This window comes from Vibrio sp. R15-SG3-ISO1B, from assembly GCF_059833835.1.
Map to the genome: position 1 here is coordinate 1 of NZ_JCBDGG010000038.1, position 57,671 is coordinate 57,671.

General features: G+C 50.5%; 56 protein-coding genes (1 of these 56 running past the window's edge). 14 read left to right on the forward strand and 42 right to left on the reverse strand.

Annotated elements, in window-relative coordinates; translation table 11 throughout:
* Together AC6R0S_RS11220 and AC6R0S_RS11225 are read right to left on the reverse strand one after the other, a co-directional pair.
* A partial coding sequence (locus tag AC6R0S_RS11220; protein ID WP_500637943.1) for a potassium transporter TrkG occupies positions 1-421 on the reverse strand: 421 nt, incomplete at its 3' end.
* Positions 422-463: 42 nt separating this feature from the next.
* Positions 464-1,090: a YigZ family protein gene (locus AC6R0S_RS11225; RefSeq protein WP_500634073.1), complete on the reverse strand. Its 627-nt coding sequence runs from the start codon at positions 1,088-1,090 to the stop codon at positions 464-466.
* A 261-nt stretch (positions 1,091-1,351) separates the two neighbouring features.
* On the opposite strand from AC6R0S_RS11225, the gene fadB reads away from it, so the two are divergent.
* Together fadB and fadA are read left to right on the forward strand one after the other, a co-directional pair.
* Positions 1,352-3,523: a fatty acid oxidation complex subunit alpha FadB gene (gene fadB, locus AC6R0S_RS11230; protein WP_500637944.1), complete on the forward strand. Its 2,172-nt coding sequence runs from the start codon at positions 1,352-1,354 to the stop codon at positions 3,521-3,523.
* Between the two features lie 12 nt (positions 3,524-3,535).
* Positions 3,536-4,711 carry an acetyl-CoA C-acyltransferase FadA gene (fadA, locus tag AC6R0S_RS11235; protein WP_334555551.1) on the forward strand — a complete coding sequence of 392 codons (1,176 nt, stop codon included), beginning with the start codon at positions 3,536-3,538 and terminating at the stop codon, positions 4,709-4,711.
* A 62-nt stretch (positions 4,712-4,773) separates the two neighbouring features.
* Here the strand turns inward: fadA and AC6R0S_RS11240 are convergent, their stop codons facing one another.
* On the reverse strand, positions 4,774-5,496 hold the full coding sequence (locus tag AC6R0S_RS11240; protein ID WP_487902973.1) for a transporter substrate-binding domain-containing protein: 723 nt from the start codon (positions 5,494-5,496) through the stop codon (positions 4,774-4,776).
* A 142-nt stretch (positions 5,497-5,638) separates the two neighbouring features.
* Between AC6R0S_RS11240 and AC6R0S_RS11245 the strand changes: the two genes are divergently transcribed.
* Positions 5,639-6,379, forward strand: a complete 741-nt coding sequence (locus AC6R0S_RS11245; protein WP_500637945.1) for an amino acid ABC transporter permease — start codon at positions 5,639-5,641, stop codon at positions 6,377-6,379.
* Between the two features lie 50 nt (positions 6,380-6,429).
* On the opposite strand, the gene glmU is transcribed toward AC6R0S_RS11245, so the two are convergent.
* The 23 genes from glmU to AC6R0S_RS11360 form a co-directional block, all read right to left on the reverse strand.
* Positions 6,430-7,791 (reverse strand): bifunctional UDP-N-acetylglucosamine diphosphorylase/glucosamine-1-phosphate N-acetyltransferase GlmU, encoded by a 1,362-nt coding sequence (glmU, locus tag AC6R0S_RS11250; RefSeq protein WP_500637946.1) that lies wholly within the window; start codon positions 7,789-7,791, stop codon positions 6,430-6,432.
* Between the two features lie 254 nt (positions 7,792-8,045).
* The gene (locus tag AC6R0S_RS11255; RefSeq protein WP_487902950.1) at positions 8,046-8,477 is read right to left on the reverse strand and encodes a F0F1 ATP synthase subunit epsilon; all 432 of its coding nucleotides are present in this window, start codon (positions 8,475-8,477) and stop codon (positions 8,046-8,048) included.
* Between the two features lie 22 nt (positions 8,478-8,499).
* Positions 8,500-9,903, reverse strand: coding sequence for a F0F1 ATP synthase subunit beta (gene atpD / locus AC6R0S_RS11260; protein ID WP_334555544.1), 1,404 nt, complete (start codon positions 9,901-9,903; stop codon positions 8,500-8,502).
* 30 nt (positions 9,904-9,933) lie between these two features.
* Positions 9,934-10,800, reverse strand: coding sequence for a F0F1 ATP synthase subunit gamma (gene atpG / locus AC6R0S_RS11265; RefSeq protein WP_334555543.1), 867 nt, complete (start codon positions 10,798-10,800; stop codon positions 9,934-9,936).
* Positions 10,801-10,835: 35 nt separating this feature from the next.
* Positions 10,836-12,377 (reverse strand): F0F1 ATP synthase subunit alpha, encoded by a 1,542-nt coding sequence (atpA, locus tag AC6R0S_RS11270; RefSeq protein ID WP_500626267.1) that lies wholly within the window; start codon positions 12,375-12,377, stop codon positions 10,836-10,838.
* An 18-nt stretch (positions 12,378-12,395) separates the two neighbouring features.
* Positions 12,396-12,926, reverse strand: coding sequence for a F0F1 ATP synthase subunit delta (locus tag AC6R0S_RS11275; RefSeq protein ID WP_487902951.1), 531 nt, complete (start codon positions 12,924-12,926; stop codon positions 12,396-12,398).
* 15 nt (positions 12,927-12,941) lie between these two features.
* Positions 12,942-13,412 (reverse strand): F0F1 ATP synthase subunit B, encoded by a 471-nt coding sequence (gene atpF / locus AC6R0S_RS11280; protein WP_487902952.1) that lies wholly within the window; start codon positions 13,410-13,412, stop codon positions 12,942-12,944.
* Positions 13,413-13,485: 73 nt separating this feature from the next.
* Positions 13,486-13,704 (reverse strand): F0F1 ATP synthase subunit C, encoded by a 219-nt coding sequence (gene atpE / locus AC6R0S_RS11285; RefSeq protein ID WP_334555539.1) that lies wholly within the window; start codon positions 13,702-13,704, stop codon positions 13,486-13,488.
* 42 nt (positions 13,705-13,746) lie between these two features.
* Positions 13,747-14,571 (reverse strand): F0F1 ATP synthase subunit A, encoded by an 825-nt coding sequence (gene atpB / locus AC6R0S_RS11290; protein ID WP_334555538.1) that lies wholly within the window; start codon positions 14,569-14,571, stop codon positions 13,747-13,749.
* On the reverse strand, positions 14,564-14,968 hold the full coding sequence (locus AC6R0S_RS11295; RefSeq protein WP_334555537.1) for an ATP synthase subunit I: 405 nt from the start codon (positions 14,966-14,968) through the stop codon (positions 14,564-14,566). The genes atpB and AC6R0S_RS11295 overlap by 8 nt, the downstream gene beginning before the upstream one ends.
* A gap of 142 nt (positions 14,969-15,110) precedes the next feature.
* The gene (locus tag AC6R0S_RS11300; protein WP_500626268.1) at positions 15,111-16,013 is read right to left on the reverse strand and encodes a ParB/RepB/Spo0J family partition protein; all 903 of its coding nucleotides are present in this window, start codon (positions 16,011-16,013) and stop codon (positions 15,111-15,113) included.
* 21 nt (positions 16,014-16,034) lie between these two features.
* On the reverse strand, positions 16,035-16,808 hold the full coding sequence (locus AC6R0S_RS11305; RefSeq protein ID WP_334555535.1) for a ParA family protein: 774 nt from the start codon (positions 16,806-16,808) through the stop codon (positions 16,035-16,037).
* Between the two features lie 14 nt (positions 16,809-16,822).
* Positions 16,823-17,455 carry a 16S rRNA (guanine(527)-N(7))-methyltransferase RsmG gene (gene rsmG, locus AC6R0S_RS11310; protein WP_487902954.1) on the reverse strand — a complete coding sequence of 211 codons (633 nt, stop codon included), beginning with the start codon at positions 17,453-17,455 and terminating at the stop codon, positions 16,823-16,825.
* On the reverse strand, positions 17,452-19,350 hold the full coding sequence (gene mnmG / locus AC6R0S_RS11315; protein WP_500630501.1) for a tRNA uridine-5-carboxymethylaminomethyl(34) synthesis enzyme MnmG: 1,899 nt from the start codon (positions 19,348-19,350) through the stop codon (positions 17,452-17,454). Before mnmG ends, rsmG begins: the two co-directional genes overlap by 4 nt.
* 466 nt (positions 19,351-19,816) lie before the next feature.
* Positions 19,817-20,251, reverse strand: a complete 435-nt coding sequence (gene mioC / locus AC6R0S_RS11320; RefSeq protein WP_500626271.1) for an FMN-binding protein MioC — start codon at positions 20,249-20,251, stop codon at positions 19,817-19,819.
* Between the two features lie 51 nt (positions 20,252-20,302).
* A complete protein-coding gene (mnmE, locus tag AC6R0S_RS11325; RefSeq protein WP_500637947.1) occupies positions 20,303-21,664 on the reverse strand; it encodes a tRNA uridine-5-carboxymethylaminomethyl(34) synthesis GTPase MnmE in 1,362 nt (453 codons plus the stop codon).
* A 131-nt stretch (positions 21,665-21,795) separates the two neighbouring features.
* The gene (yidC, locus tag AC6R0S_RS11330; protein ID WP_500628987.1) at positions 21,796-23,415 is read right to left on the reverse strand and encodes a membrane protein insertase YidC; all 1,620 of its coding nucleotides are present in this window, start codon (positions 23,413-23,415) and stop codon (positions 21,796-21,798) included.
* A gap of 2 nt (positions 23,416-23,417) precedes the next feature.
* Entirely contained in the window at positions 23,418-23,675 is a 258-nt protein-coding gene (gene yidD, locus AC6R0S_RS11335; RefSeq protein ID WP_334555529.1) for a membrane protein insertion efficiency factor YidD, read from the reverse strand.
* The gene (gene rnpA / locus AC6R0S_RS11340; RefSeq protein WP_334555528.1) at positions 23,642-23,965 is read right to left on the reverse strand and encodes a ribonuclease P protein component; all 324 of its coding nucleotides are present in this window, start codon (positions 23,963-23,965) and stop codon (positions 23,642-23,644) included. Before rnpA ends, yidD begins: the two co-directional genes overlap by 34 nt.
* 42 nt (positions 23,966-24,007) lie before the next feature.
* Positions 24,008-24,142 carry a 50S ribosomal protein L34 gene (gene rpmH / locus AC6R0S_RS11345; RefSeq protein ID WP_005378825.1) on the reverse strand — a complete coding sequence of 45 codons (135 nt, stop codon included), beginning with the start codon at positions 24,140-24,142 and terminating at the stop codon, positions 24,008-24,010.
* A gap of 257 nt (positions 24,143-24,399) precedes the next feature.
* Positions 24,400-25,137, reverse strand: coding sequence for an amino acid ABC transporter ATP-binding protein (locus tag AC6R0S_RS11350; protein ID WP_487902959.1), 738 nt, complete (start codon positions 25,135-25,137; stop codon positions 24,400-24,402).
* Entirely contained in the window at positions 25,134-25,805 is a 672-nt protein-coding gene (locus AC6R0S_RS11355; RefSeq protein ID WP_334555526.1) for an amino acid ABC transporter permease, read from the reverse strand. Before AC6R0S_RS11355 ends, AC6R0S_RS11350 begins: the two co-directional genes overlap by 4 nt.
* Before the next feature lie 103 nt (positions 25,806-25,908).
* On the reverse strand, positions 25,909-26,655 hold the full coding sequence (locus AC6R0S_RS11360; RefSeq protein WP_334555525.1) for an amino acid ABC transporter substrate-binding protein: 747 nt from the start codon (positions 26,653-26,655) through the stop codon (positions 25,909-25,911).
* Between the two features lie 420 nt (positions 26,656-27,075).
* Here AC6R0S_RS11360 and dnaA point away from each other — a divergent pair, with 420 nt between their 5' ends.
* From dnaA to AC6R0S_RS11385, 5 genes are all read left to right on the forward strand, one after another.
* Positions 27,076-28,482 carry a chromosomal replication initiator protein DnaA gene (dnaA, locus tag AC6R0S_RS11365; protein ID WP_500626274.1) on the forward strand — a complete coding sequence of 469 codons (1,407 nt, stop codon included), beginning with the start codon at positions 27,076-27,078 and terminating at the stop codon, positions 28,480-28,482.
* A 108-nt stretch (positions 28,483-28,590) separates the two neighbouring features.
* Positions 28,591-29,691: a DNA polymerase III subunit beta gene (gene dnaN / locus AC6R0S_RS11370; RefSeq protein ID WP_500626275.1), complete on the forward strand. Its 1,101-nt coding sequence runs from the start codon at positions 28,591-28,593 to the stop codon at positions 29,689-29,691.
* Position 29,692: 1 nt separating this feature from the next.
* Positions 29,693-30,775: a DNA replication/repair protein RecF gene (gene recF / locus AC6R0S_RS11375; RefSeq protein ID WP_334555522.1), complete on the forward strand. Its 1,083-nt coding sequence runs from the start codon at positions 29,693-29,695 to the stop codon at positions 30,773-30,775.
* Between the two features lie 13 nt (positions 30,776-30,788).
* Entirely contained in the window at positions 30,789-33,206 is a 2,418-nt protein-coding gene (gene gyrB, locus AC6R0S_RS11380; RefSeq protein WP_500630504.1) for a DNA topoisomerase (ATP-hydrolyzing) subunit B, read from the forward strand.
* Between the two features lie 436 nt (positions 33,207-33,642).
* Complete coding sequence (locus AC6R0S_RS11385) at positions 33,643-34,080, forward strand: Hsp20 family protein (RefSeq protein ID WP_500637962.1); 438 nt, start codon at positions 33,643-33,645, stop codon at positions 34,078-34,080.
* Between the two features lie 101 nt (positions 34,081-34,181).
* Here AC6R0S_RS11385 and AC6R0S_RS11390 read toward each other — a convergent pair whose 3' ends face one another.
* The 3 genes from AC6R0S_RS11390 to glyQ form a co-directional block, all read right to left on the reverse strand.
* Positions 34,182-35,432, reverse strand: coding sequence for a valine--pyruvate transaminase (locus AC6R0S_RS11390; RefSeq protein ID WP_500628985.1), 1,251 nt, complete (start codon positions 35,430-35,432; stop codon positions 34,182-34,184).
* Between the two features lie 205 nt (positions 35,433-35,637).
* Positions 35,638-37,704, reverse strand: a complete 2,067-nt coding sequence (gene glyS, locus AC6R0S_RS11395) for a glycine--tRNA ligase subunit beta (RefSeq protein ID WP_500630505.1) — start codon at positions 37,702-37,704, stop codon at positions 35,638-35,640.
* A 2-nt stretch (positions 37,705-37,706) separates the two neighbouring features.
* Entirely contained in the window at positions 37,707-38,639 is a 933-nt protein-coding gene (gene glyQ / locus AC6R0S_RS11400; protein WP_334555518.1) for a glycine--tRNA ligase subunit alpha, read from the reverse strand.
* A gap of 459 nt (positions 38,640-39,098) precedes the next feature.
* Here glyQ and AC6R0S_RS11405 point away from each other — a divergent pair, with 459 nt between their 5' ends.
* Positions 39,099-39,656, forward strand: a complete 558-nt coding sequence (locus AC6R0S_RS11405) for a TMEM165/GDT1 family protein (protein ID WP_500630506.1) — start codon at positions 39,099-39,101, stop codon at positions 39,654-39,656.
* A gap of 112 nt (positions 39,657-39,768) precedes the next feature.
* The gene (locus AC6R0S_RS11410) at positions 39,769-40,029 is read left to right on the forward strand and encodes a hypothetical protein (RefSeq protein WP_334555516.1); all 261 of its coding nucleotides are present in this window, start codon (positions 39,769-39,771) and stop codon (positions 40,027-40,029) included.
* An 87-nt stretch (positions 40,030-40,116) separates the two neighbouring features.
* On the opposite strand, the gene tusA is transcribed toward AC6R0S_RS11410, so the two are convergent.
* Positions 40,117-40,365 carry a sulfurtransferase TusA gene (tusA, locus tag AC6R0S_RS11415; protein ID WP_334555515.1) on the reverse strand — a complete coding sequence of 83 codons (249 nt, stop codon included), beginning with the start codon at positions 40,363-40,365 and terminating at the stop codon, positions 40,117-40,119.
* A 172-nt stretch (positions 40,366-40,537) separates the two neighbouring features.
* Between tusA and AC6R0S_RS11420 the strand changes: the two genes are divergently transcribed.
* A complete protein-coding gene (locus tag AC6R0S_RS11420) occupies positions 40,538-40,723 on the forward strand; it encodes a hypothetical protein (RefSeq protein ID WP_334555514.1) in 186 nt (61 codons plus the stop codon).
* Positions 40,724-40,872: 149 nt separating this feature from the next.
* Positions 40,873-41,814 carry a LysR family transcriptional regulator gene (locus AC6R0S_RS11425; RefSeq protein ID WP_500628983.1) on the forward strand — a complete coding sequence of 314 codons (942 nt, stop codon included), beginning with the start codon at positions 40,873-40,875 and terminating at the stop codon, positions 41,812-41,814.
* A 51-nt stretch (positions 41,815-41,865) separates the two neighbouring features.
* Here the strand turns inward: AC6R0S_RS11425 and acuI are convergent, their stop codons facing one another.
* The 6 genes from acuI to ilvG all read right to left on the reverse strand — a co-directional run bounded on the left by acuI (position 41,866) and on the right by ilvG (position 49,402).
* Entirely contained in the window at positions 41,866-42,846 is a 981-nt protein-coding gene (gene acuI, locus AC6R0S_RS11430; RefSeq protein WP_500630507.1) for an acrylyl-CoA reductase (NADPH), read from the reverse strand.
* A 246-nt stretch (positions 42,847-43,092) separates the two neighbouring features.
* The gene (gene ilvA / locus AC6R0S_RS11435; RefSeq protein ID WP_487902968.1) at positions 43,093-44,655 is read right to left on the reverse strand and encodes a threonine ammonia-lyase, biosynthetic; all 1,563 of its coding nucleotides are present in this window, start codon (positions 44,653-44,655) and stop codon (positions 43,093-43,095) included.
* Positions 44,656-44,658: 3 nt separating this feature from the next.
* Complete coding sequence (ilvD, locus tag AC6R0S_RS11440) at positions 44,659-46,500, reverse strand: dihydroxy-acid dehydratase (RefSeq protein WP_500628980.1); 1,842 nt, start codon at positions 46,498-46,500, stop codon at positions 44,659-44,661.
* 13 nt (positions 46,501-46,513) lie between these two features.
* On the reverse strand, positions 46,514-47,458 hold the full coding sequence (gene ilvE, locus AC6R0S_RS11445) for a branched-chain-amino-acid transaminase (protein WP_500628979.1): 945 nt from the start codon (positions 47,456-47,458) through the stop codon (positions 46,514-46,516).
* Between the two features lie 11 nt (positions 47,459-47,469).
* Positions 47,470-47,754, reverse strand: coding sequence for an acetolactate synthase 2 small subunit (gene ilvM / locus AC6R0S_RS11450; RefSeq protein ID WP_334555508.1), 285 nt, complete (start codon positions 47,752-47,754; stop codon positions 47,470-47,472).
* A gap of 1 nt (position 47,755) precedes the next feature.
* Complete coding sequence (ilvG, locus tag AC6R0S_RS11455; RefSeq protein WP_500628978.1) at positions 47,756-49,402, reverse strand: acetolactate synthase 2 catalytic subunit; 1,647 nt, start codon at positions 49,400-49,402, stop codon at positions 47,756-47,758.
* A gap of 544 nt (positions 49,403-49,946) precedes the next feature.
* Between ilvG and AC6R0S_RS11460 the strand changes: the two genes are divergently transcribed.
* Positions 49,947-51,473: a YifB family Mg chelatase-like AAA ATPase gene (locus tag AC6R0S_RS11460; protein ID WP_500637948.1), complete on the forward strand. Its 1,527-nt coding sequence runs from the start codon at positions 49,947-49,949 to the stop codon at positions 51,471-51,473.
* 45 nt (positions 51,474-51,518) lie between these two features.
* Here AC6R0S_RS11460 and AC6R0S_RS11465 read toward each other — a convergent pair whose 3' ends face one another.
* On the reverse strand, positions 51,519-52,514 hold the full coding sequence (locus AC6R0S_RS11465; RefSeq protein ID WP_500637949.1) for a DUF2860 domain-containing protein: 996 nt from the start codon (positions 52,512-52,514) through the stop codon (positions 51,519-51,521).
* A gap of 187 nt (positions 52,515-52,701) precedes the next feature.
* On the opposite strand from AC6R0S_RS11465, the gene yihG reads away from it, so the two are divergent.
* On the forward strand, positions 52,702-53,631 hold the full coding sequence (gene yihG, locus AC6R0S_RS11470; RefSeq protein ID WP_500637950.1) for a 1-acylglycerol-3-phosphate O-acyltransferase, YihG family: 930 nt from the start codon (positions 52,702-52,704) through the stop codon (positions 53,629-53,631).
* Between the two features lie 53 nt (positions 53,632-53,684).
* On the opposite strand, the gene AC6R0S_RS11475 is transcribed toward yihG, so the two are convergent.
* The 5 genes from AC6R0S_RS11475 to AC6R0S_RS11495 all read right to left on the reverse strand — a co-directional run.
* Positions 53,685-54,284 (reverse strand): thiol:disulfide interchange protein DsbA/DsbL, encoded by a 600-nt coding sequence (locus AC6R0S_RS11475; RefSeq protein ID WP_500637951.1) that lies wholly within the window; start codon positions 54,282-54,284, stop codon positions 53,685-53,687.
* A 25-nt stretch (positions 54,285-54,309) separates the two neighbouring features.
* The gene (locus AC6R0S_RS11480) at positions 54,310-55,311 is read right to left on the reverse strand and encodes a serine/threonine protein kinase (protein ID WP_500637952.1); all 1,002 of its coding nucleotides are present in this window, start codon (positions 55,309-55,311) and stop codon (positions 54,310-54,312) included.
* A gap of 157 nt (positions 55,312-55,468) precedes the next feature.
* On the reverse strand, positions 55,469-56,887 hold the full coding sequence (gene ccoG, locus AC6R0S_RS11485; protein WP_500628972.1) for a cytochrome c oxidase accessory protein CcoG: 1,419 nt from the start codon (positions 56,885-56,887) through the stop codon (positions 55,469-55,471).
* A 314-nt stretch (positions 56,888-57,201) separates the two neighbouring features.
* A complete protein-coding gene (locus AC6R0S_RS11490; protein ID WP_334555500.1) occupies positions 57,202-57,468 on the reverse strand; it encodes a YihD family protein in 267 nt (88 codons plus the stop codon).
* Between the two features lie 141 nt (positions 57,469-57,609).
* Positions 57,610-57,671: the end of a hypothetical protein gene (locus tag AC6R0S_RS11495; RefSeq protein WP_500637953.1), read on the reverse strand. It continues 106 nt past the right edge of the window; the window shows 62 of its 168 coding nt (coding positions 107-168); the start codon falls outside the window, past its right edge; it ends in the stop codon at positions 57,610-57,612.

Below are 57,671 nucleotides of genomic sequence, written 5' to 3' on the forward strand. Positions count from 1 at the left end.
CCATGCCACCAAACCATTGCAGTATCTGACGATAAAAAAGGATCGCTTTTGGCAACTCATCCAGCCCAACAATGACGGTGGCCCCTGTCGTGGTCAGCGCAGAGAATGATTCAAAAAACGCATCGGTCACCGACACATTGGGGTAATCCGCCGCTAAAAAAGGCAGCGCCCCTGCACTGCCCAGTACCGTCCAAAACAGCACCACAATCAGAAAACCATCACGGGCTTTCAGTTCATGTTTATGACGACGATTCGGAAACCAACACACTGCGCCACAGGCAAGCAAAACAAAAAAGGTGGTGACAAAGGGCACGCCCGCACCATCTCGATAGATAAGTGCGACTAAAGCAGGCGCCAGCATGGTGACGCTAAATAAGGCCAGCAGTAGGCCGACGATGCGAATAATTGAACGAAATTGCATACAGAGACGACTATTGAAGCTTGGCTTCAGACTTCCTAATTATCATTGTTTTCCATCGAAAGAGGTGATGTTAGCTTTGGCGCCACTTTTATTGATGACCGCCTGGGTAAACACAGCGGCATCCCTCCGCTCTATCTCTACCACCAGCACGACATGATCGCTGTACTCGGCCGATACTTCCACGGCATTGAATTGCGGTAGCATCGCCTGCGCAATAGGCAGGAAGCCATAGTCTAACTCCAGTCGCAAGTTTGTGGTGATTTTTTTCTCAATTGTTTGAAGCAACTTAAGCGCTTGCCCCACACCGCCACCATAGGCTTTGACCAAGCCTCCCGTCCCCAGCTTGATACCACCTGAATAACGGGTGACGACTGCCGTCACTTCACCAACTCCCGATCCGGATAATTGAGCCAAAATGGGTTTGCCCGCCGTCCCCGACGGCTCACCATCATCACTGAATCCCCACAGCATGGAATTTTCCGGTCGCCCTGCGACAAAACCCCAACAATGGTGCCGAGCACTGGGGTGCGCCCGTCTCACTTGTTCGATAAACGCCTTGGCACTGTCGATACTCGGTGTATGGGCGAGCTGGGTGATAAAGACGCTCTTCTTTATCTCTTCTTCAAACACCGCAGGCTGCAGGGGAACTAAATAAGGGTGATCATTCATGGGCATAGCAAGTCTTAGCAAACTGGCGTGAGTCTATCATGAGAGCGGTTTGCGCGTCGTCTAAGATTTGTCCAAGCGCACAATGTTAAACACTTGTTTGAAAAATGTATTGAATTTGTCCAATGAGCGATCCACACTAAGTTCTCTGGTCTAACCAGAGCAATAAATATAACAACTTTCCTAGTTAATCTTGCGTGGTCCACAACGACCGATTCGCGAGATCAACACGCAATCCACGATTGTATGTCATGGAGATAGACAATGATTTACCAAGCCGACACCCTACAGGTAAAGGAATTAAACGACGGGTTAGCTGAACTCTGTTTCTGCTCTCCACAATCCGTTAACAAACTCGATCTCGCCACACTCGAGTCTCTCGATAAGGCGCTCGATGCCCTCGCTCAACATTCAGGTCTTAAAGGTCTGCTGCTGACTTCAGACAAAGACGCGTTCATTGTTGGCGCCGACATCACCGAATTCTTAGGTTTGTTTGCCAAACCAGAAGCCCAGCTCGATACGTGGCTCCAATTCGCCAACAGCATCTTCAATAAGCTTGAAGATCTCCCAGTGCCGACCGTCTCTGTGGTCAAAGGCCACACCTTAGGTGGCGGTTGTGAGTGTGTACTCGCTACCGACATGCGTATTGGCGATAAAACCACCAGCATCGGCCTACCTGAAACCAAACTGGGTATCATGCCAGGCTTTGGTGGCTGTGTTCGCCTACCGCGCGTTATCGGCGCAGACAGTGCGATGGAAGTGATCACACAAGGCAAAGCCTGCCGTGCAGACGAAGCACTCGCGATCGGATTGTTGGACGCCGTCGTCGACTCTGAGACACTTTACGACTCTGCGCTGAGCACGCTCACCCTAGCCGTCAATGAGAAAATCGACTGGCAAGCTCGCCGCAAACAAAAAACCTCCGCGCTGACGCTCAGCAAGCTCGAATCTATGATGAGCTTTACCATGGCCAAAGGGTTAGTCGCCCAGAAAGCAGGCCCGCACTACCCAGCGCCGATGACGGCGGTCAAGACCATCGAACAAGGCGCAGGTTTTGCGCGCGATGAAGCGTTGGCCATTGAACGTAAACACTTTATTACGTTGGCAAAATCCGAGGAAGCGAAGGCGTTAGTTGGCCTGTTCCTTAACGATCAATACATCAAAGGGATTGCCAAGAAAGCAGAAAAATCGGCCGACAAAGCCACGGCGCGAGCTGCGGTACTTGGCGCTGGCATCATGGGCGGCGGCATTGCTTACCAATCCGCCCTCAAAGAGGTACCGGTGCTAATGAAAGACATTGCTCAGCCGTCACTGGATCTGGGCATGACCGAAGCCTCTAAGCTACTCAACAAGCAGCTTGAACGTGGCCGTATTGATGGCTTCAAAATGGCAGGCATCCTTGCCTCCATCACACCAAGCTTGCACTACGCGGGCATTGAGCAAGCTGATGTTGTCGTCGAAGCTGTGGTTGAAAACCCGAAAGTCAAAGCCGCTGTGCTGAGTGAAGTTGAGCAGCAGGTGAGCGAAGAGACGGTGATCACCTCGAACACATCGACTATTCCAATCAACTTGCTGGCTAAGTCGCTGTCTCGCCCAGACAAATTCTGTGGTATGCACTTCTTTAACCCCGTACACCGCATGCCATTGGTCGAGATCATCCGTGGTGAACACACCTCAGACGACACCATCAACCGCGTGGTCGCCTATGCGGCTAAGATGGGCAAATCCCCGATTGTGGTCAATGACTGCCCGGGATTTTTCGTCAACCGTGTGCTCTTCCCTTACTTTGGCGGCTTTAGCTTGCTACTGCGTGATGGGGCCGATTTCACCCAAGTCGATAAAGTCATGGAGCGTCAATTTGGTTGGCCGATGGGCCCTGCTTACTTGCTCGATGTGGTAGGTATTGATACGGCACATCATGCTCAAGCCGTCATGGCGCAAGGCTTCCCAGAGCGTATGGGTAAATCGGATCGTGATGCGATTGATGCGCTGTTTGATGCAAACAAGTACGGCCAGAAAAACGGCAGTGGCTTCTACAGCTACAGCGTCGATAGAAAAGGCAAACCGAAGAAAACCTTCAGTGATGATGTGTTACCGCTGCTCGCTGAAGTGACGCAATCGTCGCAAGCGTTTGATGACCAAACCATTATTCAACGCATGATGATTCCAATGATCAACGAAGTGGTGCTGTGTCTTGAAGAGGGCATCATTGCCTCTCCTCAAGAAGCGGACATGGCGCTGGTTTATGGTCTTGGCTTCCCTCCGTTCCGTGGTGGGGTGTTCCGTTATCTCGATAGTGTGGGCATTGCTGAGTTTGTCGCAATGGCGCAGCAATACTCGGATCTGGGTGCGATGTACCAGGTGCCAAAACTGCTCAAAACCATGGCTAAAAAAGGCGAGACCTTCTATGGCCCACAGCAGCAAAGTTCTATCTAAGGAGATTTCAGCATGACTACCCACACTAGAAACGTTGTCGTTGTCGATTGTCTACGTACTCCGATGGGACGTTCAAAAGGCGGCGCATTCCGCCACACACGTGCAGAAGATTTATCGGCACACTTAATGAAAGGTATCTTGGCCCGTAACCCGCAGGTGAACCCAAGCGAGATTGAAGACATCTACTGGGGCTGTGTGCAACAAACCCTTGAGCAAGGCTTCAATATTGCCCGTAACGCTGCGCTCCTCGCAGGGCTGCCGATTGAGATTGGTGCCGTGACGGTTAACCGTCTGTGCGGCTCCTCAATGCAAGCGCTGCACGATGGCACGCGCGCCATCATGACAGGCGATGCAGAGATCTGTCTGATTGGTGGTGTCGAGCACATGGGGCACGTTCCAATGAATCATGGCGTCGACTTCCACCCAGGCATGTCAAAACACGTAGCGAAAGCGGCGGGTATGATGGGTCTCACCGCGGAGATGCTCGGCAAACTGCACCAGATCAGCCGTGAGCAGCAAGATGCGTTCGCGGCACGTTCGCACGCAAGAGCTCACGCAGCCACGGTCGAAGGCCGTTTTAAGAACGAGATTCTTCCAACCGAAGGTCACGCCGCAGACGGCACACTGTTTACCCTCGACTTTGATGAAGTAATTCGTCCAGAAACCTCGGTCGAAGGTCTGTCTCAGTTGCGCCCCGTGTTTGACCCTGCCAACGGTACCGTCACTGCAGGCACCTCTTCCGCCCTGTCTGATGGCGCCTCAGCCATGTTGATCATGAGTGAGGAGAAAGCCAAAGAGCTTGGTCTCACCATTCGCGCTCGCATCAAAGGTATGGCGATTGCCGGTTGCGATCCTTCCATCATGGGATACGGACCTGTACCTGCAACACAAAAAGCCCTCAAGCGCGCTGGCCTCTCTATTGATGATATGGATGTGGTTGAGCTCAATGAGGCTTTCGCCGCCCAGGCTCTGCCTGTTGCGAAAGATCTCGGCTTACTGGACGTGATGGATGAAAAGGTCAACCTTAATGGCGGCGCTATCGCTCTCGGTCACCCATTAGGCTGCTCAGGTTCACGCATCTCAACCACCTTGATCAATCTTATGGAAGCGCAAGACGCCAAATACGGATTAGCGACCATGTGTATCGGTCTAGGTCAAGGCATCGCGACGGTGTTTGAACGCCCATAAGGCGTGTCAAATAATGTCAAAAGAGCCGCTTTGCGGCTCTTTTACTATCTATACCTATTACACTAAAGTGTTTTCAGCCCCCACTTTTCGGCGGTCTGTTTGAAAAATCCTTGGGTTTTCTTCAACTCAACCCAGTGATTAATGTAATTGATCCATACTTGGTCATCTTGGGGTAACAGCATCGCGATCGGGGTGGGCTTTCTTGCCTCTTTGACAGGCACAATCGCCAGCTGTTGAAACTTCTCGACCAAGGTCGCAGCTTCCACGTTGGAGGTCACTGAGACGTCCGCGCGGCGCGCCAATAGCTCTTGAAAATCACGAGCGGGCGCTTCGATGACAATGTGCTGCGCAGAAGGGAAAAACGCTTTCACCATCTTTTCTTGTACGGTACCCAGTGTGGCCGCCACTTTGACGTCAGGCGAGTCAAAATCAGACCAGTCTGAGAAACGCTCCAGATCCTTCTTCTGCACAACCGGGACAAAAGCGAGATAAAAATAGGGCTGACTGTACCCCGCTACCTTAGCGCGAGACATATTGAGCGACGCACTGCCTGTAATGTCATATTTGTTGGCAGTCACGCCATTGACCAAGGTTTTCCAGTCAGTGGCGACAAACTCGACACTGACCCCTAGGTCTTTGGCTAATTCGGTGGTCACATCGATATCAAACCCTCGATAACTATTGGTCGCCGGGTCTTTCATCGTCATTGGGTTCCAGTCGCCGGTCGTCCCGACACGCAGAACGCCTGAGTCTAAAATCTGATGGAGGCGACTGCCTTGAGCCATCGCTTGCGGGAGCGACAACAGGCTGATGAGCAGTGCGCAGATGATCGGTTTCATTTTATCGTCCTTAGTCATTACACGAATTCCACTTTCATTGTTAACATAGCAGTAAGAAACGGATTTTCTAGTCTAAACAAGGTGTAATGTGACCACTAAAGTATGGGTGTTGATCACTACGCTGCTGCTGACTGGCTGCAGTGACTATCAATGGGGATGGTATGTACTCGATCCTACCACCGAGCAAGGCCGAGCAAATGTGCTGTTTTTGATGGGTGGATTTGGTGAGACGGTGCAGATCTCCTTGCTCAGTATGGTGCTAGCGATGAGCCTTGGCTTGATGGTCGCGATGCCTGCCTTATCTAACCTGAGAGTGTTACGTTGGTTTAATCGTCTCTATGTCGAAAGCGTACGCTCAGTCCCGGTGCTCGTTTTGCTGCTGTGGGTCTATTATGGGATGCCTACCTTACTCGATCTTTCCTTAAATCATTTCTGGGCAGGCGTGATAGCCCTAACGATCGCCGAAAGCGCCTTTATGGCGGAAGTCTTTCGCGGTGGTATTCAAGCCATTAGCCGAGGTCAACGCGAAGCCTCTGAATCGTTAGGACTCGGTTACTGGCAGACCATGCGCTTTGTGATATTACCACAAGCCTTCCGTCAGATTTTGCCGCCACTGGGAAACCAATTTGTCTATATCCTCAAAATGAGTTCGTTGGTCAGTGTCATTGGTCTGAGCGATCTGACCCGCAGAGCGAACGAGCTGGTGGTCACCGAATACTTACCTTTGGAGATCTACACCTTTTTGGTGCTCGAATATCTATTGCTTATCTTATTGGTCTCTCAAGCCGTGCGCTGGCTAGAAAAGCGCATTGCGATTCCAAGCTTATAGATAGAAAAAAGCCGCTTCAATGAAGCGGCTTTGAAACTGAGCATCGACGATTATTTTTTCTTCACCGGACGCTGCCAGCCTGCAATCTTGCGCTCTTTAGCGCGAGTGATGACTAACTCACCTTGTGCAACGTCTTTCGTCAGCGTCGTGCCTGCGCCTATGGTCGCACCATCAGCAATCGTCACTGGTGCCACCAGCTGGCTGTCTGAGCCAACAAACACATCGTTGCCGATGATGGTTTTAAACTTGTTTGCGCCATCGTAGTTACACGTAATCGTACCCGCGCCAATGTTGGTGCGCTCACCAATCTCAGCATCGCCAAGATAAGTGAGGTGGTTGGCTTTTGAACCCTGACCAAGACGCGCGTTTTTCATTTCAACAAAGTTACCAACGTGGGCATCTTTCTTCAGCTCTGCGCCAGGGCGAAGACGAGTAAATGGCCCAACGGTACACTCTTCACCGACCGTAGCACCTTCAATCACGCTGTATGGGCGCACAATGGTGTTGTCGTCGATTTCGCAATCTTTGAGCACACACCCAGCGCCAATCACTACGTTATCGCCAAGAGAGACACTACCTTCAATCACAACATTGACGTCAATCTCACAGTCCATACCGCATTGCAGCTCACCACGCAAATCAAAACGTGCTGGGTCACGCAGCATCACGCCTTGTTCAAGCAGCTTGCGAGCTTGCATGGATTGGAAGGCACGTTCTAAGCGCGCCAACTGATTGCGATCGTTCACCCCTTCCACTTCGATAGGATTGACTGGGTGAACGGCCTCGACAGCGCGTCCTTCGTCGTGCGCGGCCGCAATGACGTCAGTGAGGTAATATTCACCTTGCGCGTTTTGGTTGTTGAGGCCAGATAACCAGCGCTTAAGATCGCCGCCTGTCGCGACCATCACACCTGTGTTGATCTCTTTGATTTGACGCTGCTCTTCGGTGGCATCTTTTTGTTCAACGATCGCCACAACAGGGCCATTCTTACGGACGATACGGCCGTAGCCTGTTGGGTTGTCTAAGACGACGGTCAAGAGCGCGATGCCGCCGGTAGGCTGCGCATCCAGCAAGCTCTCAATGGTCTCTTCCGAGATCAAAGGCACGTCGCCGTACAACACCAGGATCTTTTCATCATCTTGAAACTGATCCGACGCTTGATCCACCGCATGACCTGTCCCTAATTGATCCGCTTGCAATACCCAGTTAACAGACTCTTGGCTCAGTTCAGCTTGCATTTGATCGCCACCGTGGCCATAGACGAGGTGGATGTTTTGCGCGCCGAGCCCAGAGCAAGTATCAATCACGTGCTTCACCATAGGTTTACCCGCTAGGGTATGCAGTACCTTTGGCTTGTTAGAGTACATGCGAGTCCCTTTGCCCGCCGCGAGAATCACCGCGCTAAACTTCATGAAATTACCTATAGACGTTGTCATAAAAACTTGAGGGGTATTCTAGACACTAATCAACAATTAGTTAATGAAATCGGAAAATTTTCCGTTAAAAATTAAGCAGCCACCAGCCTTCTCGCCACCTAAGTTGGCTCACTCACGGCGCTCTGCTCGGTTGGCGAAACTGTTTCACTCGGAGAAAATAGGTTGCGGTAAATAAACAAAAGCCCCGAGCGAACTCGAGGCTTTATCTAGCGATTCAACGCACAATCATACTAGCGACGGCTGCTGCGTCTCACGAGCTCAATGACTTTCAATTGAGCGACCGCTTTCGCCAGCTCAGCCGCAGCTTTCGCGTAATCAACGTCACCGTGAGGTAGGTTGATCAGCTCTTCTGCACGCTGTTTTGCTTCTTCCGCTTTTGCTTTGTCTAGGTCTTCACCTCGAACAGCGGTATCCGCCAAGATGGTGACATCGTGAGCCTGTACTTCAAGAATACCGCCCGAAAGGTAAATAATTTCTTCCTCACCTTTCTTTGTTACGATGCGAACCATACCAGGACGAATCAGCGTCAACAACGGAGTATGACCCGCTAAAACACCGAGATCACCCTCTTCACCTGAAACTTGAATGCTGCGAGCATAGCCAGAGAAAATACGCTCTTCGGCACTCACAACGTCTAGGTTAAAGGTCACTGATGCAGTCATAACGCCTCCTTAAAGTCTTCGCTTACATCTTCTTCGCGTTTTCTAGAGCGTCGTCGATGCTTCCGCAGTACATAAATGCCTGCTCAGGAATATCATCATACTCACCAGAAAGAAGACCTTTAAAGCCACGAAGTGTCTCTGTAAGAGGTACGTATACACCCGGGTCACCCGTAAAGACTTCCGCTACGTGGTAAGGCTGAGTCAAGAAACGCTCAATCTTACGTGCACGAGATACGACTTGCTTATCTTCTTCAGATAGCTCGTCCATACCTAGGATAGCGATGATGTCTTTCAGCTCTTTGTAGCGCTGAAGTGTCTGCTGAACACCACGAGCGATGTCGTAGTGCTCTTGACCAACGACCAATGGGTCAAGCTGACGAGACGTTGAGTCAAGTGGGTCGATCGCTGGGTATAGACCCATAGCTGCGATGTTACGGTTAAGTACAACCGTTGCATCCAAGTGCGCGAACGTGGTGGCTGGAGACGGGTCAGTCAAGTCATCCGCTGGTACGTATACCGCCTGTACAGACGTGATAGAACCCGCTTTTGTTGACGTGATACGCTCCTGAAGTACACCCATCTCTTCTGCAAGAGTTGGCTGGTAACCTACCGCAGAAGGCATACGACCTAGCAGTGCAGATACTTCCGTACCCGCCAGCGTGTAACGGTAGATGTTATCAACGAACAGTAGAACGTCACGGCCTTCGTCACGGAAACGCTCAGCCATCGTTAGACCTGTCAGTGCAACACGTAGACGGTTGCCTGGTGGCTCGTTCATCTGACCGTAAACCATCGCAACCTTTGATTCTTCAGGTTTTTCGATGTTTACTACGCCCGCTTCCTGCATTTCGTAGTAGAAGTCGTTACCCTCACGAGTACGCTCACCTACACCCGCGAATACAGAAAGACCAGAGTGTTGTAGTGCGATGTTGTTGATAAGTTCCATCATGTTAACGGTCTTACCTACACCTGCACCACCGAATAGACCGATTTTACCACCCTTAGCGAATGGACAAACTAGGTCGATTACTTTTACGCCGGTTTCTAGAAGCGCTGTCTCGTTTGATTGCTCTTCGTAGCTTGGCGCTTGACGGTGGATAGAGTAAACCTCTTCTGCACCGATTTCGCCACGCTCGTCAATCGCGTCACCTAGAACGTTCATGATACGACCTAGGGTCTTAGTACCTACTGGTACTGAAATTGGAGCGCCTGTGTTAACCACTTCCACTCCGCGACGTAAACCATCAGAGCTACCCATCACGATACAACGAACTACGCCACCGCCTAGCTGTTGCTGAACTTCAAGAACAAGACGCTCTTTTGAGTCCGTAACGTTTAGAGCGTCATATACACTTGGTACATCGCTCTGTGGGAACTCTACGTCGACTACCGCACCGATGATCTGTACGATCTTACCTGTAGCCATCGTTAATCCTCTAAATTTAATCTGCCTAAATTACACTGCTGCCGCACCAGAAACGATCTCGGATAGCTCTTGTGTAATCGCCGCTTGACGGGCTTTGTTGTACACAAGCTCTAGTTCATCGATCAAGTTTCCAGCATTGTCAGATGCTGCTTTCATAGCAATCATACGAGCAGCCATTTCGCACGCTAAGTTTTCAACCACAGCCTGGTACACCTGAGACTCGATATAACGAGACATCAAGGTATTGAGCAGAACCTTTTGGTCTGACTCAAACATATAGCTCCACGCATGCTTGAACGACTCATCGTCACTCATGGACTTAGGCAAAGGTATTAATTGATCAATTTTGGGTTGCTGTGTCATTGAGTTCACAAACTCATTGAACACTAGGTACAAGCGATCGATTTCACCCTCTTCATACTTCTTAAGCATGACTTTGATAGAACCGATCAGATCATCTAATGATGGCGTGTCTCCCAAACCTGAGGTTTGAGCGACAATCTTCGCACCTATGCTATTGAAGTAAGATGTGGCTTTTGAACCGATCACTGCCAGCTCAATCTCTACACCTTGATTCGACCAATCGTTCATCTCCTTGACGGCTTGCTTGAACAAGTTAATGTTCAAGCCGCCACAAAGACCACGATCGGTCGATACCACAATATACCCAACGCGCTTAGCGCCACGTTCTACAAGGAATGGATGTTTGTATTCCAAGGTACCGTGCGCTAAATGACCAATGACTTTACGTATTATTTCAGCGTAAGGACGAGGGCCTTCCATTGCATCTTGCGTACGACGCATTTTGGAAGCCGCTACCATTTCCATCGCTTTCGTGATTTTTTGAGTGCTTTTGACACTACCAATCTTGCTACGAATTTCTTTTGTATTGGCCATCGTTACTCTCCGTTAATTACAAAACTTGCTTGTAATTACCAAGTTTGGGTTGCTTTGAAATCATCAACCAAGGCTTTCAGTTGAGCTTCGATTTCATCGTTGTAAGCGCCAGACTTGTCGATCTCAGCTGCAAAATCTGCATGCTGAGCACGAGCATACGATAGTAGAGCACCTTCAAAGTCGAGGACTTTGTTGAGCTCGATATCATCGAGATAGCCACGTTCCGCCGCGAAAATAGACAATGCTTGGTCAAACACTGACATTGGCGCGTACTGCTGCTGCTTCATCAATTCAGTCACTTTCTGACCGTGATTTAGCTGGCGTTTGGTCGCTGCATCAAGATCCGATGAGAACTGAGCAAAGGCTGCCAATTCACGGTATGCCGCCAATGCAGTACGGATACCACCTGACAGTTTCTTGATGATTTTCGTCTGAGCCGAACCACCTACACGAGATACTGAGATACCTGGGTCAACCGCTGGGCGTACACCCGCGTTGAACAGTTCAGTTTGTAGGAAGATCTGACCGTCGGTAATCGAGATTACGTTGGTCGGTACGAATGCCGATACGTCACCCGCTTGAGTTTCGATGATAGGTAGCGCAGTCAAAGAGCCTGTCTTACCTTTCACTTCACCGTTGGTGAAACGCTCTACGTACTCTTCGTTTACTCGCGCAGCGCGCTCTAGTAGACGTGAGTGGAGGTAGAATACGTCACCCGGGAAAGCCTCACGGCCTGGTGGACGTTTTAGGAGTAGAGAGATCTGACGGTAAGCAACCGCTTGTTTAGACAGGTCATCGTAAACAATCAGTGCATCTTCACCGCGGTCACGGAAGTACTCACCCATCGCACAACCTGCGTATGGCGCTAGGTATTGAAGCGCTGCAGATTCAGAAGCCGATGCTACGACAACAATCGTGTTCTGCAGTGCGCCGTGCTCTTCTAGTTTGCGAACCACGTTAGCAATGGTCGATGCTTTCTGACCAATCGCTACGTAGATAGAGAAAATACCCGAGTCTTTCTGGTTGATGATGGCATCGATCGCCATCGCCGTTTTACCAGTCTGACGGTCACCGATGATAAGCTCACGCTGACCACGACCGATTGGGATCATTGAGTCAACAGACTTGTAACCGGTTTGAACAGGCTGATCAACCGATTTACGGTCGATAACACCTGGTGCAATCACTTCAACTGGTGAGCTCAGTTTCGCATCGATAGGACCTTTGCCATCAATTGGTTGACCCAGTGTGTTAACCACACGGCCAAGCAGCTCAGGGCCTACAGGTACTTCAAGGATGCGTCCAGTACCCGTCACTTTCATCCCTTCTTTAAGGTCTGCGTACGGGCCCATCACTACAGCACCAACAGAGTCGCGCTCTAGGTTTAATGCCAATGCAAAACGATCACCTGGAAGCTCGATCATTTCACCTTGCATCACATCTTCAAGACCGTGAATGCGGAGAATACCGTCACTTACAGAGACGATCGTACCCTCATTACGAACTTCAGACACGACATTGAATTTTTCAATGCGCTGTCTAATCAGTTCGCTAATTTCCGTGGAATTAAGTTGCATTGCTCCAATTCCCCTAATTTAAGACTTAATAACGTCTTTAAGACGAGTTAAACGGCTAACGAGTGAGTTATCCAACACAGTATCGCCATCACGGATAACCGCGCCGCCGATCAAGTGCGCATCAACGATACAGTTTAATTTCACTGTGCCACCAAAACGCTGTTCAAGGCTGGCGATAAGCTGCGACTTTTGCGCTTCAGACAATTCAGTAGACGTCGTAACCGTCACCTCTTTCGTGTTTGAAGCCTTGTCTGCCAGTTTCTTGTACTGCTGATAAATATCACTTAACGCTGAGGTGCGACGATTCTCGATCACCACTTTCAAAAAGTTTTGAAAGGGTTCATCAAAGTATTCCCCGCCAACATCAACATACAATTGCACTAGTTGCTCAGGCTGCAAACTCAAAGCAGCGGTCTTTAGCTCTTTTACTGAAGACATCTCTTTGGCAAATGCAAGCATCTGTGACCATTGTTCAATGGCACTATTATCACTCGCAAAGCCGTATGCAGCCTTAGCATATGGTCGAGCAATAGTTGTCAAATCCGACATACTGATGCCCTCTTGTTATAGTTTTGCTGAAATACTATCAAGGATGTCTTGATGTGCAGCTGGATCAATAGAACGCTCGATCACTTTCTCTGCGCCAAGAATCACTAAGCTCGCCACGTCTTTCTTCAGCTCATTGCGCGCACGCAATGTTTCTGCTTCCAGCTCAGCTTTACCTTGAGAAAGAATATGATCTCGCTCGACAGTAGCTTCGTTGCGGGCTTCATCCAAAATCTGAGCTTTGCGTTTATTCGCTTGCTCGATGATTTCTAATGCTTGTTTCTTCGCGTCTTTCAGCTGGTCTGCCGCATTGTGCTTGGCAAGCTCTAACGCTTTGTCCGCACGTGCAGCCGACTCTAGACCTTCAGAGATCTTCTTTTGGCGTTCTTCAATAGCAGCAATTAATGGTGGCCACACGAACTTCATGCAGAACCACACAAAAATTAGAAATGCTATTGCTTGTCCCAGCAGAGTAGCATTGATATTCACAATGACCCTCCTTTACCTATTCTTAGTTTCGAAACATCGAAACGACGTATCATGAATGAATAAGAGAGGTCTATTACAGTGCGAATAGCATGTACATAGAGATACCAACACCGATCATTGGAACCGCATCCAATAGACCCGCGATGATGAACATGTTGGTTTGTAGAACAGGCGCCATTTCAGGCTGGCGAGCAACTGACTCAAGGAACTTACCACCAAGGATCGCGAAACCAAAACCTGTTGCGATAGCACACATGCCTAGTAGTAGACCTACAACCAAATAAATTTCCATAATTATCTCCAAATCAGATTTGATAAAAAAGTTAGGTAAAAATTAATGTGAATCGTTACTTGCCATGCTGAGGTAAACAACGGTCAGCATTGTAAAAATGAAGGCTTGTAAAACAATTACTAATATGTGGAAGATTGCCCAAATGACGTGCGCGACGACACCTAATCCACCCAATACAACACCAGCACCGTAGGTCACAGCGATCAGAATAAAGATCAACTCGCCCGAGTACATGTTGCCGTAAAGACGTAAAGAAAGAGACACCGGCTTAGCCAGCAATGAGACACTTTCCAAAACTAAGTTGAAAGGAATTAACGCTTTATTGTTAATTGGGTGAAGCGTAAATTCTTTCACAAATCCTTTAAATCCTTTGTACTTGATGTAGTAAACCACTGTCAGTACTAGGACACCTAATGCAAGTGCTAGCGTGATGTTTAAGTCAACCGTAGGTACGATCTTAAAGTACTCAAAGCCAGCCGCCCCCATTAGATGAGGAATAAAGTCAACGGGTACTAGATCCATCAAGTTCATGAGGAAAATCCACACAAACAAGGTAAGAGCTAGTGGTGCGACTAATTTATCACGACCATGGAAAGCATCTTTTACAATGGCATCGACTTGCTCTACGACCATTTCGATAAAACATTGCAGCTTACCAGGCGTGCCTGTGGTTGCATTTTTTCCGACACGATAAAACAACCACAAAAATAGTGCACCTAGACCAACAGAGAACAACAATGAATCCCAATGTAAGGTCCAGAACCCAGCGTCGGCACAACCATAGTTGGTTGCTACGCCACCATCAACCACACAAATCTTCGCGTTGGTTAGGTGGTGCTGAATATATTCCTGCGGAGTATCAGCCATGGTTAATCCCATTTTTATGAAAAAATAAAATTGGTGATAACCAGAAGATCAGCAGTGTGAGCTTGTAACCTGTAAAGAACGCCCCTGGTTTGAGGAACTCGTTGACAGAAAACACCAACACAAACATCACTATGGTAAACACCAGCTTTAACGCCCATCCCACCATCAGGAAGCCAAGGAGAACTTTCCCATCGGACCCTGGTTTAGGGAAAAACGTAAACAGGGCATAAATGTAATTACCCATCACCGCGATAAAGCCGCCTTTTAAAACAAAGCGAGCCGTTTCAGGGCTGATCATCACATAAGCCAAGCTCCCGATGAGGAGCACAAATATCAGCTGGAGGTGGACGAGTCTAAAAGCAGCTCTTCCTTGCTTGCTTCGATTTGCACTAAACATCAAAAGCACCTGTTTCTGTATCTAACACCGCATTGATCACAGTCAATGCATGGTGAAAAAAAGCACGAAAATTATATAGTTCTTACCCAAAAACACAATAATTGCTTCGGTGATAAGCTTTATTCCTACTAGGAAGTGTGAGCTAGGAAGCGGAATCGATGTTTTGTAGTTGTTTTAACATCGATTGAAGTTGCTCATTGTCTGCAAAGTTGATGACAATTTTACCATCGCCTTTTGTTGACATTTGTAGGGCAACTTTTGTGTTTAATTGTTCAGACAAATGCTTTAACGACAACTCCGTCGTGTTATCAATTTCTGGTTTTGGCGTGGTTGATTCAACTTCGCCCTGGAGCGTCTTTTTTACTAAGTTTTCTGTTTGACGCACCGTCAGTTTTTTCTTGGCAACGTGATTGGCGAGCGCCACTTGCTGCGTGGCTTCTAACGCCAGTAACGCGCGAGCATGGCCCATCTCAATCAATTTGGCCGACATCAAGGCTTTCACTTCATTGTCTAACTGGTTGAGTCTTAACAAGTTACTCACAGTGGTGCGTGACTTGCCAATCGCATCCGCCACTTGCTGATGAGTCAATTCAAATTCGTCTTGAAGACGCTCCAATGCTTGGGCTTCTTCAATTGCATTGAGGTCTTCGCGCTGAATGTTTTCAATCAATGCCATCGCAACCGCCGCACGGTCTTCGACATTTTTGACCACGCAAGGCACTTGCTTGAGACCGGCTTTACGCGCCGCACGCCAGCGACGTTCGCCAGCGATGATTTCGTATTTGTCCGCCTCAACCTGACGCACAACAATCGGCTGGATAATCCCTTGCGACTCTATCGATGAGGCCAACTCTTCGAGCGCTTCAGGCTCCATCTCTTTGCGGGGCTGATACACGCCCGGTTGTAACGCATTGATACTCAGTTCAGTCAAATGCCCATCGGACGACAACGCTTGGCTATTGAGCGCACTTTGCTGTTTCTCACGCGCCAGTGAGCTGGTCGATAGCAGAGCGTCAAGCCCTTTACCTAAACCACGTTTAGACATAAGACGGAATCCTTCGGTTGATTATGCGGGTACTTCTTCGCGGCGAAGCATTTCTCCAGCAAGGGCAAGGTACGCTTTTGCGCCCGCTGAATACTTGTCGTAATACATGGCAGGTTTGCCATGACTCGGCGCTTCGGCCAAGCGAACATTTCGGGGAATAACAGTGCGGTACACTTTGTTGCCAAAGTGCTTTTTGAGTTGATCGGACACTTCATTCGAGAGGCGATTACGCGGGTCATACATGGTGCGTAACAAGCCCTCGATTCTTAGATTTTCGTTGACGACAGCAGCGAGCTTGCTGATTGTATCCATCAATGCCGTTAACCCTTCTAACGCGAAATACTCGCACTGCATCGGAACCAAGACGGAATCAGCTGCAGCCATAGCATTGATTGTAAGAAGGTTTAGCGACGGAGGACAATCGATAAAGATGAAATCATAGTTATCACGAACGGAGGATAAGGCGTGCTTGAGACGCACTTCGCGGGCAAACACTTCCATTAATTTGATTTCTGCGGCGGTGACATCACCGTTAGCCGCGATCAAATCGTAATTGCCAGACGTCTTACGACAGACCACCTCTTCGAACGGTACGTCTTCAACCAGCAGTTCGTAGGCCGTGGCGTCGACTTGGTACTTATCAACACCGCTTGCCATGGTTGCGTTTCCTTGCGGGTCGAGGTCAATGACCAACACTTTGCGCTTAGTCGCAGCCATAGATGCGGCTAAGTTGACACAGGTCGTTGTTTTACCCACGCCACCTTTTTGGTTAGCAATTGCTACGATTTTTCCCACAGTGAACCTCGCTATTAATCCTTGCGCGATAAGATTACTAGATGACGCTCGCCTTCCAACTCTGGAACATTCAAAGCTTTGATCTCGCTCACAGAACACCAGTCGGGCAATTGTTCAATCTCATCCTGAGGCAATTGACCTTTCAGCGCCAGAAACACGCCTGACTCCGCTTTTGGAAGGTGATGACACCAACTGACCATGTCTACCATAGAAGCGAATGCGCGACTTAGAACAGCGTCAAACTTCTCTTCTGGTTGAAACTCTTCGACGCGACTTTGAATCGGCGTCACGTTTTTTATCCCCAGCTCATGCAGCACTTGTTTGATAAAGCGAATGCGTTTGCCGAGACTGTCGAGCAAATAAAAGGTTTTCTCTGGGTGCATGATCGCCAAAGGGATCCCTGGCAATCCTGGACCAGTACCGACATCGATAAAGCGCTCACCGACTAAGTGAGTACTCACAACAATGCTATCCAAGATGTGTTTAACTAACATCTCAAACGGGTCACGCACTGAGGTCAGGTTGTAGGCTTTGTTCCACTTGTCCAGCATTGCCACATAACCCACCAACTGCTCGCGTTGCGCATCAGAGACCTGCAGGTCAGTGGTCGCGATCAGCGCATCGAGTTTGTCACGTAGTGCGCTCATGCCGCTTCCTCACCTTTTTTCAACATACCGTGCTTTTTCAAATGCACCAACAAAATGGAGATTGCGGCTGGCGTAATACCTGAGATACGAGAAGCAATACCAATCGACTCAGGTTTGGCTTCTGACAGCTTGGCAATCACTTCGTTCGACAAACCTTTCACTTGTCGGTAATCCAAATCGAGCGGCAACTTGGTGTGTTCATGACGCAATGATTTCTCAATCTCGTCTTGCTGACGCTTGATGTAACCTTCGTACTTGACTTGTATCTCCACTTGCTCTGCCGCTTGTTGATCATCCAGCGCAGGCTGGAAGGTCTCTAGCGAGGTCAGCTGCTGATAGGTGATTTCAGGGCGACGAAGAAGATCTTCACCGCTTGCTTCACGCACTAACGGAGTTTTCAGTAGATCGTTCAGCGCATCGATCCCCGCCGATTTCGGGTTGATCCAGATATCTTGTAGGCGCTGACGCTCTTTTTCCATCTGCTCGATCTTTTGATTGAATCGCGTCCAACGCGCCTCACTCACCAAGCCCAATTCATGCGCTTTTTCGGTCAAACGCAGATCGGCGTTGTCTTCACGCAGCAGCAAACGGTACTCGGCGCGCGAGGTAAACATGCGGTAAGGCTCTTTCGTGCCCATGGTCGAGAGGTCATCAATCAACACGCCCATGTAGGCTTGGTCGCGTCGCGGGTTCCAACCTTCTTTGCCCTGGCTGTGCAAACTGGCGTTCAAACCGGCCATCAAACCTTGTGCCGCCGCTTCTTCGTAACCGGTGGTACCGTTGATCTGGCCCGCAAAGAACAGACCAGAGATAAATTTGGTTTCATAGGTTTGCTTGAGATCGCGTGGGTCGAAGAAATCGTATTCGATTGCGTATCCCGGACGCACGATGTGCGCGTTTTCAAACCCTTTCATTGAACGCACGATTTGAACCTGAACATCGAACGGCAAGCTGGTGGAAATACCATTTGGGTAGAGTTCGTGTGTCGTCAAGCCTTCCGGCTCAATGAAAATCTGGTGGCTGTTCTTATCCGCAAAGCGCATCACTTTGTCTTCAATCGAAGGACAGTAACGTGGCCCAATCCCTTCAATCACCCCGGCGTACATCGGGCTACGATCGAGGTTGTTGCGGATCACTTCGTGGGTGCTCTCGTTGGTGTGCGTGATGTAACACGGGATCTGCGCCGGATGTTGGCGACGATCACCTAAAAACGAGAATACCGGGGTCGGGTTGTCACCGTGTTGCACTTCTAGCTGTGAAAAATCCACACTGCGTGCATCGATGCGCGGAGGCGTACCGGTTTTCAAACGATCAACGCGGAACGGTAATTCACGCAGACGATCCGCAAGCGCGATCGATGGTGGATCCCCAGCGCGGCCACCAGAAGCGCTTTCCATGCCAATGTGGATCTTGCCACCTAGGAATGTCCCGACGGTGAGTACCACTGCTTTGGCGCGAAACTTGAGACCCATTTGAGTCACCACACCGACCGCCACTTCGTTCTCAACAATCAGGTCATCCACCGATTGTTGGAATAGGGTTAGGTTTGGCGCGTTTTCCAACGCATGGCGAACATACGCTTTGTACAAAGCACGATCCGCTTGAGCGCGAGTGGCGCGTACCGCTGGGCCTTTGGAAGCGTTGAGTGTACGAAATTGAATACCTGCGTGGTCGATGGCTTGTGCCATCAAACCGCCCATTGCATCGACCTCTTTGACAAGATGGCCTTTACCGATCCCACCAATGGCAGGGTTACATGACATCTGTCCTAGGGTGTCGATATTGTGCGTCAGCAACAGCGTCTTTTGACCTGTACGTGCAGACGCGAGGGCGGCTTCCGTTCCTGCATGACCGCCACCGACAACGATGACGTCAAAGTTTTCGTGATAAAGCATGAACTGACCTCAGGTATTCAATCAAGCAATAGAAAAGTTAAAAGAGCGTTATTCTACCTTCTTTCCAAGGGAGAGAAAATGCTTTTGATGCTTTTGTCTTAAAGGGCTGAAACTCTTATATATATAAGATCTATATATATGATCTTTTATTAGATCTACTATTAGGATCGACGATCTCTGTGGATAACTAAAAAATGATCAACAAGATCATGGATCTTTTTATGATCATATCATGTGATCTTACCTTGATCTGATCGAGGATTACCTGGGATCAAAATCGATGGTTATACACAGGGGTTGGCAAAGGTAAAAGTTGTTATTTGGATAACTAAAGGAAGATAACGGGATATCATCTTAGTTATCCACAGATACTTTGGCTAAAAAAGCAGCGAACAGTACGAGAGGAAAAGAGAAGGTGAGGTGAACAGCGGCCAATATTGCGCACAATACTGGCCGAGGAGGGGGATCAGAAACGGTCGATATGAGTTTCTAGCCAGGCTTGTGCCGCATCTTCTGGTACGTCATGGCTAAGGACATCAATCGTAACGCACTCCGCGAGCGGCGTGGCACCTATGTCTTCCAATAGGGCGTAGGCATGTTGGCCTGCTGCGCAAAAGGTATCGTAGCTCGAATCACCAATCGCGATCACCGCATAGTTGACGTTCGCCATATTTGGCGGTGTGTTTTGCAGCGCGGCAATGAAGGGCTGAATGTTGTCTGGGTATTCGCCCGCACCGTGGGTTGAAGTGATGATGAGCCAAGTGCCTTGTGCCTCTATCTCATTCAGATCCGGTTGGTTGTGGATTGTGGTTTCAAAGCCTTGTTCAATCAGCAGATCACTGAGGTGATCGCCCACGTATTCGGCTCCGCCTAAGGTACTGCCTGTTATTATATGGATCATGGGTTTTCCTTACGCCAATAAAAAGCGCGACCGTGTGCCGCGCATTGTGAGTTATTTACCGATACAGAATGAAGAGAAAATTCTGCCTAGTAGGTCATCAGAGCTGAATTCGCCAGTGATCTCATTGAGATGTTGCTGAGCGATACGCAGCTCTTCTGCGAGGATTTCTCCGGCCATGTAGCCTTCAAGTTGCTGCTGACCGATATCGAGGTGCTCGGCCGCTTTGGCGAGTGCATCGAGATGGCGGCGGCGGGCCATAAAGCCACTTTCACTGCTGCCGGAGAAGCCCATACAGGCTTTCAGGTGAGTGCGCAGTGCATCGACGCCAGCGCCCGTTTTTGCGGACAAGCGGATCAGCGTCGGTGTGTTCACATGGCAGATCCCAAGTTCCTCGCCTGTTTGATCGGCTTTATTGCGGATCACGGTCATGCCGATGCTGTCGGGCAGGCGATCGACAAAATCCGGCCAAATCTCTTTGGGATCGGTGGCGTCGGTGGTGGTGCCATCGACCATAAATAGCACGCGATCCGCTTGGGCAATTTCATCCCAAGCGCGCTCGATACCGATTTTTTCCACTTCATCCGACGCATCACGCAGCCCAGCGGTATCAATAATGTGCAAAGGCATGCCGTCAATGTGGATGTGCTCGCGCAGCACGTCACGCGTTGTGCCTGCAATGTCGGTCACAATCGCAGATTCCTTGCCTGATAGCGCATTGAGTAGGCTGGATTTACCGGCGTTAGGTCGACCAGCGATCACCACTTTCATCCCTTCACGCATGATGGCGCCTTGGTTGGCCTCTTTGCGCACAGCTTCTAGGTTGTCGATGATGGTTTGCAGATCGGCGGCGACTTTACCATCGGCGAGAAAATCGATCTCTTCCTCGGGGAAATCAATCGCGGCTTCAACGTAGATACGCAGATGAATCAGTGACTCGACCAGGGTATTAATTCGGCCCGAGAACGCGCCCTGAAGCGATTGGAGCGCCGATTTAGCCGCTTCTTCTGAGCTCGCATCAATCAAATCGGCGATCGCTTCGGCTTGCGCCAAATCGAGCTTGTCATTTAAAAACGCGCGCTCGGAAAATTCCCCTGGGCGTGCGATGCGAATCCCCGGAATATCGACGATGCGTTTGATCAGCATGTCCATCACGACAGGGCCGCCATGCCCTTGAAGTTCAAGGACATCTTCGCCCGTGAACGAGTGGGGATTGGGGAAATAGAGTGCAATGCCTTGGTCTAGTTGGCTGCCATCTTGGGCCATAAACGGCAAATATTCGGCGTAGCGAGGACGCAGTGATTTGCCGGTCACCGCGATAGCCACTTGCTCGGCAAGCGGGCCTGACACGCGAATGATGCCGACACCGCCTCGGCCTGGGGCGGTGGCTTGGGCTACGATGGTCTCTGTGGTCATAAGATTATCTCTATGGTCAATAAACAGCGAATTAGGCGCTGAATCTGTATGGCGCAATGGTCGTCAGCAAATTGTAAACAGCGCAAAACAAAAAGGCGACCTTTTGGCCGCCTTTTGATGATGCTTAGCTGTTACTTCGAATGTAAGCCTTTTTTCTCCAGCGCCTTGTAAATGAGCGTTTGCTGGATAAGTGTTACCACGTTCGAAACCAACCAGTAAAGTACTAGGCCAGACGGGAAGAACAGGAAGAAGAAGGTAAACATCACCGGCATAAAGGTCATGATCTTCTGCTGCATTGGGTCTGTCACTGTGGTTGGGCTCATCTTCTGGATGAGGAACATCGACGCACCCATCAGTAGCGGCAAGATGTAGTATGGGTCTTGCGCAGAGAGGTCGTGAATCCAACCGAAGAACGGCGAGTGACGAAGCTCGACCGATTCCATCAATGCCCAGTAGAGGGCGATGAAGATCGGCATCTGGAGAATAAGCGGTAGACAGCCACCCAGCGGGTTCACTTTCTCTTTCTTATACAGCTCCATCATCTCTTGGCTCATGCGCTGACGGTCATCACCGATACGCTCACGCATTGCTTGCAGCTTAGGCTGAAGCATACGCATTTTCGCCATTGAGGTGTATTGGGCTTTGGTCAGTGGGTACATGGCACCACGGACAATGAACGTGAGGATCATGATAGAGACACCCCAGTTCACCGCAAAGCTCTGAATGAAAGAGAGCAAAGTGTGCAGTGGCTTAGCGATGAACCATAGCCAACCGTAATCGACCACCAAGTCTAGGTTAGGTGCCGTTTCTGCCATCGCGTCTTGCAGTTTTGGACCCACCCACAGCGTGGCGTTGAACTGCGCAGACTCACCATCAGCGATGGTTTTGTTTGGCATGCGAACGCCGATGTCGCCCATATTACCGATCACACGAGTGTACAGATTGGTGCCAGGTTCGTTTCGTGGGATCCATGCACTCGCAAAGTAGTGTTGGATCATCGCTGCCCAACCTTGACCATTCGGTAAGGTAATCGACAGATTACGGCTTTGCATATCATCGAAGCTGTACTTTTTGTAACGGGTGTCGTCACTGGAGTACGCACCGCCACGGTAAGTTGGCATAGTGATGCTGCCACCATCGTCCATCAGGTTTTGACGAAGATGCGCGTACATACCAAAGGTCGCGTTGTTACCTGATAGGTTACGAACATCAAATTCGACATCCACTGCGTAGCTGTCACGCTTTAGGATGTAGGTTTTGGTGTATTCAAGACCGTTGGCCGCGTATGTCATTGGAATGCGTAGCTCATCTTGACCTTCTGCCAAGGTAAAGGTGTCGGCATCAACGGCGTATTGCGGACGATTCGAGCTGCTTAGGTCAATGCCCTGTGGGCCAACAAGGCCACTTTGAGCGATGAACTGGTGGCCCGCTTCGTTTTTGAGAAGAACGAATGGATCGGCGGAATCAAGTTCAGCGGAGTACTGGTTTAGGTCTGCATGAACCACATCACCACCTACCGTATCAATGGTTAACGTCAAAACGTCAGTGGTTACGGTGATGGTTTTTGCTGAAGCTTGTTGTGACGGTGCGGGATCAAGCTCATCTGCAAAAGATGGTGCAGGTAAAGTACTGCTTGATTGTGCCTGCTCAACCGGCTGCGGTGCTGGGTTCTTTGCGACTTGCCATTGTTGGAACAAGAGGAAAGAAACCAGTGCTAGCGCGATTAACAGGATATTACGTTGAGAATCCATCGTTATTTATCTCTGTCTTGTGTTTGGGCTGGTGGAACGGGGTCATAGCCACCTTCATTCAAAGGGTGGCATTTTAATAGACGTTTGCTTGATAACCAACACCCTTTTACAAAACCGTGAGCTTTCAACGCTTCAATGGCATAGGTAGAACAGGTTGGAGTAAAACGACAGCGCGGCCCAATAAGAGGACTAATCAGGCCTTGATAGAGACGGACCAGCCCGATGGCTAGCCACGTGAAGGGCGAGACAGACGCTGCCATAATTTATCAAACAGGGCGAAAATTTCATCATTGCTGAGATCTTGCGCGCTTTTCTTGGCAATAACAACAAAATCTTTATTAGGAAGTTGGTGTTGTTTGTTACGAAAACTTTCGCGAGCAAGGCGTTTAAAGCGATTGCGGCCAACGGCAGTTTTGATTTGCTTTTTAGGTACCGCAAGTCCCAGTCTTGGATGGGAAAGGGTATTGTTACGGGCAATGATGGTGAAATGAGGTGAGCCAGCTCGGTGAGCTTGCTGGAAGACATTTTGATAATGCTCGGGAGTTAACAAACGTAACTCCCGATTGAACGCGTACGTATTCAAAATAAAAAATTATTTTGACAGGCGCGCACGGCCTTTAGCACGACGTGCATTAATTACTTTACGACCGTTCTTAGTTGCCATGCGAGCACGGAAGCCGTGAGTACGCTTGCGCTTTAGAACTGTAGGTTGAAAAGTGCGTTTCATGATAATTACCTTTACTGATCAGTAGTTTTAGGTCGATGTTAACCCGGCGTGGGTCAAAGTGTCTTCTTTATTAAGATAAGGAGGACAAACCGACGCCTCTCAACAAAGAGGCGGAATTGTAATCACTGTCACATTAAGAGTCAATGATGAAATTCCGCGCCGGGGGATTATACGTAGTGTGAGCAAAATCTCAAGGATCAAAGGATCCTTATCGGCGATCCTTGTCGCTGTTTACCGGTGATCCCTTTCAGCGATAGTTACTCAGCGCCTACCTGTCTTAAGAACTTCTTCAGCCTTGGATCTTGTGGGTGATTGAAGAGTTCATCTGGCGATCCCTGCTCAACAATATGGCCTTCAGCCATAAAGATCACGCGATCCGCCACTTCTTTTGCAAACTGCATTTCATGAGTGACCACCAGCATGGTTTGGTGCTTGGTGGCGAGATCTTTCATCAGTTGTAATACCTCACCCACCCATTCAGGGTCGAGGGCTGAGGTGGGTTCATCAAACAGCAGCAGTTCCGGTTGCAGCGCCATCGCTCGACCAATGCCGACCCGTTGCTGCTGACCACCAGAGAGGGCCGCTGGGTAGCTGTCGCCTTTGTCACTAAGGCCAATATCGTCGAGGATTTGCTGCGCGCGAGCCAGCGCTTGCTCTTTTTTCCAGCCACGTACGGTAATCAGCCCTTCGGCAATGTTTTGTCTGGCGGTCATATGTGCAAACAGCGCGTAGTTTTGAAACACAAAGCCGGTTTTGCGCCTTAGGGCTAACACGTCCGATTTGGTGTGTTTGGCACTGTCGACCGTAACATCATCAATAGTGATGGTGCCTTGATCGGCATTCTCAAGGAAATTCACACAGCGCAGCAGCGTCGATTTGCCGGTACCACTTGAGCCGATGATTACGATGATTTCGCCCTGTTTGATGCTGAGATCAATCCCTTTGAGTACTTCGCTGTCACCAAAGCGCTTATGAATATTGGTCAGTGTAATCATCGTACGTACGCCTTATTGAGTTTCGCTTCGGCCCAAATCTGCACGCGGGTCAAAATGACCACCACGCCCCAGTAAATCAGCGCAACCGCCAAAAACGCTTCGAAAAAACGAAAACTGGATGACGCTTCCATCTGCGCTTTGGCCATGATCTCGGCCACGCCAAGGGTAAAAGCAAGCGAGGTCGATTTGATCATGTCGATAAAGTAGTTCATCAGCGATGGCAGCGCTACGCGCGTTGCTTGCGGCAAAATAATGCGGCGCATGGCTTGAGGTGTCGTCATACCCACCGACAAGCTCGCCTCCATTTGGCTGCGATCGATGCCGATGATGGCGGCGCGAATGCTCTCTGCCATATAGGCGGCAAAGTGGAGCGTTAAGCCAATCACTGCGGCGCTAAAGGCATCGAGTCCCACCAATAAAGGAAAAATTTGTGGCAGGCCATAATAAAGAAGAAACAGCTGCACCAACAGCGGCGTACCACGGAAGAAGCTGATATAGAGCTGACTCAACTGATCGAGCACTGGGACGCGAAATACGCGAATATTGGCCAATATCACGGCTAAAATTAGTGAAAACACCAAACCCCAAGTGGCCATTTCCATGGTGGTGCCAAGGTACTTGAGCAGTATTGGCATCAGGTTGAGCATGTAATTAAAGTCGAATCCCATTACGTATCCCAATGACTAAGGCGAGAAAAACAAAACCCACTGCAAGCAAGAGAGCAGTGGGTTTTTTCGTCAATCCGAAACGGATTTATGGAGGCGGAGCCGATTACTGAGTAATGTCAGCGCCAAACCACTTTTGAGAAATTTGCTCTAGTGTACCGTCAGCACGCATTTCTGCCAGTGCTTTGTTCACTTCTGCTTGCAGTTTTTGGCCGTTCTCATTGTTCACAAATGGCCATGCGTTTTGAATGGTTTCAAACGGCTGACCGGCTAATTGTAGCGGTAGGCCCGTTTTTTTGATCAGCTCAAGTGCAGAGAGACGGTCCATAACAAACGCATCCGCGCGGCCTAGTGCCACATCGTGTTCGATACCTGTGTCGTAGGTTTTGATGTTGATTTTGCCGTCTTTGTCGTAGCTGCGTAGCAGTTGCTCAAAGTTTGAACCTAGGTTCACCGCAACGGTTTTACCTGCGAGATCTTCCACGCCTTGGATGTCGTCGTTACCTTTACGCACGGTGATTTGCGCACCATCTACGACGTATGGGTCAGCAAACAGGTATTTCGCTTGGCGCGCTTCTGTCATGGTGATCTGGTTTGAGATGGTGTCGATGCGGCCCGTCTCTAACAGACCAAACAGACCTGAGAAGTTGGCGGTCACGTATTCCACTTGATAGTCGTTACGTTTGCCAATCTCATCCCATAGATCCACTTCAAAGCCTTGCAGCTTGTCTTGCTCAACGAAGGTGAACGGGAAGTAACGGCCAGACATACCCACTTTGACCTCAGTCGCAGCTTGAACGGTGGCAGCAGAAAGTGCGATAACGGCAACAGCCGCTTTAATCCAGTTTTTCATTTTACAACTCCTAAAATTTATAGGGAGAAATACTACTGTCATCCTTGTCATTTAGATAAATAACAAGTTGCCATAATCTAGATGGATGCGGAATAAGATTATAGCTGTGGATAATCATTGACGCTCTATTGATGGGGTTGGGGCGACTTCTGGCGCCGAGATCCGCAAAATATGATCGCTGTGAAACTATTCATTCACAGAGTTATCACCAGATCGACGATCCTGCGATCATTGCGCCATTGTGGATCAATGTGTGGGTAAAAATGGGGCAGGGTGTGATGATCTCACCAATAATGGCAGAAATATTGTGAATAACTTCGATCTTATTCACTGGATCCTCGATCAATCGCTGGCGATCTCGGTTATCAACAGGTAAAATTGCCAGTCTTTTCCGATCATAGAATTACGAGTGAGGGCATCGTGTCATCTTCGCTTTGGTTGCAATGTTTGCAACAGCTTCAAGAAGAGCTTCCAGCAACTGAATTCAGCATGTGGGTCCGTCCTTTACAAGCTGAGCTCAACGACAATACTCTCACTTTATTTGCGCCCAACCGTTTTGTCCTTGATTGGGTTCGCGATAAATACCTCAACAGCATCACCCGTCTTTTGCAGGAATATTGTGGCAACGATATTCCTCATTTACGTTTTGAGGTGGGCAGTCGCCCTGTGCAAGCGCAGGCACCTGCACCCAAACGCACCCCGGCCGATGTGGCGGCGGAATCGTCAGCCCCGGCACAATTGCAAGCGCGTAAGCCTGTGCATAAAACCTGGGATGATGACCCGCAAGCGATGGCAGACATCAACCACCGCTCCAATGTGAACCCCAAGCATAAGTTCAACAACTTTGTTGAAGGTAAATCGAACCAATTGGGCTTGGCGGCGGCACGTCAGGTGTCGGACAACCCAGGCGCGGCGTACAACCCGCTCTTTCTGTACGGCGGTACCGGTTTGGGTAAAACCCACTTGCTGCACGCCGTGGGCAATGCGATTGTCGACAACAAACCCAACGCGAAAGTGGTTTACATGCACTCAGAGCGTTTTGTGCAAGATATGGTGAAAGCGCTGCAAAACAACGCGATTGAAGAGTTCAAACGTTACTACCGCAGTGTGGATGCCCTCTTGATCGATGACATTCAGTTTTTTGCCAACAAAGAGCGTTCACAAGAAGAGTTCTTCCATACCTTCAACGCCTTGCTTGAGGGCAATCAGCAGATCATCTTGACCTCGGATCGCTACCCGAAAGAGATCAACGGCGTAGAAGATCGCCTGAAATCCCGCTTCGGTTGGGGATTGACGGTCGCCATTGAGCCACCTGAGCTTGAAACGCGCGTCGCCATCTTGATGAAAAAAGCGGAAGATCACCAAATCCATCTGGCCGATGAAGTGGCGTTCTTTATTGCTAAGCGCCTGCGCTCCAACGTTCGTGAGCTTGAAGGGGCGCTCAATCGGGTGATTGCGAACGCCAACTTTACGGGTCGTCCTATTACGATCGATTTTGTGCGTGAAGCTCTGCGTGATCTGCTTGCCTTACAAGAAAAGCTGGTCACCATCGACAATATTCAAAAAACGGTCGCGGAATACTACAAAATCAAAGTGGCGGATCTGCTCTCGAAGCGCCGCTCTCGTTCGGTTGCGCGACCTCGTCAATTGGCGATGGCGCTGGCTAAAGAGCTGACCAACCACAGCTTGCCAGAGATTGGCGATGCCTTTGGTGGTCGCGATCATACGACCGTACTTCATGCGTGTCGTAAGATTGAACAACTGCGTGAAGAGAGTCACGATATTAAAGAGGATTACTCCAACTTAATCCGTACTCTTTCTTCGTAAATCGCGCTATTCTAACGGTTTATATTCATGGCCAAGGTAGGGCTCAATCCCTTATCGTGGCCATGTTTGTTCTCTTCGCCAACAACAAGATTTCTTTAAGAGCGTGCTATGAAATTTTCCATTCAACGTAGTCATCTGCTGAAACCACTGCAGCAAGTCTCAGGGGCGTTAGGTGGCCGTGCCACTCTACCTATCCTTGGTAACTTATTGATCAAAGTAGTGGACAACCAACTGACGTTGACGGCGACGGATTTAGAAGTCGAGCTGGTCAGCCGTGTGCAGCTTGAAGGTGAATTTGAAGCGGGCAGCGTGACTGTCCCGTCGCGTAAGTTTCTTGATATTTGCCGTGGACTGCCTGATGACGCGGTGATCACATTTGTTTTAGAGGGCGATCGCGTGCAACTGCGCTCTGGTCGTAGTCGTTTCTCTCTCTCTACACTGCCAGCCAGCGATTTTCCAAACATTGAAGATTGGCAGAGTGAAGTCGAACTCTCCCTGACGCAAAGTGAACTGCGTGGACTAGTAGAAAAAACGCAGTTTTCGATGGCGAACCAAGACGTGCGTTACTACCTCAATGGCATGTTGTTTGAGATTGAAGACACCACGCTGCGCAGCGTGGCCACCGATGGTCACCGTATGGCGGTCGCGCAAACTCCGCTGGTCGGTGAGTTTGCCAAAAAGCAGATCATCGTGCCGCGTAAAGGGGTGCTGGAATTAGTCAAGTTGCTGGATGCGCCAGAGCAACCTGTGGTGTTGCAAATTGGTAGCTCAAACCTGCGCGCTGAGGTCAACAATTACGTCTTTACCTCTAAGCTGGTGGACGGTCGTTTCCCTGACTACCGCCGCGTGATGCCACAAAGCACCACCAAAACATTGGAAGCGGGCTGCGATGAGCTGCGCCAAGCGTTCTCGCGTGCGGCGATCCTCTCGAATGAGAAGTTTCGTGGCGTGCGCGTTAACCTCGATGGCAGCGAAATGCGCATTACCGCCAACAACCCAGAGCAAGAAGAAGCGGAAGAGATGCTCGATGTTCACTTTGACGGCGAGCCGATTGAGATTGGCTTTAACGTCAGCTATGTGCTGGATGTGCTTAATACGCTGCGCTGCGAGACCGTGAGAGTCTCAATGTCTGATGCCAACGCCAGTGCGTTAATTGAGAACAGCGTCGATGACAGTGCCATGTACGTGGTGATGCCGATCCGACTCTAGCATGCCGCTCTCTCGTCTTGTTATTAAGCAATTTCGCAATATCAAAGCCTGTGATATCTCGTTATCATCAGGCTTTAACTTTCTTATTGGCCCGAACGGCAGCGGGAAAACCAGTGTTCTGGAAGCCATTTATTTACTGGGCCACGGTCGGTCGTTCAAAAGCAGTTTGACCGGGCGAGTGATTCAAAATGACCATGATGAGCTGTTTGTTCACGGTCGTTTTTTGAACTCGGATCAATTTGAGCTACCCATTGGCATTAATAAGCAGCGTGATGGCTCAACAGAGGTTAAAATAGGCGGTCAATCTGGGCAAAAGTTAGCCCAGTTGGCGCAAGTGTTACCACTGCAACTGATTCATCCTGAAGGGTTTGATCTGTTGACCGATGGGCCGAAACATCGCCGTGCATTTATTGATTGGGGCGTATTTCATACCGAATCGGCCTTTTATGATGCATGGGGGCGTTTTAAGCGCCTAAACAAACAGCGCAACGCACTGCTGAAAACGGCGCGTAGCTATCGAGAGCTCAGTTATTGGGATCAAGAGATGGCGACACTGGCGGAAAACATCAGTCGTTGGCGTGGTGAGTACGTTGAGCAATTGACGCACAAAGCCGAAGAGATATGCCGGGCATTTTTGCCTGAGTTTGATATCTCGCTCAAGTATTATCGTGGTTGGGACAAAGAGACGCCATACCAAGCGATTCTCGAGAGCCACTTTGAGCGCGACCAGGCGCTGGGTTACACCTTCAGTGGCCCAAACAAGGCGGATTTACGCATTAAGGTAAATGGTACGCCAGTGGAAGATGTCCTGTCTCGGGGTCAGTTAAAGTTGATGGTGTGCGCGCTACGCGTAGCACAAGGCCAACACCTGACTGAGATGACGGGCAAGCAATGCATCTACTTGATAGATGACTTTGCCTCTGAATTAGACAGTCAACGTCGCAAGCGTCTTGCCGATTGCTTGAAACAGACGGGGGCTCAAGTTTTTGTCAGCTCTATTACTGAAAGCCAAATCAGCGACATGCGTGATGAAAATGGCAGGATGTTCCATGTGGAACATGGCACAATAGAGCAAAATATATAGCGGAAGATAACTCATGGCTGAAAATTACGATTCATCGAGTATTAAAGTACTAAAGGGTCTGGATGCGGTTCGTAAGCGTCCGGGTATGTACATCGGCGACACGGATGATGGCACCGGTCTGCACCACATGGTCTTTGAGGTGGTAGATAACTCAATTGATGAAGCGTTGGCGGGTCACTGTAAAGACATCGTGGTGACCATTCATGAGGATAACTCTGTCTCTGTCAACGATGATGGCCGTGGTATCCCAACAGAGCTTCACCCGGAAGAGAAAGTCTCGGCGGCAGAAGTGATCATGACCGTGCTTCACGCAGGCGGTAAATTTGATGACAACTCGTACAAAGTATCGGGTGGTCTGCACGGTGTGGGCGTGTCGGTGGTGAACGCGTTGTCTAAGAAAGTGACGCTGACAATCCATCGCGGTGGCAAAATTCACACTCAAACTTATCACCATGGTGAACCTCAAGCGCCACTGGCTGTGATTGGTGAGACAGAAAAGACGGGCACAGAAATTCGTTTTTGGCCGAGTGAAGAGACGTTCTCTAACACTGAGTTCCATTACGACATTCTTGCAAAGCGTTTGCGTGAGCTCTCTTTCCTAAACTCTGGTGTTTCGATCAAGTTACGTGATGAGCGTGAAGAAGACAAACAAGATCACTTCATGTACGAAGGGGGTATTCAAGCCTTTGTCGATCACTTGAACACCAACAAAACTCCAATTATTGAGAAAGTATTCCATTTCAACTCAGAACGTGAAGATGGCATCGCAGTCGAAGTGGCGATGCAGTGGAATGATGGTTACCAAGAGAATATCTTCTGTTTCACCAACAATATTCCACAACGTGATGGTGGTACTCACCTTGCCGGTTTCCGTGCGGCATTGACGCGTACCTTGAACTCGTTCATGGACAAAGAAGGCTTCTCGAAGAAAGCGAAAACCGCAACGTCTGGTGATGATGCGCGTGAAGGTCTCACCGCGGTTATCTCGGTGAAAGTACCTGATCCCAAGTTCTCAAGCCAAACCAAAGACAAGCTGGTTTCTTCTGAAGTGAAATCTGCGGTTGAGTCTGCCATGGGCGAGAAACTGTCAGAGTTCCTTGTTGAGCATCCAACAGAAGCAAAAATCGTTTGTACCAAGATCATTGATGCAGCACGTGCTCGTGATGCGGCGCGTAAAGCACGTGAGATGACTCGCCGTAAAGGCGCCCTAGACCTTGCTGGTCTGCCAGGTAAATTGGCGGACTGTCAGGAAAAAGATCCAGCACTGTCTGAACTCTACATAGTGGAGGGTGACTCGGCAGGCGGCTCCGCAAAACAAGGCCGTAACCGTAAGAACCAAGCGATTCTTCCTCTGAAAGGTAAAATCCTTAACGTAGAGAAAGCGCGTTTCGACAAGATGCTTTCTTCTCAAGAGGTGGCGACGCTGATCACTGCGCTTGGCTGTGGTATCGGTCGTGACGAATACAACCCAGACAAACTGCGTTACCACAACATCATCATCATGACCGATGCGGACGTCGATGGTTCGCACATCCGTACGCTACTGTTGACCTTCTTCTACCGTCAAATGCCTGAGCTGATTGAGCGTGGTTACGTCTACATTGCTCAGCCACCGCTGTACAAAGTGAAGAAGGGTAAGCAAGAGCAGTACATCAAAGATGAAGAAGCGATGAACCAGTACCAAGTCTCTTTGGCCCTAGACAACGCAGCGCTGCACGTCAACGCGGACGCGCCAGCGTTGGCGGGTGAATCTCTAGAGAAGCTGGTTCAGCAATACAATGCTGGCATCAAGCTGGTGGATCGCATGAGCCGCCGTTACCCGCACGCCTTGATTCATGAGTTGATTTACGTGCCACGTTTGACCGCAGAGCAGTGTCATGACGCTGCTGTGGTAGAGGCTTGGACCAAGACTTTGGTTGAGCAGTTGAACGCTAAAGAAGTGGGCGCAAGTCAGTACCAATATGAAGTAGAGCAGCATGCTGAGCTCGGCTTGAACTTGCCGAAAATCATCGTGCGCACACATGGCGTAAGACACGAATACGCACTGAGCATCGATTTGATCAACTCGAAAGAGTTTGCCAAGTTGGGCGAGCTTTCTGAAGCGCTGAATGGCCTTATTGAAGAGGGCGCGTACATCAAACGTGGTGAACGCACTCAGCCTGTGAGCAGCTTTGTCGAAGCGCTAGAGTGGCTGATCAAAGAGTCTCGCCGCGGATTGAGCACACAGCGATACAAAGGTCTGGGTGAGATGAACCCGGATCAGCTTTGGGAAACCACCATGGACCCAGAAACGCGTCGCATGATGCAAGTGACCATCGAAGATGCCGTTGGCGCCGATCAGCTCTTCACGACATTGATGGGTGATCAGGTTGAGCCTCGTCGTCACTTTATCGAAGAGAACGCGTTGAAAGTAGCGAACTTGGATGTGTAAAGTTCCTAGTTTCTAGAATTAGAAAAAGCGCAGGTCGAACGATCTGCGCTTTTTTATTGGTTTCTATTTTCCATTTCAATCCAATACATTGTCCCACTCTAGGCACTAGGAACTAGGAACTAGGAACTAGAAACTTTTTTACTCTCTCCTCTTGAAACCATTTTGGCCGATCCCTATATCTATTGTTGAAGAGGGAAGCTGTCTTGCTCCGATGAGAAGAAACAGACCTTCTGGACTCGCTGAAGAGGTATCGCTCCTATGAGGATGGCCTTAACAGCACACGTTAACACTGAGTTTGTTGCTATGTCCTACGTGCTGGCCCTATAGAGGCAGCCAGAGGAATAGTGAACGAATCCCTTAGTCGCTAGGGGGCGAGTTAATCATCGTCCCTACACAGTCACGACTAAGACTATTGCTTAATCAAGAGGATAGTATGATGAGAACTGTAGATTTCACTCCTTTATACCGCAACGCGATTGGTTTTGACCGTCTTCTTAATATGATGGAAGCCAACAGCACGAAAAACAGCTCCGGCGGTTACCCTCCGTATAACATCGAACAGAAAGATGAAAACCACTACCGTATTACCATGGCAGTGGCAGGCTTTGCTGAAGAGCAGCTTGAACTGACGCAAAAAGAGAACACCTTAATTGTTAAAGGTGAGCGTAAAGACGAAGAGGGTAAGAACTATATTTACCAAGGCATTGCTGAGCGTGACTTTGAGCGCAAGTTCCAATTGGCCGACTATGTGAAAGTCACCGGCGCGAGTATGGAAAATGGCTTGCTGCACGTTGATCTTGAGCGTGAAATTCCTGAAGCGATGCAACCGCGTAAAATTGCCATCAGCTCAAGCCAGTTGCTGGAAAACAAATAAGCGAGCCTGTGCGCCGCTATGCTGCGGATATAAAATGCGGGTATAAATAGTGAAAGAGCGCCAATCGGCGCTCTTTTTTATGCTTGGTAATGTTAGGGCGATTAGCCCTGCTGGTAGGCTTTTTGCACTTCTTCCGCGATGATTTGGATGCCTTGTTGCATCATCTCGTCGTCTTGTACATAGTTCATTCGCAGGCACTGGTGCGCATGATCCCACTCATCTTCTTGGCCGATAAAGAAGTACTCACCCGGAACAATCAACACCCCGCGTGCTTTCAAACGTTGGTAGAGCTCCATGGTGGTGATAGGCAGCGCATCAAACCAGAGCCAGAGGAAAATCGCCCCTTCTGGCTTGTGAATACGAAAGCGCGGATCGGTAATTGCCTCTTGCAGCAGTTCGACCGCACGCTGAGATTTTTGCTGATAAAACGGTTTGATGACCTCTTCACTCAAGCGCAGAAGATCGCCTTTTTCAATCATATGATGTGCCAGCGCCGGCCCCACACTGCCTGGCGCTAGGCTAATAATACCATTCATGTTGGTGAGCGCTTGTGTGATGGCTTCATTGGCAATCACAATCCCACAGCGCACGCCAGGCAAGCCTAACTTGGACAAACTCATGCAGAGAATGGTGTTCTCATTCCAAAAGGGCGTCACCTCCTCAAAAATGATGTTGGGGAAGGGCACGCCGTAGGCGTTGTCGATGATCAGCGGAATGTGGTTGTCGCGCGCGAGTTTATCGAGCTTGATGATCTCCTCATCGGTCAGCACATTACCCGTCGGGTTGGTCGGGCGAGACGCGCAGATCGCCGCAATCGAGTCATCGATCTTTAGTTGCTCAAAATCGACGTGGTATTTGAACATGCGATTGTCGAGTTGCTCAATTTCCGGGTGGTAAGAGACAAAAATATCCTCATCAATGCCCGCATCCCCATAGCCAATGTACTCAGGCGCTAACGGCAGCAGAATCTTTTTGTGTGAGCCATCGGGCTGCGTGCCTGCCAGCAAATTAAACAGGTAAAAAAAGCCGCTTTGACTGCCATTGGTTAAGCTGATGTTTTTCTCACTGACCTCCCAGCCATAGGTCTCTTTCAGCAGGGCAGCGAGTGCTTTGACGAAGGCATCTTTGCCTTGTGGGCCATCATAATTGGCGAGCGCTTGAATCCACTCGCCGCTGGTCAGCATCTCTTGGCTGGCTTGGTGAAAGTAATCAATCATGGCGGGAATGGCCGCAGGGTTACCGCCACCGAGCATGATGGCGCCGGGTGTGCGTAGACCATCATTGAGGTCGTCCATTAATTGGGTAATGCCGGAATATTGATTGAATTTTTCACCAAACTTTGAGAACTGCATGACTCACTAACCTTGATTTGATTATTGCTTTACTGAATGGGTGTGCTGATCAGTGCGTGGCTGACCAATAGAGTAATCCTTGAACATACAGCAATGGCAATGTGAGGCAAAGCACTATTTTAGTGCGCAGAACTGGTCTGTTTTGTTGGCATAAAAAAGCCCAACTCATTGAGTTGGGCTTGGTGTCATCTATCCGTACGCGCGATTATTTCTGCAGAAGAGAAATGTCGGCAATCTGCAAGAACAAGTTACGTAGGTTGTTCAGCAGTGTTAGACGGTTCTTCTTCAGTGCTTCGTCATCAGCCATAACCATGACGTTATCGAAGAAGGCATCCACAGGCTCACGTAGACCTGCTAGCTTGCTGAGTGCTTCTTGGTAGTTGCCCGTTGCGAACGCAGGCTCGAGCGCTTCTGTCATCACTTCAACGCTTTCCGCCAGTGCTTTCTCTGCGTCTTCTTGTAGAAGAGCGAGATCGATTTCTGCGGCCAGCTCACCATCGAACTTCGCTAAGATGTTACCGACACGTTTGTTCGCTGCGGCGAGTGCTTCCGCGGCTTCTAACTCACGGAAGTGAGAGACCGCTTTAACGCGCTGGTCGAAGTCTGCTGGTTTGGTTGGACGGTTCGCCAGTACCGCTTGGATGATGTCCACGCTGAAGCCTTGGTCTTTGTACCATGCATTGAAACGGCCGAGCATGAATTCGATAACGTCGTTTGCAACGTTCGCGTTGGTGAGCTTGTCGCCAAACAGAGACTGCGCTTTCGCGATAAGGTCTGTTAGGTCTAGGTTGTAGCCGTTTTCGACAATGATACGTAGTACACCTAGAGATGCGCGGCGCAGTGCGAATGGGTCAGAGCCTTTAGGTGCTTGGCCAATACCGAAGATACCTACAATGGTATCGAGCTTGTCAGCCATAGCGACAGCAGATGAGATTCCTGTGCTTGGTAGGGCGTCACCGGCGAAACGCGGCATGTACTGCTCGTAAAGCGCTAGAGCCACTTGCTCGTCTTCACCATCGTGGGTTGCGTAGTGCATGCCCATCACACCTTGAGTATCGGTAAATTCGAATACCATAGAGGTCATTAGGTCACACTTAGCAAGAAGACCTGCACGCTTCGATTTTTCAACGTCAGCATCGATCTGCTCAGCGATGTAGCCAGCAAGCTCAGTGATGCGATCAGTTTTGTCTTTGATAGTACCAAGCTGCTTTTGGAAGATCGCTTGCTCTAGCTCAGGGAGACGGTCGATAAGCGGGCGCTTACGGTCAGTGTTAAAGAAGAACTCGGCATCCGCCAGACGTGGACGCACCACCTTCTCGTTACCTTCGATGACGTAGCGAGGCTCTTTCGATTCGATGTTCGATACGAAGATGAAGTTAGGCAGTAGCTTCTTGTTCTCGTCATAGACAGGGAAGTACTTCTGGTCACCTTTCATGGTGTAAACCAGCGCTTCAGAAGGCACTTTTAGGAACTCTTCTTCAAACTTCGCGGTTAGAACCACTGGCCATTCAACCAGAGACGTGACTTCTTCAACGAGATCATCTTCTAGGTCAGCAACACCACCAAGCGCTGCTGCTGCTTTTTGCGAGTCAGCAAGGATGATCGCTTTACGCGCCTCAAAGTCGGCCATGACTTTACCGCGCTCTTCTAGGATAGCAGGGTATTGCTCGGCAGAATCGATAGTGAACTCTTGTTCACCCATGAAGCGGTGACCACGGAGTGTGCGGCTGGATGCGACACCTAGGATCTCACCTTCAATCAGCTCAGAGCCCATTAGCATGGTCAGTGTTTTAACTGGGCGGATAAACTGAGTCGTCTTGTCACCCCAACGCATTGGCTTAGCGATTGGTAGGTTACCCAGTGCTTTAGCGGCTAGGTCGACTACGATGTCAGACGTTGCTTGGCCTTTCACTTCTTGTTTGAACAGTAGCCATTCGCCTTTGTCTGTCACTAGACGGTCAGCTTGTTCAACCGTGATGCCGTTACCACGTGCCCAGCCTTGAGCCGCTTTAGTTGCGTTACCGTCAGCATCGAATGCGACAGAAACCGCAGGACCGCGCTTCTCAACCACTTTGTCCGCTTGGCCTTCCGCTAGCGCTGAAACCTTAAGCGCTAGACGACGAGGCGCGGCGTACCATTTCACACCTTCGTGTGCTAGGTCTGCGCCTTTTAGCTCAGCTTCGAAGTTTGCTGCGAACGCTTCCGCTAGAGTGCGAAGTTGCGTTGGTGGTAGCTCTTCAGTACCCAGTTCAATTAGAAATTCTTTCGCCATGATTACTTCTCCTCGCTCTTTGCATCTTGGGTACGGCACATTGGGAAGCCTAGTGCTTCACGTGATGCGTAGTAGGCTTCTGCAACAGATTTAGTCAGGTTGCGGATACGAAGGATGTAACGTTGGCGCTCGGTGACCGAGATGGCTTTACGTGCGTCTAACAGGTTGAAAGCGTGCGCCGCTTTCAAGATGCGCTCGTAAGCGGGTAGAGGTAGAGGTTTCTCTAGCTCAAGGAGTTCTTTCGACTCTTTTTCACACTGGTCGAAGAAACTAAATAGGAAATCGACGTCAGCGTGCTCAAAGTTGTACGTTGACTGCTCCACTTCGTTTTGGTGGAAGATATCACCGTATGTCACGTTCGAGCCGTCTGGTGCGACGTTCCATACTAGGTCGTAAACGGAGTCAACTTCTTGGATGTACATAGCAAGACGCTCGATACCGTAAGTGATCTCACCAGTCACCGGTTTACACTCTAAGCCACCGACTTGTTGGAAGTAGGTAAACTGCGTCACTTCCATACCGTTTAGCCAAACTTCCCAGCCTAGACCCCAAGCGCCTAGCGTTGGGTTCTCCCAGTTATCTTCAACGAAACGAATATCGTGGACTAGCGGGTCGATACCCAACACTTCCAGTGAGCCTAGGTACAACTCTTGAATGTTGTCTGGCGATGGCTTAAGTGCCACTTGGAACTGGTAGTAGTGCTGAAGACGGTTAGGGTTTTCACCGTAACGGCCATCGGTAGGACGACGAGAAGGCTGAACGTAAGCGGTTGACATTGGCTCTGGGCCAAGGGCGCGCAAACATGTCATTGGGTGAGAGGTACCTGCACCTACTTCCATGTCGAGTGGTTGAACAATGGTACAGCCTTGTTGGGCCCAATAATCCTGCAGCGCGAGGATCATACCTTGAAAGGTTTTGATGTCGTATTTTTGCATAGTATTCGCGCGATTCTCTGAGAAAGTTCTGTCTAAATGAAGAAAAAATAACAATCAAGTATACCGAGATATTCGATGTCCGAGTAGAGCAAATCGGGAGAAATTCTCGCTGAAAAATCTCCTTTAATGGAATTTTATCGACTTAATGACCAAATTTTTCTTAAAGTCGCATTTCTATGAGAAATCTCGCCGAACGCCCCTTTGGGTATATGCGCACGTTTGCGACTTGAGATTTTTCAGTGAGATGGATAGAATTGCCGCCATCTTTGGGGAGTAGCTGACCAAATAGAGGGCTTCTGTTTGGTTCGACCGTCAACATAATCGGTGCAAAATCACCGTGGCGCTCGAGATTCATCGCCCGATGAATTAAGCAAGACCTTAGATAAACATCGTGAACCGGGGTGGGGCGCGAGGTTTGTCTATGGTAAAAAATAATAATCCTGCCCCAATGAGCATGTCGTGAGCGTTTTAGCCATTTCTATTACTACTGTTGCCCTTGCTGAGATTGGCGACAAAACCCAATTATTGTCTTTATTGTTGGCCAGTCGGTATCGCAAACCCATCCCGATTATAGCGGCGATCTTTTTTGCCACCATCGCCAATCATGCCCTTGCGGCGTGGCTCGGTGTGGTTGTTGCGGATTACCTCTCGCCAGAGGTACTCAAGTGGGTCGTTGTTGCCAGCTTTTTGGCGATGGCTGGCTGGGTGCTGATCCCCGATAAACTCGATGATGAAGAATCCATTTCCAATCGCGGCCCTTTTGTCGCGAGCTTTGTTGCGTTTTTTATTGCTGAGATTGGCGATAAAACCCAAATTGCGACCTCGATTCTTGGCGCCCAGTTTGCTGACGCGCTGACTTGGGTTATTTTAGGCACCACCATTGGTATGTTGGCGGCGAACGTGCCGGTTGTTGCGATTGGTAAGCTTTCTGCGCACAAGATGCCGCTAGGTTTGATTCGTAAAGTCACCGCACTGCTGTTTGTCGCGCTCGCTTTAGGCGCGGCCTTATGGCCATGATGGCCTCGGCGTCACACAGGCAACATTTGCCCTGAGTCGTGATCCAGGTTTGATTTGCCACTGTGCGTGCGTGTTAACGTAGTGCTGTCGATGATAGCGAGAGGGCAAATGCATGCTGACACGTTACATGGGTATCACACCGAAAAGTCAAAGTTATCTGTTCACTTTTGGTTTGGCGCTTTGCTTATTGGCACTCCCACTGACCGATATGTGGCTGCCTATTGTTGCCGGCTCGTTTATATTAACCGGTCTCACGGTGGAGGCCTGGATTCGAGTCGCGCACATCATCCCAATGCATGAAGAGATGCGGGCGATGCAAAAGCAGTTGCAAAAACTGCAAGCAGAAGTGCGCAGCCTGGAGTACGACGAATAGCGACCCGAAGTCGAGAGAATCAAATCAACAACGGCAGCCAGATGGGCTGCCGTTTTTGTTTGCGAGATCGTTGTTGTTGGGGAGATCTTAGGCGACCCCTTTCTTAATCAAGTATTGATATGGCACAGCGTCGGTCTGCGCAGCCAGCAACTGGTGATCCATAAAACGACAAAAACTCGGGATGTCGCGGGTGGTCGAGGGGTCATCCGCTGTGACCAGTAATACATCGCCATCGTCCATGTTTCGAATTGTCTTCCTGACCATCATAACGGGCTCCGGACAGCGAAGTCCTTCTGCCTCTAAGGTGTGGGTTGCCTGGGTGGTATCGATAGTCATCGGGCGCTCTTTGTCAGGTCAATTAGGCGCTTGATAATACTGGCGGTGAAAAAAACTTCAATAAGCACTTGGCAAATGGATCATTTTGTTTTAACTTAGTTAACAACTTGGTAACATTTAAAGCTCAAGGCAGGGATACGCTGACTTGAGTTGACACCAGCAAGGAGCGCTTATGTTGACCGCATTGGATCGATTGACCATTTACTCGGTGCTTTGCTTGATCTCATTTTGCGCGCTTGTGTTACGCGCCCCGGCGGACGCTTCCTTCATGCCTTTGCTCGGTATGGTGGCCTGCGTGACAGGGATATGGTTAGAGATGCACCGATTTTCAAAAGCCTCTGACGAACATAGAGGTTAACGCTTCCCTTCCTAGTGGCGTTGACCTAACCCCATCTCCAAATACATTCCGACACTATCCCCCAGTTTTCTTGGGCTTCCCCGCTGAAAGGCGGGATTTTTTTTTCTTAGCGGTTACACTAACAATACCTTATCTCCAGAGTGGTCATTGTGGAACTAGAAGATGTGTATCGCCGCGACCTCAATTTATTGGTTGCACTGCGAGTCTTGATTGAAGAGTGCAGCGTGAGCAAAGCGGCGCAGCGGCTCAATTTGAGTCAATCGGCCATGAGCCGTGTGTTGGGGCGATTGCGTGATTTACTGGGCGATCCCTTGTTTACCCGTCAAGGTCAGCAGCTTATCCCGACAGAAAAAGCGTTGGAGATAGATCGCGCGCTCGGCGAGCCGTTGGAATCACTGCGGCAATTGCTTTCGCCGCTCGATTTTGACCCGCAGCGCTGCGATCAAACCTTCACCATTGCCACCACCGACTACGCGATGCAAACCATCTTGCCGTTCGCTCTGCCGAGGATTTATCAAGAAGCGCCTAACGTGTCGTTTCACTTTCAGCCGCTTCAGCATGACCGACTTGCCGATCAACTGATTTATGAAGGTGCAGATTTAGCCATTTGCCGACCGACAGGCCCCGTTGAACCGCTGCGCAGTGAGGTGCTCGGCAGAGTGGGCGTGTTGTGTTTGCTGTCTAAACAGCACCCATTGGCTGAGAAGACGATGCGGCTCGACGACTACCTGCACTACCCCAATGCGATGATTGCCATCAGTGATGGTGTGAACGCCTTGATAGAGCAAGCGCTGGTGGATCTGCCCAAACGAAAAATGGTGCTGCGCGCGTATCATTTAGAAGCTGCGCTAGCGATAGTGGATACCATGCCGCTGATCATTACTGTCCCGGCGGATTTGGCGTATCTGGTCGCGGAGCGTTATGACTTGGTGATCAAACCTTTGCCGTTTCACTTCACGTCGTTTGACTACTCGATGATTTGGCATGCGCGTTGTGAGCATTCGCCGGCGCAAGAGTGGCTAAGAGCGATTGTCAAAGAAGAGTGCGGACGACTCATCGCCAAGCGCATAGAAGATATGGGATTAGATTAATGCCATGCACCCTCTCGAGTGCATGGCAGAGGTCTCGTCAAATGTGCGCAATTACAGCTTGATGACTACACGACCCGTGACTTGGCCGTTGGTGATCTGCTCGGCAAATTGCGGCGCTTGCTCAAGGGTAATTTCGTTACACGCTTGCGCGAAGTAGCTTTCAGGTAGCAGCTTGGTGAGGCTTTCCCACGCCTGAATACGCTTGTCGGTTGGGCAAGAGACTGAGTCAACGCCTTGCAGACGCACATTACGTAAGATAAACGGCATCACGGTCGTAGGCAGATCAAAACCACCCGCAAGGCCACAGGCGGCCACGGTGGCGTTGTAATCCATCTGCGCGAGCACTTTTGCCAGTACCTTGCTACCCACAGTATCAACCGCGCCGGCCCAAATTTGTTTTTCAAGTGGGCGCGCAGGCTCTTCAAATTCTGCGCGATCGATGATGCGTTTCGCACCGAGCTTTTCAAGAAGTGGGCCATTTTGTTCAACACGCCCTGTGACCGCAGCGACGCTGTAGCCGAGCTCAGCCAGCAGCGTCACCGCCACTGAGCCCACACCGCCGCTGGCACCAGTGACAAGAATCTCACCTTGTTCCGGTTTGATGCCCGCATCAAGCAGCGCTTGGACACACAGCATCGCGGTAAAGCCTGCGGTGCCGACCATCATCGCCTTCTTGCTATCTAGCCCTTGTGGCAGTGGAACCAACCAATCGGCTTTTAGGCGCGCACGTTGCGCCATGCCGCCCCAATGGTTTTCACCCACGCCCCAGCCGGTTAACACCACCTGGTCGCCCGCTTGGTAACGAGCGTCGTCAGAGCGCACCACGGTGCCCGCTAAATCAATGCCGGGAACCATAGGGAACTGACGGATGATTTTACCTTTACCCGTGATCGCCAAACCGTCTTTGTAGTTCAATGATGAGTAATCGACCTCCACCAACACCTCGCCTTCGGGCAGTTGGTTTTCGTCAATTTGCTCAATCGATGCGATGGTGCGTTTTTCTTCTTGGTTTAGGATCAGTGCGTTAAACATAAAACTCTCCACAGTGGTGCAGCAATAGTAAGAACTGTGTTGAGTGTAGACGCAAAACCACTATGACTAAAATGAAACTTTAGCATTATGTTCATGCGCATCACGCATTACTCTATGGGTAAGGAGAGTAGCAAGCGGGTGAGAGGGCTGAGGGGCGATGCGGATGGAAGAAAAAAACCAGTAAGAACAAAGCCAGTCCGAAGACTGGCTCACTATTCATTCCCAACGATTTTGATGATCGAGAGATCAGGACAAGAAGAACTGATAGGACGGGTTGTCCGTTTCGTCTTTGTACTGATAGCCGAGCTCGCGTAGGTGCGCGCCAAAGCGGGAGAGATCGTCTTCGCTTAACTCAAAGCCACACAGCACGCGACCGTAATCGGCGCCATGATTGCGATAGTTAAACAAGCTGATGTTCCAGTGCGTACCGAGCGTGGACAAAAACTTCAGTAGCGCCCCTGGGTATTCCGGAAACTCAAAACTGTAGAGGCGCTCCTTGAGCGGTTTCGACGGCTTTCCGCCAATCATGTAGCGCACATGCAGTTTGGCCATCTCGTCGTCGGAGAGATCCACCACCGGATAGCCCCCTTCGCGCAGATCGGCAATGATGTGGTCGAGTTCCTCTTGGCCGCCTTGCAGACGCACACCAACAAAAATATTGGCCAAGGTGTCGTCGTTGTAGCGGTAGTTAAACTCGGTCACGGCACGACCGCCGATCAGGTTGCAAAACTCAAAAAACGCGCCTTGTCGCTCCGGTATGGTTACCGCGAGCAAGCCTTCTCGTTTTTCGCCCAGCTCACAGCGCTCAGAGACGTAACGCAAACCGTGGAAGTTGGTGTTGGCGCCAGAGAGCACAGTGCCGAGGTTTTGGTCGCGCAGCTGATGCTTTTCCGCGTACTTTTTCAGACCGGCCAACGCCAGTGCCCCAGAAGGCTCTGCAATGGCGCGCGTGTCTTCAAAAATGTCTTTGACTGCGGCGCAGATCTCATCACTGGATACGCTGATGTGACCATCAATGTACTTTTGGCACAGACGGAAGGTCTCATCACCAATGCGTTTGACCGCGACGCCATCGGCAAACATGCTGACTTGGTCAAGCACCACAGGCTCGCCGGCGTCTAACGCGGCTTTTAAGCAGGCCGAATCTTCCGGCTCCACCGCGATCACTTTGACTTCCGGCATCAACTGCTTCACCAATACCGCCACACCGGCTGCTAAACCGCCACCGCCGACAGGAACGAAGATGTAGTTGAGGTGGCCATTTTGCTGCAACATCTCCATCCCGATCGTCCCTTGCCCTGCGATCACCAATGGGTGATCAAAAGGCGGCACAAAGGTATAGCCATGTTCGGCGGCCAGTAACTCCGCTTGGGCTTTCGCTTCATCGAAATTACTCCCGTGCAGCACCACTTCGCCGCCAAAACCGCGCACGGCCTCGACTTTGATGTCCGGTGTGGTTTTGGGCATCACTATGATGGTTTTAATGCCTAGTTTGGTGCCCGAAAGCGCCATCCCTTGGGCATGGTTGCCCGCCGAGGCGGCAATCACACCGGCGGATTTTTGCGCCTGCGTCAGGCTAGAGACCATAGTATAAGCGCCGCGAAGCTTGAACGAGTGGACCGGCTGGCGATCCTCTCGTTTGAGCTGCACATGGTTATGGATGCGCGCGGATAGGCGCGGCATCGCTTGCAGCGGCGTTACTGTGGCCACTTCATACACTGGGGCTCGCAGGATCTGGCGCAGATAATCGGCGCCAGAGGGCTGAGGCTTTTTGGTCGTTTTTTTCTCGCTAGTGGCCGTGTCAGTCATGGTTTAGCCCTCGAGTTTGGACTTATCACGCACCGCGCCTTTGTCTGCGCTGGTGGCCATGCTGGCGTAGGCTTTCAGAGCAAAAGAGACCTCACGCTCGCGAGAAACCGGTTTCCAGCCCAGTTTGTCCTGCTCTGCGCGGCGAGTCGCCAGCTCTTCTTCAGACACCTCAAGCGAGATGGTGCGGTTTGGAATGTCGATCGCAATCAAATCACCCGGTTTCACCAGGCCAATCGCGCCGCCATTGGCCGCCTCTGGAGAGGCGTGACCGATAGAGAGACCCGAAGTACCGCCAGAGAAGCGGCCATCGGTAAGCAGAGCACACTCTTTACCAAGCCCCATAGATTTCAAGTAGGTGGTAGGGTAGAGCATCTCTTGCATGCCCGGGCCGCCTTTCGGGCCTTCATAGCGGATGACGACCACATCGCCCGCTTTGACTTTGCCACCGAGAATACCTTCGACGGCATCTTCTTGGCTTTCAAAGACCACCGCAGGGCCAGTGAACTTGAGAATGCTCTCGTCCACCCCAGCGGTTTTAACGATACAACCATCAAGTGCGATGTTGCCTTTTAGCACCGCAAGGCCGCCTTCTTGGCTAAAGGCGTTGTCTTTGGCGCGAATACAGCCAGAGACGCGATCGTCATCGAGTCGATCCCAGCGGCAGTCTTGAGAGAAGGCTTTGGTAGTGCGAATGCCGGCTGGTCCTGCGCGGAAAAAGGTCAACACCTCTGGGTCTTCGGTCTGCATGATGTCGTATTGCGCCAACTGCTCTTTCATCGATAGGCCCAGTACGGTGCGGGCATCATTGTGCAGCAAGCCGGCGCGGTCAAGTTCACCCAAAATCGCCATGACGCCGCCCGCACGGTGGACATCTTCCATGTGGTATTTTTGCGTCGACGGCGCCACTTTACATAGGTGAGGCACTTGGCGTGACAGACGGTCGATGTCTTCCATATCAAAGTCCACTTCACCCTCTTGCGCCGCCGCAAGCAGGTGCAAAATGGTGTTGGTGGAGCCGCCCATGGCGATGTCGAGCGCCATGGCGTTTTCAAACGCGTCAAAGGTGGCAATGTTGCGCGGCAGGGCAGATTCGTCCTCTTGCTCGTAGTAGCGGCGAGTCAGCTCGACAATGCGCTTACCGGCATTGATAAACAGCGCCTCACGATCGGCGTGTGTAGCCAGCATCGAACCGTTACCCGGCTGAGAAAGACCGAGGGCTTCGGTGAGACAGTTCATCGAGTTGGCGGTAAACATGCCTGAGCACGAACCACAGGTTGGGCAGGCGCTGCGCTCAATCTGCTCACTTTGCTCGTCGGAGACTTTAGGGTCAGCGCCTTGGATCATCGCGTCAACCAAGTCGAGCTTGATCAGTTGATCAGACAGCTTGGTTTTGCCCGCTTCCATTGGTCCGCCCGAGACGAAAATCACCGGAATATTGAGGCGCATTGAGGCCATCAGCATTCCCGGTGTGATTTTGTCACAGTTGGAGATACACACCATGGCATCCGCGCAGTGGGCGTTGACCATGTACTCCACCGAGTCGGCGATCAGCTCACGAGAAGGCAGAGAGTAGAGCATGCCGCCGTGACCCATCGCAATGCCATCATCGACCGCGATGGTGTTGAATTCTTTGGCAATACCGCCTGCTTTCTCAATTTCGCGAGCTACCAGTTGGCCCATGTCTTTGAGGTGAACGTGACCGGGAACAAACTGAGTGAACGAGTTCACTACGGCGATGATCGGTTTACCGAAATCTTCATCTTTTACCCCAGTTGCGCGCCAAAGTGCACGAGCACCGGCCATGTTACGTCCGTGAGTGGTGGTGGCGGATCTGTATTTAGGCATTTTGCATACTTCCTTATTTTGCTGCGTCTGCGGGGTAAACGTAATCTAACCAGCCCCACTTATCTTCAGTGGTGCCGTTGAATAGGCCAAAGTAGGCCGTTTGAAGGGCTTGAGTGATAGGGCCTCGGCGGCCACAGCCCACTTCGATTTTATCAATGGTTGCGACGGGAACGACTTCCGCCGCGGTGCCGGTCATAAAGACTTCATCGGCAAGGTAGAGCGCTTCACGCGCAATGTTGGCTTCGCGGACTTCATAACCCATGTCACGCGCGAGCGTCATGATCGAATCACGGGTAATGCCAGGCAAAATCGCACTGGTGGCGGGTGGAGTGGTGATCACGCCATTTTTGATGACGAAAATGTTCTCACCGGCCCCTTCAGATAGGTAGCCATCAACGCTCAACGCGATCCCTTCATCGTAGCCGTGACGACGGGCTTCACCGCCAACTAGCAAGGAAGATAGGTAGTTACCGCCCGCTTTTGCTGCGGTTGGGATGGTGTTCGGTGCGGCGCGATTCCAACTGGAGATCATCGCATCAACGCCTTTCTCTAGCGCTTCTTCACCTAGGTAAGAGCCCCAAGGGAAAGCGGCAATGATGAGATCCATTTCGGTATCCGCGGGCGGGCAAACGCCCAAGCCGACGTTGCCGACAAAACCGAGCGGACGGATATAAGCGTTATCAAGCTTATTTTGGCGCAGGGTTTCGCGGGTCGCTTCCATTATTTCATCAATGCTGTAAGGAATTGGGAAACGGTAAATTTTGGCGGAGTCTTTGAGACGCTGCGCGTGTTCGCGGTGACGGAAAACAATCGGCCCTTTAGGCGTGTTGTAGCAGCGCACGCCTTCAAACACGGAGGTGCCATAGTGCATCGCATGGGTCAGCACGTGCACATTGGCTTCGGCCCAAGGGACCATCTCGCCGTTGAACCAGATGTAGTCTGCGGTTTTTGTTGCCATGATTGCCTTCCTTATGCGCAAATTTGTTGTTGTAGGTTATTGTTTGGCAATGCGTCATTCGCAATTTGCGTCACTTCGACACTGCGCACGTCCCACAGTTTTTCAATCTGATTGGTGAGAAATGAAATGGGGCGATCGCTGTCGACGATGATCTCTACGCTGGCGATTTTGCTGGAGTGGTTTTGCGTACCGGCCACCTGTTTGACCACAAAGCCACGATGACGAACCACGCGAAGGACGCGCTCAAGCAGTACCGGTTTATCATCGGCTTTAATATCAATTAAGTATCTTTCCATGTTAAGTGTTCTCCAGCATATCGTTGTTGGACGCGCCCGGTGGAACCAGCGGCCACACGTTTTCTTCTTCATCGATAAGGACATGCAGTAAGTACGACGTCTCGCTTTCAAGCATCTCTTTTAGCGCAGGGCCGACTTCTTCTTTGCGGCTGATGGTTTTACCCGGAATGTCGAACGCTTTCGCCAACATAACAAAATCAGGGTTGTCATCCAGAATGGTTTCACTGTGGCGGCCATCAAAGAACAGCGATTGCCATTGACGCACCATGCCGAGGCGTTGGTTGTTGAGCAGCACAATTTTCACCGGGATCTGACGACGCTTTAACGTGCCCAGTTCCTGAATGTTCATCATAAATGAGCCATCACCGGTGACCAGAATCGATTGATCGCCCGGTCTGGCAACGGCGGCGCCCATGGCTGCCGGTAAGCCAAAGCCCATAGTGCCAAGACCGGCTGAGGTGATGAAGTTTTGCGGCTCGCGCGGCTGGATGTGTTGCGCCGCCCACATTTGATGCTGGCCAACATCGGTCGAGACGATGCTGCTGTCAGGCATCATATCCGACAAGGTTTTCAATAAGCCCGGCGCGTAAATCAATGAACCTGGATGGTCATAGCGCCACTTAAAGCCACTGCGTAAGCTCTCGCTGTGTTTCACCCACGGTGTAATGTCTTGAGACAATTCGAGCTGAGAGAGCGCAACGCCAATTTCACTGCGAACAGGCGCATTGGCTTGGCGTAGCTTGTGGATTTCGGCGGCGTCGATATCGATATGAATCACTTTGGCGTTGGGCGCAAAGGTGTCGAGTTTGCCGGTCACGCGGTCATCAAAACGGGCGCCGACGGCAATCAACAAATCACACTCTTGCACAATCAAGTTGGCGGCTTTGGTGCCGTGCATGCCAAGCATGCCTAAGTAGTGTGGGTCATGACGTTCAATTGTCCCTAAGCCTTTAAGTGTGCTGACCGATGGCATCGGGTTGAGGCGCAAAAATTCGCGCACGGCACCCGTGGCATGGCCAAGTTGCACACCACCACCGACGTATAATACGGGGCGGGCACTGTGTGACAGCAGATCTTGTGCTTTGGCAATCTCATCAGCGCTGGCGCGTGGCATGGCAGGTGGAGTGAAAGAAGAAAGAACAGAAACCGGCGCGTTGGCCAGTTGGACATCTTTGGCAATATCGACAATCACAGGGCCCGGGCGGCCGGTTTTAGCGACTTCAAATGCCTCGGATAAGGTCGGTGCCAGTTCGTTGATGTCGGTCACTAGGTAGCTGTGCTTGGTACACGACAGCGACATGCCAATCACATCCATCTCTTGGAACGCGTCGGTGCCGATGTGTGAACTGGCGACCTGTCCGGTGATCGCCACCAGTGGAATGGAGTCCATAAAGGCATCGGCAAGGCCAGTGACCAAGTTGGTGGCTCCCGGTCCTGAGGTTGCCATACAGACGGCCACTTCTTGAGTGGCTCGTGCCATTCCAATGGCGGCCATTGCGGCGCCTTGCTCGTGTCGACACAAAATGTGCTCAACACCGCCATCATAAAGGGCATCGTAAATTGGCATGATGGCCCCGCCGGGGTACCCAAAGACGGTTTGGATGCCTTGCTGTTTTAATGCGGCTACGACTAACTCTGCACCAGTCATCAAAGGCCTCCTTGTGTCTTGTGACTGCGACCTTGTGTCTTGTGACAGCGAGTGGCTTGGCAGTCTTGTTGTGTTGCTTTGCACGTCATGTGCGCTCCCATTCTTCCTGCAGTTCTTAATGATGAACTGTCTAACGCTTAAAATTCTGCCATCCCATAGGTTGAAAAAAACCCCCGGACTTTTCAGTGCGGGGGTTTTTTAGAATCTGTGGTTATTTTTCGCCCACCATCCCCCGCGCGGAATCAATAATGACCACGATAATCAGGGCTAGCAGTGAAGTGAAGCGGGCGTTGAAATTCATATTTAATTATTTACGTTGATGTTGTGTCGCCATTCGTACCAATCGCGCATTTCACTGGTTCTGCTTTTTGTGCAGTTTTGGTTACGTGCGTCGGCTTAATTTCGTACGAAATTGATTGCGTCACTAGTGGTAACATAGAATTCCGTTACATGACAAGCAAAAAGTCATTCTTTTTTCACATTCCCGTTGCTTCTCTACACGCTATATAACATCACGCCTAGTCAATTCAATCAGAGAGTACACATGAGTTTAGCCGTGATTCATAGCCGCGCATCGGTGGGTGTCGAAGCTCCGCCGGTGACGGTGGAAGTCCATATTAGTAATGGGATGCCTGGGTTTACCCTAGTGGGGCTGCCGGAAACCACTGTCAAAGAGTCACGAGATAGAGTGCGCAGCGCCATCATCAACTCTCGGTTTGAATTTCCCGCCAAGCGAATCACCGTCAACCTCGCGCCTGCCGATCTGCCTAAAGAGGGCGGGCGCTTTGATTTGCCGATCGCGCTTGGGATTTTGGCGGCCTCAGATCAGATCCCACTCTCGGCGATGAGCGACAAAGAGTACATTGGCGAATTGGCACTGTCGGGCAAAATTCGCCGCGTGAAAGGGGTGTTGCCCGCCGCGCTTGCTGCCAGTCGAGCTCAGCGCTGCTTGGTGGTGCCTAAGCAGAACGGCGATCAAGCGGCGCTAGTGGGCGCGGCGGTGCACAAGTCGGCCAGCAGCTTACTAGAGGTCTGCGCGGATGTGTGCGGACAACAGAGCTTGAATCTGTTTCAAAGTGCGCCAGAGCCCACCAAGCCGCTGGGCACGACCCGCTGTTTGCAAGACATTATTGGTCAGCAACAAGGCAAGCGCGCATTGGAAATTGCCGCAGCAGGCAACCATAACTTGTTGTTTTTGGGCCCGCCCGGTACGGGTAAAACCATGCTTGCGTCGCGTCTGTGCGATTTACTGCCAGAGATGACCGAAGCCGAAGCGATGGAAACCGCCTCCGTCACTTCGCTGACTCAGCAAGAAATCAACGCCCACAACTGGAAACAGCGCCCCTTTCGCGCGCCGCATCACTCCAGCTCTATGGCGGCCTTGGTGGGCGGGGGGAGCTTGCCAAGACCGGGTGAAATTTCGCTTGCACACAATGGCTTACTCTTCTTGGACGAGATGCCCGAGTTCGAGAGAAAAGTGCTCGATTCACTGCGCGAGCCACTCGAATCCGGGGAGATCATTATCTCCAGAGCGCAAGGTAAGACGCGCTTTCCCGCTCGCTTTCAATTGGTGGGTGCGCTGAATCCGAGTCCGACCGGCTACTATGAGGGCAACCAAACTCGCGTCAATCCTCAGGCCATTTTGCGCTATTTGAGCCGTTTGTCTGGACCTTTGCTGGATAGATTTGATATGTCGATAGAGATCCCCGCATTGCCTAAAGGCACCTTGTCTGAAGGGGGCGATCGCGGTGAGCCTACCGAGCAGGTTAGGCAGCGCGTTGAGCAGGCAAGAGAGACCATGTTGGCGCGCAGTGAGTGTGTCAACGCGCTGCTAGGCAGTCGCGATATTGAGGCGTTTTGCCCGCTCAAGAAAGCCGATGCAGAGTTTTTGGAAACGGCGCTGCACCGATTGGGGCTGTCGATTCGCGCCTATCACCGTATCATCAAAGTGGCACGCACCATCGCCGATTTGGATGGCGCAAAGGACATAGAGCGACCTCATTTGGCCGAGGCGCTCGGTTATCGCGCGATGGATCGCTTGCTCAAGCAGTTGACTGCGCAGGCGGTGTGACATCAAGTTGAGGGCCAACGAACGCCGCAAGCCCTGTGGGGCAGGTTAGAACTGAAAGCTTAAACCCAAAGAGAACAGCGCTTGTTTTTCGTCAAAAAAGTCGAGGTTGGCGTCGGTTTCATTGTACCCGGCGAAGGAGACCAAGGATAAATTTGGCCAGCCGAGAAACTGTTGCAGCTCATAAGCGGCAAACACACTGAGTTTGTCTTCACTGCGAGTTTGACTATACAGAGGGTGAATGGCGTCATAGTCGCGGCTGCGATAGCCCGCGGTGAGCACTAGCTGATGACGGGCAATACGCTGAAAGAGGGAGATCTCTCCGCCCCAAGAGCGAAATGAGTTGGCGGCCCCTTCGGCATCACTGCGCGTGTAGATGATCGCAGGCACCACAAAGGCGGCGCGACTGAAAGGCACGCGCACACTGCCTTTGAGGTAGTAGTTGTCGCTGTCACGGCGCAGGGCTAAGGCATTGTCTGGCGTGAGTTGTGTCAGTCCTGAACGTTCGTCATCGACCTTTTTTTTGCCGTAAGCGCTATCAAGGTTGATGCCTGTGCCGAGAATATTGCCCAGCTTGAGTCGATACGCGTCGCCTTTTTCATCGGTGGTGGCGCGCGCTACGCCGACAAGATACGGGTCTTGCCACACTTCGCCAGACATCACCGTTGGCAAATAGGAGACATCCACCGTGGTGCCATACGCTAAACGCTGTTTATAGCCGAGCTCAAGTGCGAGGGTGCCAATGGCAATGTCATCGCGCGAGGTACCGGCATAGAGTTGTTTGTCGCCTTTTGAGCCAAAGGTATAGCGAAGGTTGCCAAGCGGCGCAGGGATCACACTGCTGTCGCTGGTGCCACTTTGCTCGATGCTGTTGATGACCTCATCACCTGACGTGTTGAAGTTGGAGGTGGAGGAGAGATAGAGCGCATTGAGCGAAATCTCGCCACTGAGCCCAGGGCGACCGTTCGGATTAGCAGCGGCGCTTGCAGAACATAACGAGGTGGCGATAAGTGATAAAACCGGTATTGCAAAGCGAACATCCATTTTCGTCTCCTAAAACTCCAGTGCGTGGCGTGGCCAACTACTCAGACCATCGCCTTAACGATTCCAATGTGGTCAAGGACTTGTATAATTGCACGCGCTTTTTTAAAACCCAAGTTATCTTGACCACACGACAAGATTATTACGCAACATACATCGTAAACTACTCATTGGATCTCACTATTTCACTATGTTGGCCTATTTATTACTGGTAATGAACGTGTTGCTGGTGGCGCTCAATTCTGCTGTCTGCTCTCTGCTCATTTGTCTCATTGCGCTGTTGAAGTTGCTGTTACCAACGCCCGAGCTGAAAGCGAAGGGGACGGCATTGGCCAATCGGGTGATGTGGTTGTGGGCGACGGTCAACACCGCGATTTTGAGCCTCTCAAACCGTGTGGAGTGGGATGTACAAGGGGCAGATGCGCTGAAGCGCGATGGTTGGTATCTGATGATCAGCAATCATCTAAGCTGGACCGACATTGTGGTGCTCTGCTCGGTGTTTAAAGACAAAATCCCGATGCCGAAGTTTTTCCTCAAGCAGCAATTGCTCTACGTGCCGTTTATTGGCATGGCGTGCTGGGCGCTGGACATGCCATTTATGCGCCGTTATTCGCGCGAATACCTGCTGCGTCATCCTGAAAAACGGGGACAAGACTTGGCAACCACACGTCGCTCGTGCGCCAAATTCAAACATAGCCCGACCACAGTGGTGAACTACGTGGAAGGCACCCGTATCACGCCAGAGAAATTGCGTCGCAGCAAAGCCGGTTATGAGTATCTGCTGCAACCGAAATCCGGTGGTATAGCCTATACCTTAGCGGCGATGGGCGAGCAGTTTGATAATATCCTAGACGTAACGCTCGCGTACCCGAATAACCCAGATAAACCGTTTCGCGATGTGTTGATGGGCAAAATGACCAAGATCGTAGTTCGCGTGCACGTGTTGCCGGTGGATGAGCAGGTGCTGGGTGACTATTTCAATGATAAGCCTTATAAACGCCAGTTTCAGCAGTGGCTCGGTGAGGTTTGGCAGAGGAAAGATGCGCAGCTCAAAGCAATCCATGAGCAGTCATCATCATCCCATACACTCCCATCAGACCTACCGTCATCAAAACAGTGACCTATCAAAAAAGGAGCCGAGGCTCCTTTTTTCGTTTGACGATAGTGACTGTCTTATTGAGTCAGCAGGTAGTTCACCAAGTCAAAGTATTGCTCTAGGGTAAAACCGCGTGGTGGCTGAACCAAGTAACGGTTGTTAACCACGATAGAAGGCACACCCGTTAGGCCGCTGTCTTTGAACTGCTTGTCAAAGCGGCGCACCATAGAGTCCACCGCAAAACCATTGAAGTTCGAGTCGAATTTTTTGCCATCGATGCCTTCGTCAGTAAAGATTTGGCGCAGTTCTTCATCGTTCTTCGGTGCTTTACCCAAGTTGTGGATACGGTTAAACATCACCGGCACCATTTGATCTTCCACGCCAAGCGACACCATAGTCGCGTATGCTTTGCTCATGGAAAGGCCCATGTTGCCACCCATGAACGAGACGTGATTTTTCTGCAACTTCACCCCTTCAGGTAGCTGAGCTTTGAGCTGGCCAATCACGGGTTCCATCGAGTTGCAGTGTGGGCAGTAGAAAGAGAAAAACTCCGTCACCACAGGCTTGCTTGATGGTTCCATGTTCAACACTTTGTAGTGCTCACCTTCGTTGTACTGAGCCGCGTGTGCCGAAACACTGAGGAATAGGGCGGCGACAAGTGCAAACAGTTTTTTCATAATGACTCCATTTTAAAAGGCTTTTTTACCACTGTGGCATCAATGACAAGGGGGGCTCACTCAGTGAGGATATCTGCTCTTTGAACCCGAGTACCTGATTTTCCCAATATTTTGCGTCGTTAAACCAAGGAAAGGCGAGTGGGAACGCAGGATCTTGCCACCGTTTTGCTAACCATGCCATGTAGTGCACCATACGTAGACCGCGCAGCGGCTCGATTAGTTTCAATTCGTTAACATTAAAATCATGAAACTCTTGGTACGCTTCGAGGATAATATCAAGCTGCATCAGTTTGTCACTACGTTCGCCACTGAGCAGCATCCAAAGATCTTGAACACTTGGTCCATTGCGCGCGTCATCGAGGTCGACAAACATCGGACCATCACGCCACAAAATATTGCCTGGATGACAGTCACCATGCAGCCTGATCGGCGTATAGCTGTTGTCCCACTGTGCTTCGAGTGAGGCGATCAGCAGGTCGAGATCGTTGAAAAAGGCGCTTTGCAGATGAAGAGGAATAAAGTCGGAATTTTGCAGCAGCGCTCTCGGTTGGTAGAGGTATTCTTCAAGGCTCATGCTGGGGCGATGCACAAACGCTTGTTTGGCTCCGATACTGTGAATGCGCCCTAAATAGCGACCGACGCCCTCGAGCTGCTCTATATTATCCACTTCAAATTGGCGGCCGCCCACGCTGGCAAACAGCGCAAAGCGATAGCCTTGGTAGTGATGCAACGTGGCGCCATTGATGACCAGTGGCGGCGCGACGGGGATCTCCGCTTCGACCATCTCTTGGGTGAAATCGTGCTCTTCCTGAATTTGTTCGGCACTCCAGCGCTCAGGACGATAAAACTTGACCACATAACGTTGGCGCTCTTCATCGCTAAATTGATACACGCGGTTTTCATAGCTATTGAGTGGCAAAAAGCCGGATTCAGCGCGAATGCCGATGCTCTCTAGCGCATACCACATAAAATCCGGGGTAAGGGCATCAAAGTTAAAGGCGTGTGTTGAGAGAATCTGTTGTGTCATAGCCGGTTTCTTGTGACTGAGAAAAAGAACCATGCATGACGCTAGCATGGTCGTGAGGGGCAAAAAGGGCTCATAATGAGCCCTTCACCCTAGAGCGTCGCCTCTCGACGCATTTTTATCAAGGTGATTGAATTGACCTTCTCTTGCTAAACGATGGTCACAGCTTCTTGATAAAGCGACTTTCCACCTGGGTGGTAAAGTCTTGGCTGTCGGACAGTATAAACTGGATTGTCGCGACAGGTGAGCTGAGATTGTCCGGGTCGACGCCCAAGCTCATTGGCAAGTTGAGGACTTCCCCAGGCGCCACTTGTACTGTCTGTTTACCGTACCAAGTGACATCGCTCAGCCCTTCAACAGAGAGTTGATACGCCTGACGTTGCTGGGTTTTATTGATGATCTTCAACGTGTAGGTATTTTCAATTTCCCCAGAGCCGTTGACTCTAAACAGCTGATTACGGTCACGCAACACGCTCAGCCCTGCGGGGTCAACGCTGGCGACTTGAACGAAGAACAGGCCAATCATCACCAATAGTACTGCGCCGTAGCCGAGCAGTTTTGGCCTCATCACCTTGGTGTGCTTGCCGGAGAGACGGTGCTCGGTGGTGTAACTGATGAGTCCTTTGTCGTAGCCCATCCGCTCCATGGTGTGATCGCACGCATCGATACAAGCGCCGCAGTTGATGCACTCATATTGCAAACCATCACGAATATCGATGCCAGTCGGGCACACTTGCACGCAAAGATCGCAATCGATGCAATCGCCTAAACCGAGCTGTTTGGGATCGGCTTTGCGCGAGCGCGGGCCGCGTTGCTCACCGCGTGCACTGTCATAACCGACGATAAAGGTGTCTTTGTCGAACATTGCCGATTGGAAACGTGCATACGGGCACATGTGAATACACATGATCGAGCGCATCCAGCCGGCATTGCCGTAGGTACAGCCGGCGAAAAACAGCACCCAAAATACCGGCCAAAACGACGCGTTGAGGGTAAAAAACTCAACCACTAAGGATTTCACTGGCACAAAATAGCCAACGAAGGTAAAGCCCGTCGCTAACGCAATGGCCAGCCACGCCATGTGCTTGAGGGTTTTTCGCCACGCGAGTGAGGCGGTCAAGCGGCCAGAGTCTTGTTTGCGGCGTTTATTTGCGCTGCCCTCAAGTTTCTCTTCAAACCAGATGTACATAAAGGTCCACACGGTTTGCGGGCAGAGGTAGCCACACCAGACACGGCCTAAAAACGTGGTGATAAAAAACAGCGCAAAGGCCGCAATCACGAACAGCAACGCGAGCAAGGTGAGATCTTGCGGATAGAGTGTGGTACTAAAAAAGTTAAATTGTTGCTGACCGATGTCGAGCAAAATCGCCTGACGATCGCCGTAAGGGATCCAGGGGATAAGTGTAAATAGCAGCAATAGAAACCAGCCACCATAGCGGCGCAGCCTTTGGAAGGTGCCTTTGCTTTCTCTGACGTAGATGCGATTGCTTGGGTTAAATCTGTCGCCGTTGTTTTTGTGAGTTTTGGGATTGAAGGTTTTCGGAGTCACGTCTTTGACATCGATCTTATCTTGACTCATGGTGCTTCCTTATAGGCTAAAGCAAGGGTGTGTTGCCCTTGTTGCGTCCGACTTTGCTCTGGTCTCCTGTCAACTTGGCCCAGTGCGGCGCAGCCGAGTTCAAGTTGTTTGGAGATCTTGTGATCTGTTTTTTATTGTTAGCTGGCGATTATATACGCAATAGGAATGGGTTTTCTTTAAGACTATCAAGCTTTAACCACAAATTAGCCCAAACGCTATAACCATAATGACTAATAACACGTGCTACTAGATGGTTTAGCGATAAAAAAGCGACCCTAAGGTCGCCATACCTGATCCGTGACGCAATGTGTCGCTCAATCAATTAAACCGCGCGCACGCAAAATCGCGGTTTTAAAGTCATCTTCTTGATCTTTTTTGAGCCCGGGAATCATCTCGTCTTTTGCGCTATTGCGCATTTTTAGATGATAGATAAGTACATCATCGGTCAGCTCTTCAAGTTTGCCTTGATACCCCGCCTCTTGGCTGAGTTTGACGATAAACGCCAATAAGTTCATCTCTTGGTCTTTTTGCCATTCTGGCTCAAGCAGTTCTAATAACTCTTCAATACGGTGACACTTCATGCTGTTCTCCACAATTTTTATAATGTTTTGCCTTAAGGTAGCAAAAGGGACGTGCAGAGAGCAACGCGAATCGTGCCGTGCTTATCGACAATGGGCGTAATCAGGGGGCAAAAAAAAGCGCAGACGAAGCTGCGCTTTTCATTATGCTGCTTTTACCGCTTTTGATGGGGCAGACATCAAAAGAGTTGTCTGTTCCACTAACG

Excerpts from the sequence above, each read along its gene's own strand:
- AC6R0S_RS11225 (WP_500634073.1), bottom strand. The coding sequence starts at position 1,090 with ATGAATGATCACCCTTATTTAGTTCCCCTGCAGCCTGCGGTGTTTGAA.
- fadB (WP_500637944.1), top strand. The coding sequence starts at position 1,352 with ATGATTTACCAAGCCGACACCCTACAGGTAAAGGAATTAAACGACGGG.
- fadA (WP_334555551.1), top strand. The coding sequence starts at position 3,536 with ATGACTACCCACACTAGAAACGTTGTCGTTGTCGATTGTCTACGTACT.
- AC6R0S_RS11240 (WP_487902973.1), bottom strand. The coding sequence starts at position 5,496 with ATGGCTCAAGGCAGTCGCCTCCATCAGATTTTAGACTCAGGCGTTCTG.
- glmU (WP_500637946.1), bottom strand. The coding sequence starts at position 7,791 with ATGAAGTTTAGCGCGGTGATTCTCGCGGCGGGCAAAGGGACTCGCATG.
- AC6R0S_RS11255 (WP_487902950.1), bottom strand. The coding sequence starts at position 8,477 with ATGACTGCATCAGTGACCTTTAACCTAGACGTTGTGAGTGCCGAAGAG.
- atpD (WP_334555544.1), bottom strand. The coding sequence starts at position 9,903 with ATGGCTACAGGTAAGATCGTACAGATCATCGGTGCGGTAGTCGACGTA.
- atpG (WP_334555543.1), bottom strand. The coding sequence starts at position 10,800 with ATGGCCAATACAAAAGAAATTCGTAGCAAGATTGGTAGTGTCAAAAGC.
- atpA (WP_500626267.1), bottom strand. The coding sequence starts at position 12,377 with ATGCAACTTAATTCCACGGAAATTAGCGAACTGATTAGACAGCGCATT.
- AC6R0S_RS11275 (WP_487902951.1), bottom strand. The coding sequence starts at position 12,926 with ATGTCGGATTTGACAACTATTGCTCGACCATATGCTAAGGCTGCATAC.
- atpE (WP_334555539.1), bottom strand. The coding sequence starts at position 13,704 with ATGGAAATTTATTTGGTTGTAGGTCTACTACTAGGCATGTGTGCTATC.
- atpB (WP_334555538.1), bottom strand. The coding sequence starts at position 14,571 with ATGGCTGATACTCCGCAGGAATATATTCAGCACCACCTAACCAACGCG.
- AC6R0S_RS11295 (WP_334555537.1), bottom strand. The coding sequence starts at position 14,968 with ATGTTTAGTGCAAATCGAAGCAAGCAAGGAAGAGCTGCTTTTAGACTC.
- AC6R0S_RS11300 (WP_500626268.1), bottom strand. The coding sequence starts at position 16,013 with ATGTCTAAACGTGGTTTAGGTAAAGGGCTTGACGCTCTGCTATCGACC.
- rsmG (WP_487902954.1), bottom strand. The coding sequence starts at position 17,455 with ATGAGCGCACTACGTGACAAACTCGATGCGCTGATCGCGACCACTGAC.
- mnmG (WP_500630501.1), bottom strand. The coding sequence starts at position 19,350 with ATGCTTTATCACGAAAACTTTGACGTCATCGTTGTCGGTGGCGGTCAT.
- mioC (WP_500626271.1), bottom strand. The coding sequence starts at position 20,251 with ATGATCCATATAATAACAGGCAGTACCTTAGGCGGAGCCGAATACGTG.
- mnmE (WP_500637947.1), bottom strand. The coding sequence starts at position 21,664 with ATGACCACAGAGACCATCGTAGCCCAAGCCACCGCCCCAGGCCGAGGC.
- yidC (WP_500628987.1), bottom strand. The coding sequence starts at position 23,415 with ATGGATTCTCAACGTAATATCCTGTTAATCGCGCTAGCACTGGTTTCT.
- yidD (WP_334555529.1), bottom strand. The coding sequence starts at position 23,675 with ATGGCAGCGTCTGTCTCGCCCTTCACGTGGCTAGCCATCGGGCTGGTC.
- rpmH (WP_005378825.1), bottom strand. The coding sequence starts at position 24,142 with ATGAAACGCACTTTTCAACCTACAGTTCTAAAGCGCAAGCGTACTCAC.
- AC6R0S_RS11350 (WP_487902959.1), bottom strand. The coding sequence starts at position 25,137 with ATGATTACACTGACCAATATTCATAAGCGCTTTGGTGACAGCGAAGTA.
- AC6R0S_RS11355 (WP_334555526.1), bottom strand. The coding sequence starts at position 25,805 with ATGGGATTCGACTTTAATTACATGCTCAACCTGATGCCAATACTGCTC.
- AC6R0S_RS11360 (WP_334555525.1), bottom strand. The coding sequence starts at position 26,655 with ATGAAAAACTGGATTAAAGCGGCTGTTGCCGTTATCGCACTTTCTGCT.
- dnaN (WP_500626275.1), top strand. The coding sequence starts at position 28,591 with ATGAAATTTTCCATTCAACGTAGTCATCTGCTGAAACCACTGCAGCAA.
- recF (WP_334555522.1), top strand. The coding sequence starts at position 29,693 with ATGCCGCTCTCTCGTCTTGTTATTAAGCAATTTCGCAATATCAAAGCC.
- gyrB (WP_500630504.1), top strand. The coding sequence starts at position 30,789 with ATGGCTGAAAATTACGATTCATCGAGTATTAAAGTACTAAAGGGTCTG.
- AC6R0S_RS11385 (WP_500637962.1), top strand. The coding sequence starts at position 33,643 with ATGAGAACTGTAGATTTCACTCCTTTATACCGCAACGCGATTGGTTTT.
- AC6R0S_RS11390 (WP_500628985.1), bottom strand. The coding sequence starts at position 35,432 with ATGCAGTTCTCAAAGTTTGGTGAAAAATTCAATCAATATTCCGGCATT.
- glyS (WP_500630505.1), bottom strand. The coding sequence starts at position 37,704 with ATGGCGAAAGAATTTCTAATTGAACTGGGTACTGAAGAGCTACCACCA.
- glyQ (WP_334555518.1), bottom strand. The coding sequence starts at position 38,639 with ATGCAAAAATACGACATCAAAACCTTTCAAGGTATGATCCTCGCGCTG.
- AC6R0S_RS11410 (WP_334555516.1), top strand. The coding sequence starts at position 39,769 with ATGCTGACACGTTACATGGGTATCACACCGAAAAGTCAAAGTTATCTG.
- tusA (WP_334555515.1), bottom strand. The coding sequence starts at position 40,365 with ATGACTATCGATACCACCCAGGCAACCCACACCTTAGAGGCAGAAGGA.
- AC6R0S_RS11420 (WP_334555514.1), top strand. The coding sequence starts at position 40,538 with ATGTTGACCGCATTGGATCGATTGACCATTTACTCGGTGCTTTGCTTG.
- acuI (WP_500630507.1), bottom strand. The coding sequence starts at position 42,846 with ATGTTTAACGCACTGATCCTAAACCAAGAAGAAAAACGCACCATCGCA.
- ilvA (WP_487902968.1), bottom strand. The coding sequence starts at position 44,655 with ATGACTGACACGGCCACTAGCGAGAAAAAAACGACCAAAAAGCCTCAG.
- ilvD (WP_500628980.1), bottom strand. The coding sequence starts at position 46,500 with ATGCCTAAATACAGATCCGCCACCACCACTCACGGACGTAACATGGCC.
- ilvE (WP_500628979.1), bottom strand. The coding sequence starts at position 47,458 with ATGGCAACAAAAACCGCAGACTACATCTGGTTCAACGGCGAGATGGTC.
- ilvM (WP_334555508.1), bottom strand. The coding sequence starts at position 47,754 with ATGGAAAGATACTTAATTGATATTAAAGCCGATGATAAACCGGTACTG.
- ilvG (WP_500628978.1), bottom strand. The coding sequence starts at position 49,402 with ATGACTGGTGCAGAGTTAGTCGTAGCCGCATTAAAACAGCAAGGCATC.
- AC6R0S_RS11460 (WP_500637948.1), top strand. The coding sequence starts at position 49,947 with ATGAGTTTAGCCGTGATTCATAGCCGCGCATCGGTGGGTGTCGAAGCT.
- AC6R0S_RS11465 (WP_500637949.1), bottom strand. The coding sequence starts at position 52,514 with ATGGATGTTCGCTTTGCAATACCGGTTTTATCACTTATCGCCACCTCG.
- yihG (WP_500637950.1), top strand. The coding sequence starts at position 52,702 with ATGTTGGCCTATTTATTACTGGTAATGAACGTGTTGCTGGTGGCGCTC.
- AC6R0S_RS11475 (WP_500637951.1), bottom strand. The coding sequence starts at position 54,284 with ATGAAAAAACTGTTTGCACTTGTCGCCGCCCTATTCCTCAGTGTTTCG.
- AC6R0S_RS11480 (WP_500637952.1), bottom strand. The coding sequence starts at position 55,311 with ATGACACAACAGATTCTCTCAACACACGCCTTTAACTTTGATGCCCTT.
- ccoG (WP_500628972.1), bottom strand. The coding sequence starts at position 56,887 with ATGAGTCAAGATAAGATCGATGTCAAAGACGTGACTCCGAAAACCTTC.
- AC6R0S_RS11490 (WP_334555500.1), bottom strand. The coding sequence starts at position 57,468 with ATGAAGTGTCACCGTATTGAAGAGTTATTAGAACTGCTTGAGCCAGAA.